Genomic DNA, 56,333 nt, shown 5'->3' with positions numbered 1-56,333 from the left:
GGCAGCGCCTGCGTGAAGCGGTGGTCGAAGCCGTTGAGGTGCAGGGCTGCGACAGCGTGCTGATCCTCCACGGCACCGACACCCTGGCTTACAGCGCCGCCGCCATGAGCTTCCAATTGCTGGGCCTGCGCGCGCCTGTGGTGTTCACCGGTTCGATGCTGCCGGCCGACGTGCCCGACAGCGACGCCTGGGAAAACCTCAGCGGCGCCCTGTTGGCCCTGGGCCAGGGCCTGGCGCCGGGGGTGCACCTGCACTTCCACGGCGAACTGCTGGCACCGACCCGCTGCGCGAAAATCCGCAGCTTCGGCCGGCACCCGTTCGCCGCCCTGAAGCGCAATGGCGGCGGCGCCAGGGCCGAGGCGATTCCCGCCGGGCTGGATTACCGCCAAGCCAGGCAACTGGCCAAGGTCGGCGTGCTGCCGCTGTTCCCCGGCATCGGCGCCGAGCTGCTGGACGGCGTGCTCGACAGCGGCATCCAGGCCCTGGTGCTGGAATGCTTCGGCAGCGGCACCGGTCCTAGCGACAACCCGGCGTTCCTGGCCAGTCTCAAGCGCGCACAGGAGCAAGGCATCGTGGTGGTGGCGGTGACCCAGTGCCATGAAGGCGGTGTGGAGCTGGACATCTACGAAGCCGGCAGCCGCCTGCGCGGCGTGGGCGTGCTGTCCGGTGGCGGCATGACCCGCGAAGCGGCGTTCGGCAAGCTCAATGCGCTGCTCGGTGCCGGGCTGGAAACCGCCGAAGTGCGGCGCCTGGTGGAACTCGACCTGTGTGGCGAGTTGGGCTGAAGCTCGGGAGCCGGTAGCTATGCAGTAGCCGCCGGCTCGACGACAAACAGCGGGGGCTGTCAGGTTACTTTTTGACCGAGTAATCCTGGCCCCAGACCCGCACCGAACTCGAGCTCTCGATCGGCCCTTCAAACACGAACTTCTGCCGCACTGCCGCCTTGGCCGGGATGGTGACTTCGTCCGGGTTGTCGAGGCTGACAGTCAGGTTGTTGGCGTAACCGTCCTGGTCGATCGCCAGCAGGGCGCCGGTCTGCTTGAGGTTGATCAGCCGCAACTGGCTGTCGCTGCTGTTCTTGAAACCCAGGGTGACGTTGAAGCTGTCGCCGACGGCTTCGGTCTTCAATACCTGGACCTCGACGCGGCCTTTCATTTGCTCACGGGAGGAAATGATCGACGCACCGTCGACGCCTTGCGCCGATTGGCGACCATCGAGCACACCTTCGCTGACGCCGCCCAAGAGGTTCTTGCCTGCCGAGATGGCTGACGAGACGGCTGACTTGGCAGAGTCCTTGATGGTGCTTTCGCTGCCTGGCTCAGCCTCGGCCAGGCACAGCGAACTCAGGAGCAAGCCGGACACCAGAAGCAGGGAACGCGCAGGGATGAGGGTCATACATAGTCCTTTATCGGGGTTGCTGCACCGCCACCTCAGGCGGTGAATGGCAGGCAGGTTGCACCAATCAATGCGCCAAGTCACTAGCCACACAACGCCGGGAATGCCGCATGTCGCTGGCCGGCAAACCGCAGGCCTGATCGCGGGCGGCATGCAACTTGCTCCGGTTAAGGGTCTTTCCCAGGCTGGAATCTGCGCATGCTGCACTCGCACCTCACCACCCTCAATGCGGTTTCCCTGATCCTCAACACCTTCAAGGACCAGGGCCAGGCCGGCGGCGCGCTGTTGGCCGGCAGCGGTATAAACCCCGCCGACCTGAGCCGCGCCGACACTCGCATCACCACCAACCAGGAAATGCTGGTGTGCGCCAACGCCGTGGCCTTGCAACGGGACATCGGCCTGGAACTGGGCCGGCGCATGCACGTTTCCTCCTACGGCATGCTCGGCTATGCCCTGCTCACCAGTGCCACCTTAGGTGACGCTTTGCGCCTGGCGCTGCGCTATCCGGCGCTGATGGGAACACTTTTCGAACTGAGCCTGGAAACCGACGGTTCGCGCATCTGGCTGACCGCCGCCGACTACCGCGAAAGCCCGGCCCTGGCCGCGTTCAATACCGAGTTCTGCCTGGTGTCGCTGAAGGTCATCTGCGACGACCTGCTGGGCCACGCCCTGCCGCTACTGGGCGCGCGCTTCGACTACCCGGCCCCGGACTATCAGCAACGCTACCGCGAACCTTTCGACTGCCCGCTGCAATTCAACGCCAGCAGCAACGCCTTCGCCTTCGACCAGCGCTGGCTGGACCAGCCCCTGCCCCTGGCGGACGTGATCACCCACCAGGCCATGGCCGAACGCTGCCGCAAGCAGAACACCGAGTTCACCGGGCGCCAGGCCTGGCTGGGGCGCATCCGCCAGTTGCTGGCGGCGCAGCTGGACGCCGCACCGGGCCTGGAAGGGCTGGCGGAACAGATGAACTGCTCGGCCCGGACCCTGCGCCGCCACCTGCGGGACCTGGGGTGCAGCTATCAGGAACTGCTGGACGAGCTGCGCTTCGAGCGCGCCAAGCAGATGCTCTGCGAAGACCAGATGCCCATCTACCGCATCGCCGAGGCCCTGGGCTTCAGCGAAACCGCGAGCTTTCGCCATGCTTTCATCCGCTGGAGCGGCGTGGCGCCGAGCCAGTTCCGGCCCTGACAAAAACCCCGGCACAACGCTGGCGATTGCATTACATTGCCGACCTTTCTACCGGCTAGGGACTGCACGCTTGAACCTATTCACAGACGCCATCGGCATTCGCAGGCTTTGCCTGGCACTGGTGCTGCTGGCTGGCGTCCCCGTCGCCCAGGCGTTCGACCTGTCCAAGATCAAATGGTGGGAGATGTCCCGCAGCTTTGTCCTGGATGAGCCGGAAACCGCCATCCTGCAGATCAAGCCGTTCCCCCTGCCCGGCCTTGCGCAAGTGCCGGCGCGGATCGTCCTCAGCCAGTACCGTGGGCTGTTCTATCTCAATGCCTACCAGGACCTGGATTACCAGCAGCGGATCTACAAGTCCGCGCCCCTGCCGCTGCTCAGCCCCGAGGACCTGCGCAACTGCGTGTCGCCGGACAACCCGATCCAGGTCTCGGACAACTGGCCACCGAGCAACACCCTGGACACCGGCATCACCCTGACGCCGCTGGGTTTCGACTGTTCGGTGCCCCCGCAGTGGCAACTCAGCCTGCGCTACCTGCTGATCGACCAGCGCGATCCCCAACACCCGCTGCTGGCCATCAGTCACCGCCAGGACATGACCCAGATGGACTTCACCCCGTTGCAACCCATCAGCGTCGAGACCGGGCAACAATGGTTGCAGGCCTTGCAGAAGTTTCCGCCGTGGTTCCGCGCCTTCGACAGCGGTAGCGGGCCGATCACCCTCAATGCCTACACGCCACCGGCCACGGCGGACAGCGTGTGGAAGCAGTTTCGTGCACTGCATGAACAACTGCGCACAGCCAAGGACAAGGGGCCGGGCATCCGCCAGGTGGAAGACTTCTTCGCCCTCCATGACTATCGCAGCATCGCCATCGACCACAGCGAATACCCGGGCCTGCTCAATGACATCGCCTACTGGACCAGCGAGGCCGGTCAGTTGAACACCGCCCGGAACTGGCTGTTGGAAGTGCTGCGCCGGGATCTGGGCCGCATGCCGACCTACCTCAACCTGGCCGACCTGGACTGGGCCCTGTTCGAGCAACGGCCGTTGGACAACATCCACCAGGGCCGGGCCATCGAGGGTTATCGGCTGTACTGCGGCATGCGCCTGCAACGCCAGATGAGCGTGCCGCCGCGGGTGCTCAAGCGCCTGGGCCTGGAGTCCGCCAACCCGCAGGCGTGCCAGGGCTTCTGGCCGCTGGTGGCCGCCGCGGATGCCGGCGACGAGGCAGAGGTAAGGCGTTTGCTGGCCAGTGGCGTCAGCGGCGAGGTCATGGCCGAGGACGGCCGCAGTGCCCTGCTGCACGCTCTGGATGCGCCGCACCTGGAGATCGCCCGACTGCTGCTGGCCCATGGCGCCCACACCAGCGGCCAGTACCAGTGGAGCACCCTGGCCATGCTGGCCATGCAACGTGACCTCAAGGACAGCCCCGACCTGAACCAGGGCGGGCGCCTGAAATTTCTCCTGCAAGCCGGCGTCGCCATCGACGAGCCGAACAGTCGCGGGCAGACACCGCTGATGAAGCTGGCCGAGCAGGAACGCAACCTCCAGGGCTTCACCTGGTTGCTGCAGCACCCGCAGAACCTCGACCTGCGTACCGTCGACGACGGTGAAACCGCGCTGTACCGCGCCTTCTGGGGCAACAACTACCCGGCCATGAAACTCCTGATAGAGGCCGGCGCCGATCTGAACCTGAGCTATGGCCGCGGCACCTGCGGCAACGAGCCCATGGGCCAGAGCCTGCTGATGCTCGTTGCCGACAAGATTTCCCCGGACCAGCACTCCCCCATCGTGAGCATGCAGGACACCCTGGACATGTTCACCCTACTGCTGGAAAAGGGCGCCGACCCCAACGTCGGCCAGCGCTGCGAGAAAAAGGGCCGGACCCTGCTACTGGAGATCATCGCCCGGAAAAAACGCGACGACATGCTCAAGGTGCTGCAAGGCTTTGCGCCGCCAGCGCCGGCGACGGCGCTTCGTCCTTGAGGCGTGGCGCCGAACCCGCTGCGCCCCTGAAACAAAGCCCGGCACAACAGCGCCGATTGCATTACATTGCCGGGCTTTCTATCGGCAAGGGACTGCAACGTTGAAGCTATTCTCAGGCGCCATCGCCCGGCGCATCGGCATTCGCGGGCTTGGCCTGGCGCTGACACTGCTGGCTGCCACTCCCGTGGCCCAGGCCTTCGACCTGGACCTGGCCTGGTTCAAATGGTCGGGAATGCGCCGCAACTTCGTCCTCGACTACCCGGAAACCGCCACCCTGGAGCTCAAGCCGTTCCCCCTGCCGGGCCTGGCGCGGATGCCGCTGCGGATTGTCCTGAGCCAGTACCGCGGGCTGTTCTACTTCAATGCCTATCAGGACCTGCAGTACCGGCAGCGGGTCTACAAGTCGCCGCCGATGGCTCTGTTCAGCCCTGAAGAGCTGCGGGCCTGTGTGTCCCCGGGCGATGACATCCAGGTCAACGACATCTGGCCCACGAGCAACAGCCTGGTCCCCGGCGTCACCCTGACGCCCCTGAGCTTCCAGTGCAAGGAGCCATCCGAGTGGCAACTTAGCGGGCGCTACCTGCTGATCGACCAGCGCGATCCGCAACACCCGCTGCTGGCCATCAGTCACCGCCAGGACCTTGGCCAGATGGAATTCACCCCGTTGCAACCCATCAGCGAGGAAACCGGGCGGCAGTGGTTGCAGGCCCTGGAGACCTTCCCGCCGTGGTTCCGCCCCTTCACCCAAGGCAGCGGGCCGATCACCGTCAACGCCTTTGTGCCAGCGCCAGCCTCGACCCCGGACAGCCTGTGGAAAGAGTTCCGCGCGCTGCACGAACAACTGCGCACGGCCAAGGACAAACTGCCGGGCATCCGCGAAGTGGAAGACTTCTTCGTTACCCATGACTTTCGCAGCATCGCCACCGAGCGCCGTGAATACGCCGGCCTGCTCAACGACATCGCCTACTGGACCAGCGAAGCCGGGCAGCTGCAAACCGCCCGCCCCTGGCTCAAGGAAGTGCTGCGCCGCGACCCGGGGCGCATGCCGACCTACCTCAACCTGGCGGACCTGGACTGGGCGATCTACCAACAACGCACGCAGGACAACATCCACCAGGGCCGGGCCATCGAGGGTTACCGGGTGTATTGCGGCCTGCGCCTGAAGCGCCAGATGAGCATCCCGCCCCGGGTGCTGCAGCGCTTGGGCCTGAACGCCGCCAACCCCCGGGACTGCCAGGCCTTCTGGCCGCTGGTGGACGCGGTGGATGCCGGCGACCTGAGCGAAGTGCAGCGCCTGCTGGCCAGTGGCATCAGCGGCGAGGTCATGGCCGACGATGGCCGCAGCGCCTTGTTGCACGCCCTGGACGCACCGCACCTGGACATCGCCCGGCTGCTGCTGGAGCACGGCGCCCACACCAGCGGCCTGTACAACTGGACCACCCTGGCGACCCTGGCCATGCGCCGCGACCTGGGCGACAGCCCCGACCTGAGCCAGGGCGGGCGCCTGAAGTTCCTCATCGAGGCTGGCGTGGCCATCGACGAACCCGACAGCCAGGGCGTGACGCCACTGATGCAGATGGCCGAGAACAAGCGCAGCCTGCAAGGCTTCAGCTGGCTGCTGCAGTACCCGCAGAACCTCGACCTGCGCAACAAGAATGACGGCGAAACCGCGCTGTACCGGGCCTTCTCGGGCAACAACTACGTGGCCATGAAGCAGTTGATAGCGGCCGGTGCCAACCTCAACCTGAGCTACGGCCGTGCCGTCTGCAACAACCAGCCCGTCGGCGAAAGCCTGCTGACCCTGGTCGCCGACAAGACCTCCGCCGACGCCCAGTCGCCCTCCGTCAGCCAGCGGGACACCCTGGAGATGTTCACTCTGCTGCTGGAGAAAGGCGCCGACCCGAATGTCGGCCAGCACTGCGAGAAAAAGGGCTACGCAATATTGCTGGAAGCCATTGCCCGGAAAAAACGCGAGGACATGCTCAAGGTCCTGCAGCGCTACGCCCCTACCCCGCCTGCCAGCTGAAACCGGATGGCGCCCCGCAACGGGGCGCCATGCCTCTTTAAGGGGCGAATTTCGGTCAAACACTTTGGCCACATCATTCCCCTTTTGGCCGCTCCTGCCGTTCTCCCAAACCCCGCGCCCCGCAAGACTGTGCTCCACCGAATCAGCCTGCGGAGAACAAGAAAATGCTGACGATCTACTCGGACGATCACCACCTGCACCACGGCCGTTGCGAACTCATCGACGGGCAACTGATGCCCTGCTTCGAAATGCCTTCCCGGGCCGACCACGTGCTGGATCGAGTGAAACATCAAAACCTGGGGCCGGTAGAGGCACCCAAGGACTTCGGCCTGGAGCCCATCGAGCGCATCCACAGCCGGGCCTACCTGGACTTCTTCAAGGGCGCCTGGGCGCGCTGGGCGGCACAGGGCATCGACGGCGACCTGCTGCCCTACACCTGGCCGGCGCGTACCTTGCGCAGCGTGATTCCCACCAGCCTCCACGGCCAGCTCGGCTACTACAGCTTCGACGGCGGCGCGCCGATCACCGCCGGCACCTGGCAGGCGGCCTATAGCGCGGCGCAGGTGGCGCTGACCGCCCAGGCCCATATCCAGAATGGCGCCCACAGTGCCTTCGCCCTGTGCCGGCCACCGGGACACCACGCCGCCGGCGACCTGATGGGCGGCTACTGCTACCTGAACAACGCCGCCATTGCTGCCCAGGCGTTCCTCGATCAGGGCCACAGGAAGGTCGCGATCCTCGACGTCGACTACCACCACGGCAACGGCACCCAGTCGATCTTCTATGAGCGCAGCGACGTGCTCTTCACCTCGATCCACGGCCACCCGGAAGCCGAGTTCCCGTTCTTCCTGGGCTATGCCGACGAATGCGGCGAAGGCGCCGGGGAAGGCTTCAACTTCAACTACCCACTGGCCGCCGGTAGCGGCTGGGATGCGTGGAGCGCGGCCCTGGAACAGGCCTGCAACGAAATCCAGCGCTATGACGCCGACATCATCGTGGTGTCCCTGGGCGTGGACACCTTCAAGGACGATCCGATCTCGCAATTCAAACTCGACAGCCCGGACTACCTGGCCATGGGCAAGCGCATCGCCGCCCTCGGCAAGCCGACGCTGTTCGTCATGGAAGGCGGTTATGCGGTTGAGGAAATCGGCATCAACGCCGTCAACGTTCTCGAAGGCTTCCAAAGCGCCCAGTGAGGGATTCGCATCATGCAAAGACTCAAATGCTTAATGATCCCCGCCTTGTGCGCCAGCCTGCTGGGGACCGCCGCCCACGCCGAAGAACGCACCCTGCGGGTGTACAACTGGTTCGACTACATCACCCCCAAGGCCCTGGAAGACTTCAAGGCGCAGAACAGCCAGGTGAAGCTGGTCTACGACATCTTCGACACCAACGAAGCCCTGGAGGCCAAGCTGCTCACCGGCAACTCCGGGTATGACGTGGTGGTGCCGTCCAACGTGTTCCTGGCCAAGCAGATCGAGGCCGGGGTGTTCCAGCCCCTGGACCGCAGCAAGCTGCCCAACTGGAACCACCTGGACCCCAAGCTGATGAAGCTGATCGAGGCCAACGACCCGGGCAACAAGTTCGCCGTGCCCTACATGTACGGCACCATCCTGATCGGCTTCAACCCGGACAAGATCAAGGCCGCCTTGGGGGACAAGGCGCCGGTGGACAGCTGGGACCTGATCTTCAAGGAAGAGAACATCAGCAAGCTCAAGCAGTGCGGCGTGGCCCTGCTGGATTCGCCGTCGGAAATCCTGCCCCTGGCCCTGCAGCACCTGGGCCTGGACCCCAACAGCAAGAAACCGGCGGACTATGAGAAGGCTGAAGCGCTGCTGATGAAGATCCGGCCGTACATCACCTACTTCCACTCGTCCAAGTACATGGCCGACATCGCCAATGGCGATATCTGCGTGGCGGTGGGCTACTCGGGGAGCTTCTCCCAGGCTGCCAACCGGGCCAAGGAAGCCAAGAACGGCGTGACCGTGGACATGCGCCTGCCCAAGGAAGGCGCGCCGATCTGGTTCGACATGCTGGCGATCCCCAAGGGCGCGAAGAACCCGGAAGATGCCTACACCTTCATCAACTACCTGCTGCAGCCCCAGGTGATTGCCCCGGTCAGCGACTTTGTCGGTTACCCGAACCCGAACAAGGATGCCACCGAGCGGGTGGACCCTTCGATCCGCAATAACCCCAACCTGTATCCGACAGAAGCGGCCATGAGCACCCTGTACACGCTGCAGCCGTTGCCCCGTGATGCAGAGCGGGCGCGGACCCGGGCCTGGACCAAGATCAAGTCCGGAACCTGATCCGGCGCAAGCACACGGGCGGTGTTCTGGTGGGCGGCGAACGACGAGGACGCGGCGGGTGATAGACCGCGTCGCCGCTGTTCGCCGGCAAGCCGGCTCCTACACAGTGGCGTTTAGCAGCCGGTGAGGCCTTGGGGGCTGCGCTCTTCGGCGAAGAACCAGGGCCGCAGGCGCACGCCCACGCCGTTGCCGATGAAGGCCGCCACCAGCCACAGCCAGCCATGCAGGCTGCCGGAGGCGATGCCGCTGAAGTAGGCGCCGATGTTGCAGCCATAGGCCAGGCGCGAACCGTAGCCCAGCAGCAGGCCGCCGATTACCGCCGCCACCAGGGAACGGGTGGGGATTCTCAGGTTGGGGGCAAAACGCCCCGCCAGCCCTGCCGCCAGCAAGGCACCCAGGACGATGCCGATGTCCATGACGCTGGTGATGTCCTGCCACACCGGTGCCGCCAGCGCCTTGGCATTCGCCGCGCCCTGCCAGAACACCCAACTGCCTACGTCTACCCCCAGCCCGCTGGCAACCTTGGCGCCCCAAAGGGCGAACGCCGAGGTAATGCCCCATGGGCGCCCCGCCAGGGCCAGGGTGGCGAAGTTCAGCAGAGCCAGGGCTACCGCGCCCCAGACCAGCGGCCAAGGGCCGCGCAGCAGCCGGCGCCAGCCCTGGTGCTCGCTGGTGACCGGAGCTTCAAGGCTGCCATGACGACGCTTTTCCAGGGTCAGGGTGAGCACCGCGATCAGCGCGAACAGGCACAGGCTCAGGCCCAGCGCCGGGCCTACACCAAAACTCTGGACGATAGAGATGGGCGGCAGCGACGGCAGCGCAAACCACCAGTCGACGTGATGGGTGGCGATCAGCGAACCGCAAATGAAGAACGCCAGGGTCACCAGCATCCGCGCATTGCCGCCGCCAACGGTGAACAGGGTGCCCGAGGCGCAACCGCCGCCCAGCTGCATGCCGATGCCGAAGATGAAGGCACCGAAGATCACCGAGACACCGGCCGGCGCCACCAGCCCCACCACCGGCTGGCCGAACAGGCTGCCCACTCCCAGCGCGGGGAAGAACAGCAGCACCGCCAGGGCCAGCATGACCATCTGCGCTCGCAGGCCGGCGCCACGCCGGTCGCGGATGAACACCCGCCAGGCCGAGGTGAAGCCGAAGGCCGCGTGGTACAGGGTCAGCCCCAGGGCAGCGCCCAGCAGCAACAGCAGCACCTGGCGGGCACCCACCTGGGCTTGCAGGAACAGAGCACCGGCCACCAGCATCAGCAAGGCGAACAGCGGGGCGCCGAACTTGCGTTCAGGCGCCAGGGAGAGGGTCTGGCTCATGGGGGTTCTCGCGCGGGAAATGCTCGCGAGTATACCGCGTCAGGCCCGCCAGGCCTGGCGCAAACGGCTTACCGCAGCCTGTATATCGGCTTCCGGCACAGCCGCGAAGCCCAGCACCAGCCCGGCCCGCTGGTCCTCGGGCAAGGTGGTTTGCGGCAGCCAGTAGCTGCTCAGGCCGGCGACCTCGACCTCCACACTGGCGGCCTGGGCCAGCAGTTCCTGTTCCCGCGCCAGGCTGTCGACCCGCACCGTCAGGTGCAGCCCCGCCGCCACGCCGGGCAGCGGCCCGACGCCGCCGATCGCCTGTGGCCAGGCCGCCAGCAAGGTGTTGCGCCGGCTCAGGGCCGCCCGGCGCATGCGCCGGATATGCCGCTGGAAGTGCCCGGCGGCCATGAACTCGGCCATCACCGCCTGGGTACTGACCTCGGAATGGCGCACGTCCACCGCCCGGCGCTGGGCGAAGGCCTGGACCAGGGTCGGCGGCAGCACCAGGTAGCCCAGGCGCAGGGCCGGAAAGGCGACCTTGCCGAAGGTACCGACGTAGATCACCCGGCCCTGGCGGTCCAACGCCGCCAGGGGGGCCAGGGGCGCACCGCTGTAGCGGTACTCGCCGTCGTAGTCGTCCTCGATGATCCAGCCCTGGCTGCGTTCGGCCCAGGCCAGCAGCTCCAGGCGCCGGGCCAGGCTCATGATCACCCCGGTGGGGTACTGGTGGGACGGCGTGACATAGGCCAGGCGGCAGCTGTCCAGCTGCTCCAGCTGGCGGCAGTCGATGCCCTCCTGGTCCACCGCCACGCCCTGCAACTGCGCACCCGCCAGGGCGAAGGCATGCCCCGCGGCGCGGTAGCCGGGGTTTTCCACAGCCACCTTGTCGCCTGGCTCCACCAGCAGCTGTGCACAAAGGCTGATGCCCTGCTGCGCGCCACTGGTGATCACAATTTGTTCAGCCGTGCAGTTCAGGCCCCGAGCGCTGCGCAGGTAGGCGGCGATCAGGCTGCGCAGCCGCGGATCGCCCGCCGAGTCGCCGTAGCACAATTGCCCGAGGTCGGGCCTGCGCCAGAAAGCCGCATTCAGCTTGGCCCAGACCTCGAACGGGAACAGATCGAAGGCTGGCACGCCAACCCGAAAAGCCCGTGACGGCCCCTTGGGCGGGGTACTCAAATGATGGGTTTGCAGGCGCTGCCAGCCGCTGCTGTGGATAACTTTACTGGATAAATCACCAGCCATTTCTGCCTGCTTTGTGGATAAACCTGTGGGTAAGCCTGTTGAAAACCCTGTGGATACTTTTGTGGATAGTTTTTTGATCGGCAATCGGGTTTCCGGCAATTGCGCCACATAGGTGCCGTCACCGACCCGCCCTTCGATAAAACCCTCGGCGTACAGCTGGTCATAGGCCCGCACCACGCTGTTGCGGGAAATCCCCAGGGCGGCGGCCAGGTCGCGGCTGGCAGGCAGGCGCGTACCACTGGCCAGGCGCCCGTCCAGCACCCGCTGTCGCAAGGCCTGGTACAGCTGGCGACTGAGGCCCTGGCGGCGGTCCAGCTCGATGCCGGCCGGATTGAAGGACAACGGGGGTACGGCACTGTTCATCGAGGTTCACCCGGGCAATTGGACCTAAAAAATAGACCAGAGATGGCTCTTACAACGAACCATTAGCCTGCCTAGGATGCAGCCACTCGCCAAGGATTTTTTCTATGTACCTACCTCGCGCTTTCGTCGATGAAGACCTCACCCGCCTGCACGGGGTGATGCAGCACAGCCGTCTGGCGACCCTGGTGACCTGGGGTGCCCTGGGCCTGCAGGCCAGTCATCTGCCACTGTTGCTGAGCCCCGAACAGGGCGCCAATGGCACCCTCTACGGGCACTTGGCCAAGGCCAATCCGCAGTGCGCCGAGCTGGCCAGTGGTGCCGAAGCTCTGGTGATTTTCACCGGCGAAGACGCCTACGTCAGCCCGTCGTTCTATCCGAGCAAGGCCGAACACGGCAAAGTGGTGCCGACCTGGAACTACGTGGCGGTGCACGCCTACGGCCAACCCGAGGTATTCACCGACCCGCAGCGGCTGCTGAAGGTGGTGGAGGGCCTGACCGAGCGTCACGAAGCCGGTCGCCCACAACCGTGGAAGGTGGCCGATGCCCCGGCCGACTACCTCGACAGCATGCTGCGGGCGATTGTCGGTTTTGCCCTGCCGATCCAGCGCCTGGAAGGCAAGCGCAAGCTCAGCCAGAACCGCAATGTCGAAGATATTGCCGGGGTACGCGAAGGGCTGGCGGCCAGCGCCGACCTGGGCGACCAACAACTGTCCCGGCTGATGGGTTAGGCGTACAGAACATTTTTCGTACAGAACAACAAAGGAGCCTTCATGAGCCAGATCCAGATCCGCCCCGTCACCGCTGCCGACCATGCCGCCTGGCTGCCGTTATGGCAGGCCTACCTGAGCTTCTACGAAACCGAACTGCCGGACGCCGTGACCCAAAGCACCTGGCAGCGTTTTCTCGATGCCGGCGAGCCGACCCACGCGGCCCTGGCCTGGGACGGCGAGCGCGCCGTGGGCCTGGTGCATTTCATCTACCACCGCTCCAACTGGAGCATCGAGAATTCCTGCTACCTGCAGGACCTGCTGGTGACCCCGGACCAGCGCGGCACCGGCGTCGGCCGCCAGCTGATCGAGTTCGTCTACACCCAGGCGAAACAGGACGGCTGCGCCAAGGTGCACTGGCTGACCCACGAAACCAATGCCACGGCCATCCAGCTGTATGAGCGTATTGCCGAGCGCCCGGGTTTCATCCAGTTCCGCAAACCCCTCTGAGTTGCCAAGGAGCCACTGCATGTCGATTTCACTCGCCGATTGGAAAGGCGTTCCCGCCCCTTCGGCCACCCTGCTTGAAGGGCGCTTCATCCGTTTGGAAAGGCTCGACCCGGCGCGCCATGGCGACGATCTGTTCCAGGTGCTGCAAGGCCCTGGCGCCGACCCCGTGCTGTGGAACTACCTGCCTTATGGCCCCTTCCCCGAGCGTGCGGCGTTCGATGCCTGGCTCGCTAACCACGCCGTCGCCAGCGACCCGTACTTCTTTACCGTGATCGACCGCGCCAGCGGCCAGGCCCAGGGCCTCATCAGCCTGATGTCCATCGTCCCGGCCCAGGGGCGTATCGAGATCGGCCATGTAACCTTCGGTGCACCGATGCAACGTTCGCCAAAGAGCACTGAAGCGGTGTACCTGCTGGCCAAGGAAGCCTTCGCCCTGGGTTACCGGCGCCTGGAATGGAAGTGCAACAACGCCAATGCCCGCTCGCGCTACGCCGCGGAACGTTTGGGTTTCAGCTTCGAGGGTGTGTTTCGCCAGCACATGGTGGCCAAGGGGCAGAACCGCGATACCGCGTGGTTCTCGATCCTGGATGGGGAATGGCCGGTGATTGCCAAGGGTTTCGAGCAATGGCTCAGCGATGAGAACCAGAGCGGCTCGGGGCAGCTCAAGTCGCTGGCGGAGTGTCGCGGGTAAGCGGGATTTTCGCCGGCAAGCCGGCTCCTACAGGCCTGTGTAGGAGCCGGCTTGCCGGCGAAGGACTCAACCGAGCTTCTGCGCCAACACCGCAATATGCTCCGGCCCAATGCCGCAGCAACCGCCCACATGGCTGGCACCGCGCTGGTGCCAGTCCGCCACCCAGTGCAGATAACCCGGCGGGTCCAGGTCTTCACGCAGCGGGCACAGGCCATCGTTGGCGGTGGCATCCTCGGGCTGCGGCGGGAAGGCATTGGCGTACACGCCGATATGGATCTGCACCCCCAAGCGCTCGAAGGTTTCACGAGCCGCATCCACTGCCGCACCAATCACTTCCGGCTGGCTGCAGTTGAACAGCAGGGTCTGCACGCCCAACTGCGCCGCCGCTGCCGCCGCTTCTGCCACCGGTTCGCCGGAACGCAGGCGCGGCACTTCGTCGACCTCTTCGTCCTTCAGGGTGAAGGACAGCCAGAACGGCTTGCCGTCCTTGGGCAGGCCGGCGTGGATAGCCCGCGCCTCGGCGATGGAGCTTTGGGTTTCTGCGAGCCACAGGTCCACGAAAGGCGACAGGCCCTTGACCAGCGGGCTCAGCACTTCCTCGACCCGGGACGCATCGAACAGGTCCGGGCGATAGGAACCGAACAGCGGCGGCAACGAACCCGCGACCCGCACCGGCTTGCCGGAGGCCTCTACCGCGCGGCGCGCCAGCTCACCGGCCAGAGCCGCCAGGGCTTGGCCTTCAGCGGCAAAACGTTCCTCGCCGATATGAAACGGCACCACCGCGTAGCTGTTGCTGGTGATCACGTTGGCACCGCTGTCGATATAGGCCGCGTGCACCGCCTCAACCGCCTGGGGCGCCTCGCTCAGCGCCAGGGCCGACCATTCAGGCTGCCGGAACGGCGCCCCGCGACGCTGCAGTTCACGCCCCATACCGCCATCGAGAATTACCGTATTGCCTGCGCCCATATGCTTTTTACTCATATGCTTATGAAAATAACTCACTACCGGAGTCGTTCTTATAACTATTAAATACGCACCATTCGGTTAATAACAACTCTTTTTCAGTCAGGATTCCGATGAATTTCAAACCGCTGCTGGCCCTCGGCCTGACCCTTCTCGCCGCCTCTTCCCAAGCCTTCGCCGGCGCCACCCTGGAACGTATCGAGCAGAAAAAGGAGCTGGTCGGAGTGCTGATGGAAAGCTATCCGCCCTTCTCGTTCCTCAATGACCAGAACCAGCTGGACGGCTTCGACGTCGACGTGGCCAAGGCCGTGGCCGACAAGCTCGGCGTCAAGCTGCGCCTGGAAACCCCGTCCTGGGATGTGATCGCCGCCGGACGCTGGAGCGGGCGCTACGACATCTGCATCTGCTCCATGACCCCGAGCAAGGCCCGCGCCGAGGTCTTCGACTTCCCGGTGCAGTACTACGCCTCGCCGGCGGTGATCGTGGTCAACGCCAAGGATGAACGGATCCACGGCGCCCAGGACCTGAGCGACAAGAAGGTCGGCCTCACCGCCGCCTCCAGCTACGAGGGCTACCTGAACAAGAACCTGGTGATCGAAGGCGCCGAGGACACCCACCTGCAATACCCCTTCGAGAATGTGCAGATCGCTCCCTACGACACCGACAACGTGGCCTTCCAGGACCTCGGCCTGGGCCCGGGTGTACGCCTGGATGCGATCCTCACCAACCTGGTCACCGCCCAGCCGCGCCTGACCCAGGACTCGCGCTTCAAGCTGGCCGGCGAGCCGCTGTACGCCGAGCCCAACTCGGTGGCCATCGAGAAAGGCGATGCCCAGTGGAATGCCAAGGTGCGTGAAGTCTTCGCCCAGCTGAAGCAGGACGGCACCCTGAGCAAGCTGTCGCAGAAATGGATCGGCGCCGACATCAGCCAATGACCGCCTACACGCCACCGCCGCAGCCACCACAATCGGTGGCTGCACCGCTGCTCAAGCGCCTGCTGGGCTTTCGCACCCGCCTGTACCTGACCTGGGCCGCGTTGCTGGTGCTGTTCGCCAGCTTCTTCCTGAGCTTCGAGCTGAAGTTCTCGATCATCCTCGACAAGCTGCCGAACCTGCTGGGCCTGCACCTGTCCCCCAGTGGTTTCCTCCAGGGCGCGGCGCTGACCCTGTTCCTTTGCGCCTGCGCCATCGTCGCCTCGTCGCTGCTGGGCTTTGTCACCGCCCTGGCGCGGCTGTCCTCGAGCGCCGTGGCGTTCGGCATCGCCAGCTTCTACGCCTCGTTCTTTCGCGGCACACCGCTGCTGATCCAGATCCTGCTGATCTACCTCGGCCTGCCGCAACTGGGGGTGGTGCCGGGCGCCATTACCGCCGGGATCATCGCCCTGTCGCTGAACTACGGCGCCTACCTCAGCGAGATTTTCCGTGCCGGCATCCTGGGCGTCCCCCACGGCCAGCGCCAGGCGGCCTTGGCCCTGGGCATGAGCGACAGCGTGATCTTCTGGCAGGTGACTCTGCCCCAGGCCATGCGCACCATCATTCCGCCGGCCACCAACCAGTTCATCTCGATGCTCAAGGACTCGTCGCTGATCTCGGTGATGGGGGTCTGGGAAGTGATGTTCCTGGCCCAGTCCTACGGCCGTTCCAGCTACCGCTATATCGAAATGCTCAGCACCGCGGCGCTGATCTACTGGCTGCTGTCCATCGGCCTGGAACTGATCCAGGCGCGGATGGAAAGGCATTACGGCAAGGGTTACGTTCAGCGCGGGTGAAGCTCAAGGGCGCAGGGAAACCACGCCCATCTGCAGGCCGAAAGGCTTGAACACCGCGTTGAGCGACTTGAGGGTCGGGTTGCCGTCGCCGTGTTCGATATGGATCAGGGTACGCAGGGAAATCCGGCACATCCTGGCGAACTGGCTCTGATGCAACCCGGTGACTTCAGTGCGCAGGCGCTTGACCGCATCACCAACCGACAAACGCCCAGCGGCCAGTTCCTGGCGGATGTTATCGATCAGCAGGCCGCGCTGTTCCAGGGTCGTAGTCATCGCAAACCCCACTCCTGCAGGCGTCGATCCAGGTCACGCAGGTAAATGCGCGGGTGATTCAGGGTGGCCTCGGGCAAGCCCCCGGCACTCAGCAGGTCCGGCAGGGCCCGTAGCCGTTCGGCATCTTCGCGCAGGCGCGTCAGCGCAGCATCGGGATCGATCAGCGGCTTGAGGCTGGCACACACCTGGCGCCAGTCGATATCACCCGCCACTTCCATCCGGCCGGGCCATTTGGTGCTGCGGGTAATGCCCTTGTCATCCATCACTCGCGGCGCCAGATCGTGGATCGGCGCCAACTGCACCTGGCCCTCGTGACGGATGATCCAGGTATTGCGCCCATGGTTGGCCGAGTTGCCAAGGATCTTGTTGAGCAGGTCCCGACGCAGGTAGTCGGCCACCAGCTCCGGGATCGCCGAGGCCTGCCCGGCGGTTCGCCAGAGTTCGGCCAGCAGCCCCAGGACCTTGGTGTGCCGCATGCCCAGGCTCTGGCCGGGCAACCCCGCCAGGGAATAGATGGACTCCAGCGCCAGCCGTTCCACACCCTGCCCGTGCAGGCGACGATCAAAGCGTCGCATCCACAGGCTCGGCTGCCGCTCCTCTTCCAGGGCCAGGCCTTGGGCGGGAACCGTATCGATGCCCAGCTGCTGCAGCGCCCGGTAGTAGTGGAACTCGCTTCTGAGCATGTCGCAGTCATTTGGCGTCGCCTGCTCTGGCGGGCATTTCACCAGCCAGTGGCACGCCGCCAACCTGTCTTCCAACAGCGCATCGGGGTACAGCAACCCGTCTCGCCCCTGGGTCAGCAGCAGCTTCGTCGCCTCGCCAACGGCACCGGTGGCACCGCTCATTGCCGCTCCCTGTTCATGGGCGTATTCAAGAAAGCGGTTGTCGCGGGCGCTGACCTCGGCCCGGGAGAACCCCAGCAGCGGCCATTCATTCATGGCGGCAAGGGACTCCTTGATCCGCAGATTGCCCATGGGGGCCGCGCTGGATCGGGCCAGCAGGAACAAGTCGGGGGCAATGCCGGCGGGGCGCGCGTCCACCGAGCGCTCGGCCAAAAAACGCTGCATGGTGAGCGTCGGCGCAATGTCATACAGGAACGCCGGGGCGCCCGGACTGCGCAGCAGTTCCCAGGTCAGCGGCAGACGCACACTCACCGATCCCGCCAGCGGCGTGGCAAAGGCTTCCAGATTGCCTGCCAGGTACGACTGCTCATAACCCAGACGGCAAGGGCTGGTGAAGCCCTGCTCGGGATGCTCGAAAATCAGGGTCATCGCATCGCTCCACGTCCCGGCGCGATGGACCTGTAAAGTCAGCTGTAGCATTCATTACCTGCAATTTAATGCACTTTTTGTGCGTCATTACCTCTGCGAAACGCATTGTAATGCAGATACAGCCGATTTTTGCAGACAATAAGTGCACTAAAATGCACTCAGGCAAATCGTGGACAAAAAAAGGGAGGCCGTAGCCTCCCCGAGGTAAAGCGTTGCAGATGAAGGCCTGAACTCAGCCTTCGATCTCGATCAGGATCTCGCCCGGGTTGACCCGGTCGCCCTTGGCCACGTGGATCGCCACGACCTTGCCGGCGATGGCTGCCTGGACTTCGGTCTCCATCTTCATGGCTTCGGTGATCAATACCGCCTGGCCGGCCTTGACCGTGTCGCCTTCCTTGACCAGCACATCGACGATGTTGCCCGGCATGGTGGTGCTGACATGGCCCGGGGCGCTCGCCTGCTTGCGCTTGCTGCCACCACCGCCGACGAATTCGTTGAGAGGTTCGAACACCACCTCTTCCGGCATGCCGTCGATGGACAGGTAGAAGTGGCGCTTGCCTTCGGCCTTGACCCCGACGCCGGTGATGTCGACGCGGTAGGTCTCGCCGTGGACGTCGATGACGAACTCGGTGGGCACGCCTTCACCGCCCGGCTTGCTCACGCCGCCCGCTTCAGGAATCGGCAGCAGCACTTCCGGAACCAGGGTGCCGGCCTCACGCTCTTCGAGGAACTTGCGCCCGATGTCCGGGAACATGGCGTAGGTCAGCACGTCTTCTTCGGAATGCGCCAGGGCGCCGATTTCGCCACGCAGCTTGGTCATTTCCGGCTTCAGCAGGTCGGCGGGACGTACATCGATCACCTCCTCGCTGCCGATGGCCTGGCGCCGCAGTTTCTCGTCGACTTCCCCCGGAGCCTTGCCGTAGCCGCCTTGCAGGTAGAGCTTCACTTCGTTGGTGATGGTCTTGTAGCGCTCGCCAGCCAGGACGTTGAAGAACGCCTGGGTACCGACGATCTGCGAAGTCGGGGTCACCAGCGGCGGGTAGCCCAGGTCGTGACGGACCCGTGGAATCTCGGCCAGCACTTCGTTCATGCGGTTCAGGGCGCCCTGCTCTTTGAGCTGGTTGGCCAGGTTGGAAATCATCCCGCCCGGCACCTGGTTGACCTGCACCCGGGTATCGACCGCAGTGAATTCGCTTTCGAACTGGTGGTACTTCTTGCGCACGGCGTAGAAGTACAGGCCGATTTCCTGCAGCAGCTCCAGGTCCAGGCCGGTGTCGAACTCGCTGCCTTTGAGGGCTGCGACCATGGACTCGGTACCCGGGTGACTGGTGCCCCAGGCGAAGCTGGAGATGGCGGTGTCGATATGATCAGCGCCGTTCTCGATGGCCTTGAGTTGGCACATCGCGGCCAGGCCGGCGGTGTCATGGGAGTGGATGAACACCGGCAGCGACAGCTCGGCCTTCAGCGCCTTGACCAGCTCGCCGGTGGCGTAAGGGGTCAACAGGCCGGCCATGTCCTTGATCGCGATGGAGTCGCAGCCCATGGCTTCCATCTGCTTGCCCTGGGCCACGAAGGCCTCGATGGTGTGCACCGGGCTGGTGGTGTAGGCGATGGTGCCCTGGGCGTGCTTGCCGGCGGCTTTCACCGCTTCGATGGCGACCCGCAGGTTACGCACGTCGTTCATGGCGTCGAAGATGCGGAACACGTCGATGCCATTGACCGCCGCCTTGGCCACGAAGGCCTTGACCACGTCATCGCTGTAATGGCGGTAGCCCAGCAGGTTCTGGCCGCGCAGGAGCATCTGCAGGCGGGTGTTGGGCAGCGCGGCGCGCAGTTTGCGCAGGCGCTCCCAGGGGTCTTCCTTGAGAAAGCGCACGCAGGCATCGAAGGTGGCGCCGCCCCAGACTTCCAGGGACCAGTAGCCGACTTTGTCGAGCTTGTCGCAGATCGGCAGCATGTCGTCGGTGCGCATGCGGGTCGCCAGCAGCGATTGGTGGGCGTCGCGCAGGATGGTGTCGGTTACATGAATCTTCTTGGACATTGTTTTATTCCTCACAGGCCTGCGTGGGCGGCAATGGCGGCGGCGATGGCCAGGGCCAGCTCTTCGGGTTTGCGCTTGATCGAGTAGTTGGTCAGTTCCGGGTGGCTCTCAACGAAGCTGGTGTTGAACTGACCGCTGCGGAATTCCGGGTTACGCAGGATTTCCTGGTAATAGGCGGCGGTGGTCTTGACCCCTTGCAGGCGCATGTCGTCCAAGGCGCGCAGGCCACGGTCCATCGCTTCTTCCCAGGTCAGGGCCCAGACCACGAGTTTCAGGCACATGGAGTCGTAGAACGGCGGAATGGTGTAGCCGGTGTAGATCGCCGTGTCGGTGCGCACGCCCGGGCCGCCGGGGGCGTAGTAGCGGGTGATCTTGCCGAAGCTGGGCAGGAAGTTGTTCTTCGGGTCCTCGGCATTGATCCGGAACTGCAGGGCAAAGCCGCGGTGCTGGATGTCTTCCTGTTTCACCGAGAGCGGCAGGCCGGAAGCAATGCGGATCTGCTCGCGGACGATATCGATGCCGGTGATTTCTTCGGTGATGGTGTGTTCCACCTGCACCCGGGTGTTCATCTCCATGAAGTACACCTCGCCCTCGGCGAGCAGGAACTCCACGGTGCCGGCGTTCTCGTAGCCCACAGCCTTGGCCGCGCGCACCGACAGGTCGCCGATGTAGGCGCGCTGTTCCGGGGTCAGCTGCGGGCTCGGGGCGATCTCGATGAGCTTCTGGTTGCGGCGCTGGATCGAGCAGTCGCGCTCGAACAGGTGCACCACGTTGCCAAAGCTGTCACCGAGGATCTGCGCTTCGATGTGCTTGGGATTGACGATGCACTTTTCCAGGAACACTTCCGCCGAACCGAAGGCCTTGGTGGCTTCGGAAATGACCCGGGGGAAAGCCTGCTCCAGCTCTTCACGGCTGTTGCAACGACGGATGCCGCGCCCGCCACCACCGGAGGTGGCCTTGAGCATCACCGGGTAGCCGATGCGGTCGCCTTCGGACAGGGCTTCGTGGATATCGGCCACGTTGCCTTCGGTGCCCGGAGTCACTGGCACGCCCGCCTTGATCATGCTGCGGCGGGCTTCGGTCTTGTCGCCCATGCGGCGGATCACTTCCGCCGACGGGCCAATGAACTTGATTCCACGTTCGGCGCAGATGTCCGCCAGTTCGGCGTTTTCCGAGAGAAACCCATAGCCGGGATGCAGCGCATCACAGCCGGTTTCCACCGCCAGGTTCACCAGTTTGCGTGGGTTCAGGTAGCCGGCCAGCGGCTCGGCGCCAATGCTGTGGGCCTCATCCGCGCGCTTTACATGCAAGGCATGGCGATCGGCGTCGGAGAAGATCGCTACCGAACGGATGCCCATTTCCGCGCAGGCACGCACGATTCGTACGGCAATCTCACCACGGTTGGCGATCAGGATCTTTTTTATCACTTGGAGGTTCCCTTGAGCCGTTGAAACAGACGACCCGCTAGACCGAGTCGGCGCGTGACCAAATGTTTCAAGTCAGTCGCAGCGACACACTAGCTCTGCAGAGGGATTAACAAAAATCAATAATTATTGGGTTGGCCATAAGTAAAGACTTATAGTCATGCCACCAGCCCTTGGCGCGAGCCCTCAAGAAATGCGCAAGTCCTTGATGAGACTGACATTGCGTCAGTTGCAGATTTTCAATGAAGTCTGCGATCTACGCTCCTACAGCCGCGCCGCCGATGAAATGTCCCTCACCCAGCCCGCGGTCAGCCTGCAGATTCGCCAGTTGGAGGAGCTGATCGGCCAGCCTCTGTTCGACTATGTGGGCAAGAAGCTCTACATGACCGAAGCCGCCGAAGCGCTGCAACGGGCCAGCCGGGACATCTTCGGGCGCCTGGAGAACCTCGACATGCAGCTCTCCGACATGCAGGGCTCGCTGCAGGGCCAGCTCAAGCTGGCCATCGAATCCAGCGCCAAGTACTTCGTGCCGCACCTGTTCGCCGCCTTCAAGCGCCAGCACCCGGAAGTGCACCTGCAACTGACGGTGGTCAACCGCTCCCAGGTGATCCGCCGGCTCTCGGACAATCGCGACGACCTGGTGATCATGTCCATGGTGCCCCAGGACATGGAGCTGGAGTTCCTGCCCTTCCTCAACAACCCGATCGTCGCGGTGGCCCCGCCGGAGCACCCTCTGAGCCACATGGGCCCGCTGCGCCTGCAGGACCTGGAGCCCTACACGCTGGTACTGCGCGAACAGGGCTCCGGCACCCGCCTGGCGTGCGAGGAGTATTTCAAGGAGAAGCGCGTGCACTTCACCCAGATCCTCGAAGTGTCGTCGGCCGAGGCTCAGCGCGAGTGCGTGCGGGCAGGTCTGGGCGTGGCCTTGTTGACGCGCCACGCCCTGAACCTTGAGTTGGCGACCGGCGGGTTGGTCGAGTTGCCGGTCGAAGAGCTGCCATTGCTGCGCAGCTGGTGCCTGGTGCAGGCCAAAGCCAAGCGCCTGTCACCGGTAGCGCATGCGTTCCTGGGATTCATCCGCAGCGAACGGGTGCAGATCAGCGGCTTGGTTGAACGCTTCGACGGGAAGCTGCGGGCGCCGCCTGCCAGTAATTGACGGCGTCCAGCTCGGGGTAATCGTTGATTTGCTGCTGTAACTGACGCAGCTCGAAGCGGTGTTCGATCGCACGACGAAATTCCATGCGGCGCTGGTCTTCCTGCTGACGACGGGTCTTGACTGCGCTGTTGCTCTCTTCGTAAGGCCGGGCCATTTCGAGTCTCCCAATGCGAGTACGGAAGCTTCACGATGGACGTCGGCGGTTACGGTTTGGCGGCGGGTCGGTTACAGGACGATGAACATTCACAGCGCCTACCTATCTGTAGGAGCCAGCTTGCCAGCGAAGGCATCCGTCAGCGCGATGCACCACCCCGAGGCCTCATCACCGGCCAGAGAGACTCAGTCGTCCAGGGCTTTGACCGACTTGGGCGACAGGCGCAGGCTGCGAAGGCTGCGCTTGACGCTCTTGAGGTGGTTCACCAGGCTCGGCCCGCGAGCCATGGCCACGCCCATCGCCAGCACGTCGATCACCACCAGGTGGGCGATACGCGAGGTCAGCGGGGTGTAGATCTCGGTGTCTTCGTGCACGTCGATCGCCAGGTTGACCGTGGACAGCTCGGCCAACGGCGTCTGGCTCGGGCACAGGGTGATCAGCGAGGCGCCGCTTTCACGTACCAGGTTGGCGGTGATCAGCAGGTCCTTGGAACGACCGGACTGGGAAATGCAGATGGCGACATCGGTCGGCTTCAAGGTCACCGCCGACATCGCCTGCATGTGCGGGTCGGAATAGGCCGCTGCGGTCAGCAGCAAACGGAAGAACTTGTGCTGGGCATCCGCCGCTACCGCACCCGAGGCACCAAAGCCGTAGAACTCCACGCGCTGGGCCTGGGACATGGCGGTCACCGCCTGCTGCAGGGCCACCGGGTCGAGCTTCTCGCGGACCTCCATCAGCGTATGCAGGGTGGTGTCGAAGATCTTCAGGCTGTAGTCGGCGACCGAATCGTCTTCATGGATCGCGAACTGGCCGAAGCTGGCCCCGGCGGCAAGGCTCTGTGCCAGCTTGAGCTTGAGGTCCTGGAAGCCGGAGCAGCCGATGGCCCGGCAGAAGCGCACGATGGTCGGTTCACTGATGCCCACGCTGTGGGCCAGGTCCGCCATGGAACTGTGCATCACGGCCGCAGGATCAAGGAGCACGTGATCGGCGACCTTGAGTTCCGATTTGCGTAACAAATGACGTGACTGGGCGATGTGCTGCAACAGGTTCAAAGGGCTGGACTCATTGTTATTGGCTGACGCCGGGGATGTAGCAAGCTTGTAGTTATACTACAGGAATCGGCTTTTTGCCCGCCCAATGCATCACGAAGTTGCCTGCCTGCCCCCCATTTTCAGCCGGGTACGACTTATGTAGCCGTTGTGGCAGGCAGCCCTGGCGGCTACCGGCTCTGGGCCTGCAACAGCAGCGCGAGGCCTTCGGCGGCCACCGGGCGGCTGATCAGGTAGCCCTGCACCTCGTCGCAGTGTTCCGCCTTGAGGAAGGCCAGTTGCGCGGGGTCTTCCACCCCTTCGGCCACCACTTTCAACGACAGCCCATGAGCCATGGCGATGATCGCCCGGGTGATCGCCGCATCCTCACCGCCCTCGGCCAGGCCGCGAATGAAGGCCTGGTCGATCTTCACGTAATCCACCGGGATCCGTTTCAGGTAACTCAGGGACGAATAGCCAGTGCCGAAGTCGTCGATGGCCAGCTTGACCCCCAGGCCCCGCAGTTGCTGGAAGGTCGCGATGATGTGCTCAACGCTGTCCAGCAGTTGGCTTTCGGTCAGTTCCAGTTCGAGAAAATGCGGCTCCAGGCCGGTTTCTTCCAGCACCTGGCGCACCAGGCTCACCAGCTTGCCCTGGCGCAACTGATACACCGACAGGTTGACCGACACGCGAATCGGCTCCAGGCCCTGGCGTTGCCATTCGCAGGCTTGGCGGCACGCCTGGCGCAACACGAACTCGCCAATGGGGCCGATCAATCCGGTCTCTTCCGCCAGGCCGATGAAATCTCCCGGGGGCACCCGGCCCATGACGGGGTGATCCCAGCGCACCAGGGCCTCGGCGGCATTCAGACGGCCGCTGGCCAGGCACAGCTTGGGTTGGTAGAAGACCGTCAACTGGCCCTCCTCAATGGCCTTGCGCAGCTGGTTTTCCAGCTGCAGGCGCTCCAGGGTGCTGGCTTGCAGGCTCTCGGTATAGAACTGGAAATTGTTGCCGCCCAGGTGCTTGGCATGGGCCATGGCCATGTTCGCCTGGCTGATCAGGGCTGCGATCTCCCGGGCGCTGTCGGGCAGCATACTGATGCCCATGGAAGCGCTGACTACCAGTTCATGGCCCTCGACGGTGATCGGCAGGCGCAGCTTGCTCAGCAGCCGGGTAGCGACCCGGGTCAGGCTCGACAGGCTGCCGTAAGCGTCGAACAGCACGGCGAATTCGTCCCCGGAAAGCCGGGCGATGGTGTCGGCTTCCGGCAAGGCATTGACCAGCCGCCGGGCCATCTTTTGCAGCAGCTGGTCGGCCACTTCATGGCCAAGGCTGTCGTTGAGCAGCTTGAAACGGTCCAGGTTGATGTGCAGCAAGGCCAGGCTGCGGCCGCCCTGGCGCACCCGCTGATGGGCCTCGCGCAGGCGCTCGCGGAACAGCGAACGGTTGGCCAGCCCCGTGAGTTCGTCGTAATGGGTGAGGTAGCGCATGCGCTCCTCGGATTCGCGCCGTGCCGAAAGATCGGCGAAGAAGCCCACGATATGCCGGACTTTTCCTCGTTTATCACGCACTACATTCAATTGCAGCCATTGTGGGTAGAGCTCGCCGTTCTTGCGTGTCTCCACCAACTCGCCCTGCCAGCTGCCGTACTGTTCCAGGGCCTGGTGGATCAACGGGTAGTGCCGGCGCGCATCGCGGCTGCACGACAGCTCCACTACATTGCGCCCGAGCATGTCTTCGATCTGGTAGCCGGTGACCTGGCTGAAGGCCTGATTGGCGGCGATCAAGGCGTAATCGGGGTCGAGGATGACGATGCCTTCGCTGGCCGCCTCGAACACCGTGGCCGCCAGGTTGCGCTGGACCTCCAGCTCCTTGTCGGCACTGATGTCGCGACGGGTGCCGGCCATGCGCAGCACCCGGCCACTGGGGCTGCGCTCCACGGCCCGGCCACGGTCCTCGATCCACACCCAGTGGCCGGCGCCGTGGCGTACCCGGTACTCCACCTGGTAATCGTCGCTGCGGCCCTTGAGGTGCTCCACCAGGGCGCGCTTGAGCAAGGGCAGGTCTTCCGGATGCAGGCGTGGCTTGAGATGGCTGAGCATGGCCGTGACATCTTCCGGCTCCAGGCCGAACAGCTCCTTGATCTGGGTGTGATGTACCTCGTCGGTCTGCAAGTTCCAGTCCCACAGCCCCAGCTCGCTGGCGTTCAGGGCCAGGGCCAGGCGCGCCTCGCTCTTGCTCAGGGCCTGGTTGGCGGCGTCCAGCTCCAGGCTGCGCTGGGCCACTCGCTGTTCCAGCCCGGTCTGGGCTTCGCGCAGTTGCTCCTCGGCACGGCGGCGCTGCTCCACTTCCCGGGCCAGCTCGCGGTTGAGCTGATCGCTGCGGCCCTGGGCATTCTGCAGGTGCTCGATCAGGGCCTGGTTCTGAAAGCGCCGCAGCAGGCCGCGCTGCATCAGGCGGTTGACCTGCCAGGCCACCACACTCAGCGACACCAGCAGGATCAGCCCGAGCCAGCCCCAGCCACGCTGCTGGTCGTCGCCGCCCCAGAACAGGTAGGCGATGGCCGGCAACAGACATGGCAAGGTGAATGAAAGGAAGGCCTGCAGGCTCACCGCGTAGGCTACGCTGGCGGAGAGGATGGCCGCACCGATGAGGCCGAAGACCCAGGCCTGCTGCAGGAAATTGTCGGTGGGCACCAGGGCGATGCCGGCGCAGGCCAGGGTCAGGCCACTGACCGCCGAGCCCAGGAGAAACATGCGTTGCCACACCGGCTGTGCCTGGCGGCTGGGAATCGCCGAATCGAAGGCCGCCACCTGGATCACCCGCAAGGCCACCAGGGCCAGCAGCCAGACCATCCACACACTGAGCAACAGATAGCGCGCCGGGCTCCATAGCAGCCAGGTGCACACCAGGCCGTTGAGCAACATGAACAAGGTCGGCAGCAACGAGCCCTGGTACAGCAGGCGCGTACGCTCCACTGCCATCTCCACGGCGTAGTGCTGGCGGATGACCCGGGGCTCCACAAAGGGCCCGGACAGGTCGGGGTTAAGTGTCATAGGCAGTGTTCTTATAATGGTTGAGCCCGAAACGTCGCCGGAGCATACACAAGCAAAGCCCCGAGCCAAACTGCTCCAGGTCATAAAATCGATAAAACCGGATGGCCCGGCTTGCACCCTGAAAGCGTCCGGGCGAGAAGCGCCAATGGCTGGGGCCTGTGACCAACCGGTCGTCATCGGCGGCTGTTTTATCGGCTAATGCAAAGCCGGGTTTGCCCGGGGTGGCGCCGCCCCCTAGAATGCCCCGATGCGCGATGATCTCTCCCTCCTGTTGAACTCCCTCAACGACGCCCAACGCCAGGCCGTAGCTGCCTCCGTGGGTCGTCAGTTGGTCCTGGCCGGTGCTGGCTCCGGCAAAACCCGTGTGCTGGTGCACCGTATCGCCTGGTTGATCCAGGTCGAGAACGCCTCACCCCACTCGATCCTGTCGGTGACCTTCACCAACAAGGCCGCAGCCGAGATGCGCCATCGCATCGAACAACTGCTGGGCATCAACCCGGCAGGCATGTGGGTCGGCACCTTCCACGGCCTGGCCCACCGCCTGCTGCGGGCCCACTGGCAGGAAGCGGGGCTGAGCCAGACCTTCCAGATCCTCGACAGCGACGACCAGCAACGCCTGGTCAAGCGGGTAATCCGCGAGCTGGGCCTGGACGAACAGCGCTGGCCGGCCCGCCAGGCCCAGTGGTTCATCAACGGGCAGAAGGACGAAGGCCTGCGCCCGCAACATATCCAGGCCAGCGGCGACATGTTCCTGGCCACCATGCGCGGCATCTATGAGGCCTACGAGGCCGCCTGCCAGCGCGCCGGGGTCATCGACTTCTCCGAACTGCTGCTGCGCGCCCTGGACCTGTGGCGCGACCACCCGGGTTTGCTGGCGCACTACCAGAAGCGTTTCCGCCACGTGCTGGTGGACGAATTCCAGGACACCAACGCCGTGCAATACGCCTGGCTGCGGTTGCTGGCCCAGGGTGGCGACAGCCTGATGGTGGTGGGCGACGACGACCAGTCGATCTACGGCTGGCGCGGGGCGAAAATCGAGAACATCCACCAGTACTCCGCCGACTTCCCGGACACCGAAGTGATCCGCCTGGAGCAGAACTACCGCTCTACTGCCGGCATCCTCAAGGCTGCCAACGCCCTGATCGCCAACAACACCGGGCGCCTGGGCAAGGAGCTGTGGACCGACGGCGGCGACGGTGAAGCCATCAACCTGTATGCCGCCTTCAACGAGCACGATGAAGCCCGCTATGTAGTGGAAACCATCGAGAGCGCGCTGAAGACCGGCCTGGCCCGCAGCGACATCGCCATTCTCTACCGCTCCAACGCCCAGTCCCGGGTGCTGGAAGAAGCCTTGCTGCGCGAACGCATTCCGTACCGCATCTATGGCGGCCAGCGCTTCTTCGAGCGGGCGGAAATCAAGAACGCCATGGCTTACCTGCGCCTCCTGGAAGGCCGTGGCAACGACGCAGCCCTGGAGCGGGTGATCAACGTGCCAGCCCGGGGCATCGGCGAGAAGACCGTCGAAGCCATCCGCGAGCATGCGCGCCACAGCGATGTATCGATGTGGGAAGCCATGCGCCAGCTGGTGGCCAATAAAGGCCTGACCGGGCGCGCTGCAGGTGCGCTAGGGGCCTTTATCGAACTGATCGAAAACCTCGCCGCCAAGACCCTGGAAATGCCCCTGCACCTGATGACCCAGACCGTCATCGAGCAGTCGGGGCTGATTGCCTACCACGAAGCGGAAAAAGGCGAAAAAGGCCAGGCCCGGGTGGAAAACCTCGAGGAACTGGTGAGCGCCGCGCGCAACTTCGAGAACACCGAAGAGGACGAAGACCTGACGCCCCTGGCGGCATTCCTCGGCCACGCTTCCCTGGAAGCCGGCGATACCCAGGCCGACGAGCATGAAGACAGCGTGCAACTGATGACCCTGCACAGCGCCAAGGGTCTGGAGTTCCCCTACGTGTTCCTGGTGGGCATGGAAGAAGGCCTGTTCCCCCACAAGATGAGCCTGGAAGAACCCGGCCGCCTTGAGGAAGAACGCCGGCTGGCGTATGTGGGCATCACCCGGGCAATGCAGAACCTGGTGATGACCTACGCGGAAACCCGACGCCTGTACGGCAGCGAAACCTACAACAAGGTGTCGCGTTTCGTGCGCGAGGTGCCCAAGGGGCTGATTCAGGAAGTGCGGCTGTCCAACAGCGTCAGCCGGCCTTTCGGCGGCGGCCAGTCACAAAGTACCAGCAGCCTGTTCGGCGGCAGCGAAATCCCGGACACCGGCCTGAGCCTCGGCCAGGCGGTACGGCACTCGGTGTTCGGCGATGGGGTGATCCTCAATTTCGAGGGCGCCGGCGCCCAGGCCCGGGTCCAGGTCAACTTCAGCGAAGGCAGCAAGTGGCTGATGCTCGGCTATGCCAAGCTGGAAGCCATCTAACCCCACCCGCTTGGCTTGTGTAGGAGCTGGCTTGCCAGCGAATCTCACTGGCGAAGACCGGCTCAAGGGCCTCTTCGCCGGCAAGCCGGCTCCTACAGGTCGGTGCAGAAAGGGAAGCGCGAACATGGGCACAGGCTTTTTTTCCTCGTGGACATTCTGGGCCCTGTTGTCGGCAATTTTCGCCGCGTTGACGGCGATCTTCGCCAAAGTCGGGATAGAAAACGTCAATTCAGACTTCGCCACCCTGCTGCGTACCGTGGTGGTTCTTGTCAGCCTGGCCTTGATTTTGTACGCAACGGGCCAATATCAGTCCCTGGGATCAATTTCCCCCAAGAGCTACCTGTTCCTGCTGCTGTCCGGGCTGGCCACCGGGGCTTCCTGGTTGTGCTATTTCCGCGCCTTGAAACTCGGCCCCGCTTCATTGGTGGCACCGGTGGACAAGCTCAGCGTGGTGTTCGTCGCGATCATCGGCGTGTGCCTGCTGGGAGAGAAGCTCGACCTGCGGCAGTGGAGCGGAATCGGCTTGATCACCGCAGGTGTGGTGCTACTGGCACTGCGCCGCTAACGGCTTTCGGGTTGAACCAGAGCCAGGTCTGCGGGGACCAAAAACCTATCGGCGAGCATGACGCCTGGCGAAGCTGAACCGAGGCTGTCAGGCAAAAGCCCGAAACATTATGCCGCTCGCCACTGACACTTCACCTGTGCAATATGGCGCGCGTGCCATCCACAAATGGGAACCCCCTTTATGAAACGTTTTCTTAGCATCGCCATGGCGCTGTGCATCGGCCTGACGATGAGCCTCGACGCCAACGCCAAGCGCTTTGGTGGCGGCAAAAGCGTCGGCGCTGCCCCGACCCACCAAACCCGCCAGGCGGCGCCAACCGCTCCGGGCGCTCCCGCCGCTGCAGCCACCGCGGGCGCAGCCGGTGCCGCGGGCGCTGCTGCCAAGGCCGGCGGTGCTTCGCGCTGGCTCGGCCCTCTGGCCGGCATCGCTGCCGGTGGCCTGCTGGCCTCCATGTTCATGGGCGGCGGCTTCCAGGGCATGCAGATCTTCGACATCCTGATCATGGCGGTCATCGCCTTCGTGATCTTCCGCTTCATCGCCGCTCGTCGCCGCAAGCAGCAGGAGCAATACGCTCCAGCCGGCCACGCGCCGATGCAGCGCGAAGCCTTCGAGCCCCAGCAGCCTGCCGGCGGTTCGATCTTCGGTGGTTCGCCAGCGCCTGCCGCGCGTCCGGTAATCAACGCACCGGCCTGGTTCAATGAAGAGCGCTTCATTGAAGCGGCGCGCAGCCACTTCCAGTCCCTGCAGCAACACTGGGACGCCAACGAAATGGACAAGATCGCCGAGTTCGTGACCCCACAGATGCTGCAGTTCCTGAAACAGGAACGTGCCGATCTGGGCGACGGCTTCCAGTCGACCTACATCGACAACCTGCAAGTGCAGCTCGAAGGTGTGGATGACCGTGCCGACAAGACCATCGCCACCCTGACCTTCAGCGGTGTGTCGAAGACCTCGCGCTTCGACCAGGGCGAAGTGTTCAGCGAAAGCTGGAACATGGAACGCGCCCAGGGCGACAACCAGCCATGGCTGGTAGCAGGTATCCGCCAGAACGGCTGATTCATTCTGCTGTCACAGCTGTAAGGCAAAACCCCGACTCAGGTCGGGGTTTTGCATTTCACGATTGCACTTATAGCGAGCTACTGTATAAACCGCCGTCAAACAACCGCGCCATAGAGCTAAGAGGACCCAGGCCGTGGAAGAAGTCATCGAACAACTCCGGGAAGCCAACGAACCGGTACCCGTCCCCCTGGAACTGCCGGACGAAGACCAACTGGTGGAAATTGAAGAACAGCTGTTCATCAATATCCCGTTCGTCTTCAAGGAGTTCCTGTTGACGGTCAGCGACGTGGTTTACGGCAGCCTGGAACCTGTGACCGTCACCGATCCGCAATCCCACACCTACCTGCCGGAAGTGGCTGCGACCGCCTGGGACATGGGCGTGCCGCGTGAGCTGATCCCGATCTGCCAGGACGGCGACGATTACTACTGCGTCGAGGAAGACGGCACCGTGGTGCTGTGGTCCGGCGAGGAAGAGCTGATCACCGAAGAATCCTGGGAATCGGTGTGGCACTGGGCGCGGGACGTCTGGCTGGAAAGCTGAGACGCCGCCGCGGCTGCGTACACCGCGGCGACTGAAACAGCTCGCCGGCACCCTGCCGGCGAGCGGCAAGGTCAATGCCCACTGTTGTCCTTGCTGTGGTCGAAGGTTTCGATCAGCGCCACCTGCATCCGCGTATGCACACGGATGAACCAGCGCCACAGGACCGCGGCCACCGCCGCCGCCACTACGGCGATCAACACCAGCAGTTCCAGGGTCGGCAGGATGCTCGACGAGAGCGCCGCCAGCAGCAGGAAAATCACCAGCAGCGACAGGATCGGGATCACCTCGGCGATCACCCGACGCACTCGCTGGGTATGGCGCCCGGCCATTTCCGGCTTGACCCCCATCTCCGCCAGCAACATCGACAGTGCCTTGAGCTTGCGATAGGCAGCAATCAGGAACGGCAGCGAAAGCAGCAGCGCCCCGCCCCAGATCAAGGCTTTCTGCCAGCTCGGCTCACTGACCCAATCTTCCAGGTAGGTGCCAATGCGCTTGGCGAAATAGCCACCGGAAAAGAAGATCGCCACCACCAGCGCCAGGTTCACCCCCACTTGCAGCAGGATCTTGCGGATCATCGTCGCCAGCAGCGCACCCTCGCCCTGGGGCTGGATGCTGCGCAACCACTCGCCATACATGCCCAGTACCCGGCTCAGGCGCTTGGGCAGGACCCCTGCCAGCTTCAGCGATAGCGGGTCCGCGGCACGGATCAGGTAGGGCGTGAGCAAGGTGGTGATGGCGGACACCGCCACCGCTACCGGGTAGAGGAAGTCGCTGGTGACCTGCAGGGTCATGCCCAGTGCGGCGATGATGAAGGAAAATTCGCCAATCTGTGACAGGCCCATGCCTACCCGCAGTGAGGTGCGTCCATCATTGCCGGCGATAAAGGCCCCCATGCCGCAGGACAGCATCTTGCCCAGCACCACCGCCACCGTGATCACGGCAATCGGCCAGGCGTATTGCAGGAGGATCTGCGGGTCGATCATCAGGCCGATGGCGACGAAGAAGATTGCGCTGAACAGGTCGCGAACCGGTTCGATCAGCCGCTCGATCTTCAGCAGCTGGCGAGACTCGGCCATGATCGCACCGATCAGGAAGGCCCCCAGGACCATGCTGTACTCCAGTTTGACCACCAGCAGGCAGAAGCCGAAACACAGCCCCAGCACGGTGATCAGCAGCATCTCGTTGCTGTCGAACCTGGCCACGTAGGCCAGCAGGCGCGGCACCAGCAGGATGCCGATCACCAGCGCCACGATCATGAACAGCGAAAGCTTGCCGACGGTGGAGAACACCTCGCCGGAACTCACCGTACCGCTGACCGCGATGCTCGACAGCAAGGCGATGATGCCGATGCCGAGGATGTCCTCGACGATCAGTACGCCGAAGATCAGCTGGGCGAAGCGCTCGTTCTTCATCTTCAGGTCATTGAGCGCCTTGACGATGATGGTGGTGGAGGAAATGGCCAGGATCGCCCCGAGGAACAGCGAATCCATGGTGCTCCAGCCGAACCAGCGGCCGATCTCGTAGCCGATCCAGATCATCAGGACGATTTCCAGGAACGCCGCGATAAAGGCCGTGGCCCCGACCTTGAACAGCTTGCGCAGGCTGAATTCCAGCCCCAGGCAGAACATCAGGAAAATCACCCCCAGCTCGGCCAGGGTCTTGATGGTCTGTTCGTCGTGGATCAGCCCGAAAGGCGGAGTGTGAGGGCCGATGATGAAGCCGGCGACTATGTAGCCCAGCACGACAGGCTGCTTGAGGCGATGGAAGAGGATGGTCACCACGCCTGCGACCAGCATGATCACGGCCAGGTCCTGAATGAAGCTGATGGCATGCATGGCCGGGGCTCTCCTTGGAATGCTGGGCGGGGGTGATCGCCTAAAAAGAATGTTCTGATCAGTAGAAGGAAATATCCAAAATAGAAGCGGAAAATGCCCTGGAACGGGTGTTTTGCAGGTTAACACCGCGACTTCCGGCAGGAAGGCGGTGCAATATTAGGAAACAGATCCACCAGGGCGTGACGACGTGGCCCGGCCCGGCGTCCCGTTATCGATGGTTTGAAAACCCTTTGGAGCCAGCACCCGCAGAGGTGCTCCAGCAACCCCTGCCCAGAACCGTGAGCGTGCTATGGAACCCGGAAACGCCCAACTGTCGATGACGGTATTGATGACCCCTGACATGGCCAATTTCTCTGGCAATGTCCACGGCGGCACCTTGCTCAAGTACCTCGATGAAGTCGCCTATGCCTGCGCCAGCCGTTACGCCGGCCGCTACGTGGTGACCCTGTCGGTGGACCAGGTGATCTTCCGCGAGCCGATCCATGTCGGCGAGCTGGTGACCTTCCTGGCCTCGGTCAACTACACCGGCAACACCTCCATGGAGGTGGGCATCAAGGTGGTCACCGAGAATATCCGCGAGCGTTCGGTGCGCCACACCAACAGCTGCTTCTTCACCATGGTGGCGGTGGACGACCAGCGCAAGCCGGCCCAGGTGCCGCCGCTGCAGCCGGAAACCGCCGACGGCAAGCGACGCTTTATCCAGGCCCGGCAGCGCCGGCAGATCCGCCAGGAACTGGAACAGCGCTACCGGGAAATCAAGGCCGACGGCCCTTGATGCTCAAGCTGCACCGCTGATTCAGCAGGGCCACGGACGGTCCTCCCCCCTCCAGAGCTTCCAGCGCTCCGCCGCCACACTCCAACACCCGCCAGCAGGCTTCTGCGGTCATCCTGAATGGCCAGATCCATCCCTTTTTGACCACATCGAGAGTTATGCCCCCAGGGCACCGCTGCCAGAATCGAAGGGCAAGGCACAAACGCACTCCCCGCCCGGGGAGCCTTCGAGCCAACGAACGCGTGAGAACAATAAAAATGCCCAGCGCCAATGCTCTTTCCAGCAGCCCCCCTGCGTCCGCCCATAACGCCAGCCTCGATGGCGGCTTCACCCACAGTGCCCAGGGCACCTCGCTGCGGCGCATCCTCGGCCTGCCGGCCCTGGTGTTCTTCGGCCTGGTGTACATGGTCCCGCTGACCGTCTTCACCACCTACGGCGTGGTCACCCAACTCACCGGCGGGCGCACCGCCGCAGCCTATGTGATCACCCTGCTGGCGATGATCTTCACCGCCCTTTCCTACAGCGTAATGGTCAAGAAATACCCCATTGCCGGCTCAGCCTATTCCTACGCCAGCCTCAGTTTCGGCCCGGGCATCGGCTTCCTTGCCGGCTGGTCGCTGCTGCTGGATTACCTGTTCCTGCCGATGATCAATTACCTGGTGATCGGCCTGTTCCTCAACCTGGCCTTCCCCGCCGTGCCCGCCTGGGTCTTCGTGGTGGCGACCATCAGCCTGGTGACGCTGCTGAACATCCGCGGCATCGGCTCGGTATCGAGCATGAGCAACCTGATCGTCTGCGCGCAGATGGTCTTCGTGGTGGTGTTCGTGGCCCTGGTGGTCCGCCAGTTGGCAGGGGCCGAGAGCCTGGACCTGAGCGCACCCTGGGTCGGCGATGGCAGCCAGGATGGGCTGTTGCCGCTGATGGCGGGGGCCGCGGTGCTGTGCCTGTCGTTCCTGGGCTTTGACGCGGTGTCGACCCTGGCCGAGGAAACCCGCGACCCGCGCCGGGACATCCCCCGGGCAATCGTCATCACCACCCTGGGCGCCGGCCTGCTGTTCATCCTGCTGGCCATGACCAGCCAGCTGGCGTTCCCCGGCAGCAGTTTCAAGGACGCCGACTCGGCGGCCAGCGAGGTCATGCTGCACGCCGGCGGACGCTTCCTGGAGATGTTCTTCACCGCCACCTATGTCGCCGGCGCCGCCGGTTCGGCCCTGGCATCCCAGGCCTCGGTATCGCGCATTCTGTTCAGCATGGGCCGTGACGGCATCCTGCCACGTCGGGTGTTCGGTACCCTGTCCGAGCGCTACAAGACCCCGGTGGTGGCCATTGTCCTGGTGTCGCTGGTGTCATTGCTGGCGGTGGTCATCGACCTCACCACCCTGGCGTCGATGATCAGCTTCGGTGCACTGGTGGCGTTCTCGGTGGTCAACCTGGCGGTGATCAAGAGTCACCTGGGCCAGAGCCAGCCGCGCAGCACCGCACGGCTGTTGCAGTACGGCCTGCTGCCGTTGATCGGCTTTGCCCTGATCGCCTGGCTGTGGACCAGCCTTTCGGCCCTGACCCTGGGCATCGGCCTGGCCTGGTTCGCCCTGGGCCTGCTGTACCTGGGCATACACACCCGGGGCTTTCGCCAGCCCGCGCCGACCGTGCAGTTTTCCGAGCAGGCCTGAGCCCGCCTCAGAAGCCGATCGGCGTGGCCTCGAAGCGCACCCGTGGGTGGGCGATGCGGTCCTGGGCGCGCACCAGCTCCAGCTCGTAACTGGCGCAGGCCTGGGTTTCCAGCAGTACTTCATGCACCGCCGCGGCGGTGAATTCGAAGGCCGCCACCAGGCTGTCCCCCAACAATACCCGGGCCAGGAACAGGCCTGAGGTCAGGTCGCCCACCCCCACCGGCTGGCGCGGGAACGCCAGTAATGGACGGCGCAGGTGCCAGCTGCCGTCAGCGGTCACCAGCAGCATCTCGAAACCGTCCGCCAGCTTGCCCGGGTAGTCCAGGTGCTTGACCAGCACCGCCCTGGGGCCCTTGTCCAGCAGCGACCGGGCCATGCCCAGGCAGTCGAACAGCGATTGCGGCTTGCGCCCGCAGAAGCTGTCCAGCTCCAGCTGGTTGGGGCAGAGAAAATCCGCCATGGCCACGGCCTCGTCCAGCAGGAAGTCGCTGACTTCAGCCGGCACGCTGCAGCCCTTCTCCGGATGGCCCATCACCGGGTCACACAAGTACAGGGCCTTGGGATTGACTGCCTTGATCCGCGCCACACCGCTGAGGATCGCCCGGCCCTGGGCCGCGCTGCCCAGGTAGCCGGACAGCACCGCGTCGCAGTTGCCCAGCTCGCCGATGGCGGCAATGCCTTCCACCAGCTCGGGAATCTGCTGTGGCGCCAGCACTTCCCCGGCCCACTGACCATACTGAGTGTGGTTGGAGAACTGCACCGTATTCAGCGGCCAGACATTCACCCCAACCCGCTGCATGGGGAATACCGCGGCACTGTTGCCGGCGTGGCCGAAAACCACATGGGACTGGATCGCAAGCAGGTGGGGCGTACGTTTCATGCAGGATTTTCCATAAAACCGGTGGAATTCAAGCCGCGCAGTATGCGACTAAACGCAGCCTGTACGACAGACCGGAGTCGCAGTTAAGCTGACGCCACCTCGTTGGAGCAAACCTTCATGCTGACCCTTGGAAACATCTTTGTGCTGATGCTACTGGCAACCGCTGCTGCCTGGCTGTGGCACAACCACGGCCTGCGCGAACGGGCCCTGGAGCGGGTCAAGCAGCACTGCGCGCGGCTCGACATCGAGTTGCTGGACGGTAATGTGGCGCTCAAGCGCATCGGTTTCGTCAAGGATGGCAATGGCCGGCGGCGCCTGGCGCGGGTCTACAACTTCGAGTTCACCGTGACCGGGGAAACCCGTCATGCCGGGACCATCACCCAGTTCGGCGCCCACAGCGCCCATATCGAGCTGGCGCCCTACCCGTTCGAAGCCAAGGAGCCCCTGCCCAGTGCCGAGGTGATCGAGCTGAGCCAGTGGCGCGAGGAACATCGCAAGTTCAAGCCGTAAGAGTGGCGTGCACGCCGTTTCCTACAGGCGACAGGCATCGAGACTGGCCTGCAGAACGGCAATGTCCTGAGGGCTACTGAAGATCAGTTCCAGGCGCGAATCCCGGCGCCATTCGCTGGGCAGCCAGTTCAGCGGTGAATTATCCAGCCCGTTGCCCGACCGCCAGCCTTGATCACTGTGGAGCACCAGCTTGGCCCGGCGCCAGTCGAGGTTCTGCAGCCAGTGCTCGACCCGGACCAGATCGAACTGTTGGCTGGGGTGCCAGCGCCAGCCGATGCTCCAGCCATCCTCCTGGGACTGGCTGAGGCAGATCGGCAGCGCCGGATCGCTCCACACGGCCGGCAACTGGGCCAGGCCCTGGGGAATGTCCGACTGCTCCAGGGCCGCTTCGGCGCTGGCTCCCAGGCCCGGCAGCTCGGCCAGGGGCAAGGCGGCATGGCGGGTCCAGAACAAGGGAAGGTCCGGCAATTGCTCCAGCACCCGCAACCTGTCGCTGTCGCTGAGCAGTTCGTCCTTGTTCAGTACCAGCAGGCCGGCGCTGGACAGCGCATCCTGCTGTGCCCGGGGCAACGGCTTGCCAGCGGCCAGCGCCTGGGCATCCAGGACCAGCACGCAGGGTTGTACCGCCAGCACGCCCTTCCAGGGCGCTTCATTCAACTGCTTGAGCAATTGCGCCGGGTGGCCGAGGCCCGAGGGCTCGATAAGCAGGCGGTCCGGCCGGGCCTTGCGCAACAGGCGGCCCAGGCCCACCTGGAACGGTGCACCGTTGACGCAGCACAGGCAGCCGCCGGCCACTTCGCCCAGGGCGATGCCATCTTCGTCGCGGGTCAGCAAGGCCGCGTCCAGGCCGATCTGGCCAAACTCGTTGATCAGCACTGCCCAGCGCTCAGCGGCCGGGCGCTGGCTCAGCAGATGGCGAATCAGGCTGGTCTTGCCGGCGCCCAGGGGGCCGGCGATCACGTGGGTGGGGATGTTCTGCAGCATGGGAAGGGGTCCGGGAAACCTGTGAGGTGATGCTACGCCCTTCCCGCCCTGGGCGAAAATCCGCTCGATTCGACGCCGCTCTTGGGAGCGCTGAAGGTCCTGCGGAGCTTCGCCCAGGCTCGGCAAGCGGCTGCACGGGCCTAGGTCAGCCCAGCCAATCGAGGGTGAGGAGCAGCCGGCGTGCCCCTGGCGCTGGCTGCGGCGAGCGGTGGATCAGGCCAAAGCCTTCGTTGCCGTGCCATTTCTCGCCCTTGAACAGCGCCACGTCGCCGCTGGCGATCTGCTGGATCTGTGCCGGGTCCCGTGGTTCGCCCTCGGCCTGCCCCAGTTTCCTGCGGTCCATGGCGCCTTCGCGCAGCCATTGGCTGCCGACTCCGGCGTAGGTGGTAATCAGCCGCACCGGTACATGGTCCACGTGAAACCGCGGGCACATGGCCTTGTCCAGGACCCGCAGGCGCAGCCCGACGCGCCTGGCCCCGAGCAGGCAGGCAAAAGCGCTGACCAGCCAGGCAACATCGGCGATAAAGCCTTCATAACCCTGCAGATCACTGAACCCCGAAGCCAGGCCGCGCAGATTGGGTTGCGCGTCTTCGTCGGGCAGTTCCAGGGACAGGGATTCGGCCAGCGGCTGGTCCAGGGACAGCAGCAACTCGGCGAAGTCGGCGATGTGGGCCGGCAACTGGCGCTGCCACAGGCCGAGATTGACCTCATCCTCCAGCACCTGGGCGAGCACCGCCGGGGTGCTGCCGATGGCCTGGCGGCGAGAGACCGGCGCGGTCACGCTCGGCAGCAGCAGCCATCTGGGCGGATTGGCCAGTGGAGTCACCGGCAAGTTCAGGGTCAGCATCAGGCCGCTTCCTCATCATGCCAGGGGCCAAAGGGATCGTTCAGCAGGCTCCAGCCCTCGACGCCGAGGGCCATTTCATCGTCATCCAGCAGGCACAGGTCGAGCTCCGCGCAAAGCCGGGTGAAGTCGATGTTCTGGCCGATGAACACCAGTTCCTGGCGGCAATCGCCGGTGGCCGCGGTCCAGTTGTGCATGATCGCCGCGGTGCCTTCTTCGTCCTGGGGCCAGTGCTGCTTAGGCACGAAGCGCCACCAGCGCCCGGCAAAGCCATGGCGCATCAGGCCACCGGCCTGGGACCAGCTGCCGGCTTCCTGGTACTTGCTGGCCAGCCAGAAGAAGCCCTTGGAGCGCAGCAGCTTGCCGTTGACCCAGGGCCGGTTGATGAAGTCGAAGAAGCGCTGGGGATGGAACGGCCGCCGCGCCCGGTAGGCGGTGGAAGCGATACCGTACTCCTCGGTTTCCGGCACATGCTCGCCGCGCAACTCCCGCAGCCAGCCCGGTGCCTGGGCCGCGCGCTCGAAATCGAAGCGCCCGGTATTGAGGATCTTCGCCAGCGGCACCTGGCCCATGACCATGGGCACGATCTCGGCCTGGGCATTGAGGCTCTTGAGGATGGCCAGCAGTTCCTGGCGCTGGTCGCTGCTGATCAGGTCGATCTTGCTGACCAGGATCACGTCGGCGAACTCCACCTGTTCGATCAGCAGGTCGCTGATGGAACGTTCATCGTCTTCGCCCAGGGTTTCGCCCCGGGAAGCCAGGCTTTGCGCGGCCTGGTAGTCGAGCAGGAAATTCATGCCGTCGACCACCGTGACCATGGTGTCGAGCCGGGCGATATCCGCCAGGCTCTGGCCGGATTCATCGCGAAAGGTGAAGGTTTCCGCCACCGGCAGCGGCTCGGAAATCCCGGTGGATTCGATCAGCAGGTAGTCGAAGCGCCCGTCGCGGGCCAGCTTGCCCACTTCCTCCAGCAGGTCTTCGCGCAGGGTGCAGCAGATGCAGCCGTTGCTCATTTCCACCAGTTTTTCTTCGGCGCGGTTTAGGCTGACATCGCGCTGCACTTCGCTGCCATCGATGTTGATTTCGCTCATGTCGTTGACGATCACCGCCACCCGCAGGTGGTCGCGGTTGCGCAGGATGTGATTGAGCAAGGTGCTTTTGCCGGCGCCGAGAAAGCCGGACAGCACGGTAACGGGGAGACGGTCGGTCATGGGTTGTTCCTCATCAGGATCGCGGCTGGGTCAAAGCGCCCGTTGATGGCGTTCGCGCAGCTCTTGGCGTTCTTTGGCTTCGATACACAGGGTGGCGGTGGGCCGCAGCAGCAGGCGCTTGAGGCCGATGGGCTCGCCGGTGTCGCGGCACCAGCCGTATTCGCCACGGGCCAGGCGCTCCAGGGCTTCGTCGATCTTGTCCAGGAGCTTCTTTTCCCGCTCCAGCAGGCGCAGTTGCCACTGGCGCTGCTCTTCGGCACTGCCGATGTCGGCGGGGTCGCTGTGGGGTTCCTGCTCGCGCAGCTGGTCGAACTCGCCGGCAATGCGCTCCTGCAGATCACTGCGCTGGGCCAGCAGCAGCTGGCGAAAGAAGCCCTGCTGGGCTTCGTTCATGTAGTGCGTCTCGGGTTGGGCGAGAAGGTCTTGTTCAGTCATGGCGAGTCACGGGTCAGGCTGTGTTTTTATGTTATATTATAACAACACAAATTAGCCAACCTTCCCTTGCCGCCCACGACGAAGGGCGCGATGCTGCGCCCCTGTCGTCACGAGAATCGCCATGCGCCCTGTCCTGCCCACCCTGCTTTCAGGCCTGTTGCTGCTGGCTGGTCACGCCAGCGCGGCGGTGCCCAGTACCCTGGCCACCTGCACCCGCAGCGCCACTCTGCTGGCCTGCGTCGACCCGCTGGGCAACGCCTACAGCGTCGCCACGGCCGGCAGCACCACCTACCTGCGCGGCTTCGAGGTGATCGGCAAGCGCTATTGGGCGCAGACCAACAGCCGCTACGGGCAGCTGACGTTCTTCACCGGCCTGGCCTCCGACGGCGAGGCCTGGGTGGGCTACAGCCAGCGCGTGGGCTGGACCACGCGCAACCGCTTTTCCAGCTCCGGCGGCAGCCGCGGGCAGTTCACCTGCAGCCGCATCAGCGGCTGCTAGCTCCCTTTCCCGTACCGCCTGCGTAGGAGCCGGCTTGCCAGCGAAGACATCCTCAGCCACAACACCCACCGGCCTCTTCGCCGGCAAGCCGGCTCCTGCAGGTCGGCGTTCAGGCGGGGCGGTTGTTCTTGGTTTCCTGGAGCCAGGCCATGTAGCTGTTAACCGGTGGGTTTTTCTCGAAGTAGCGCTGCAGGCCGTTGAACAGGCCATCGGCAATCGCCTGCTGGTGGCGCGCGGTGACCAGGCGCTGGCTGTCGCGGCTGTTGGAGATGAAGCCGGTTTCCACCAGGATCGACGGCACGTCCGGTGACTTGAGCACCGCAAAACCGGCCTGTTCCACACGCTTCTGATGCAGGGTGGTAATGCCCGACAGGCTCTGCAGCACAGTCCCGCCCAATTGCAGGCTGGCGGCGATGGTGGCGTTCATCGACATGTCGACAATCACCCCCGCCAGCATCGGATCCTTGTCCTTGAGGTTGAGCAGCGTCGTCGCCCCCAGCAGGTCGGCGCCGTTTTCCCGCTGGGCCATCAAGCGCGCGGTGGCCGAGGTGGCGCCACCTTCGGACAGGGCGTACACCGATGCGCCGGATGCGGTAAGCCGCGGCGCGGCATCGGCATGCACCGAGATGAACATGTCGGCCTGGTGCTTGCGGGCAATCTCCACGCGTTTGCGCAGCGGCACGAAAAAATCATCGTTGCGCACCAGCTTCACGTCGAAACCCTTCTCGCGCTTGAGCCGCTTGGCCAGCAGGCGGGCGATGGCCAGCACCACATCCTTCTCCCGTTCGCCCTTGGCCCCCACGGCGCCCGGGTCCTTGCCGCCATGGCCGGGGTCTACTACCACGATGATGTCGCGCTTGGGATGGGGCTTGCCTGTCGTGGCCTCGGGCTTGGCCAGCGGCGCGGCGGCCGCAGCGATCGGCAGGGGCTGCCTGGTGGCCTTGGACAGATCCAGCACCAGCCGATGGCCCTGGCCATCCTGGGGCGGCAGGAGAAAACTGTGGAGCTGCACCGGCTCGCGCAGGTCGAGGACGATCCGCGTATCGCCCTGGCCGAAGTGCCCGGAACGAATGGCGCGGATCACCGTGTTGGCCAGGGCCAGCTGGCTGAAATCACCGCTCAGGCGCGCGCCGTTCAAGTCGATGATCAAGCGCTCCGGGGCACTCAAGCTGAAGGTCTTGTATTGCACCGGGCCGCTCAGATCGAGCACCAGCCGCAACTTTTCTGCGTCCTTCCACAATCGTGCGTTGCGGATCTGCGCGGCGCGGACACTCCAGGGAAACATCAGGGCCGTACCGGCCAACAGCAGGTTGAGCAATTGACGTCTGTGCATGGCAAATACCGCGAAAAAAGGAGCATCCCTACTCACAAGACAAGATGAACAACCGTCGAGGAAAAATTTCCCATCGAACGTATTGTTATAATATAACATGTGAAATCACTTCCCACGACGGACCTGTTCATGAACGCGCTGACTCTGCCGGATATCGCCGCGCAGGCCTCACGCCAAGCCTTGCCCCTGGAATGGGTGGGCATGTGCGGCATTGCCTTACCTGTAGTGATCAACAACCAGCCAAGCGCAGCCAAGGCCGATGCCGGTGTCAGCCTCGACGATGGCGAGGCCCGGGGCATTCACATGTCACGCCTGTATCTGGCCCTGGAAATGCTGGAACAGGAGAACCTCACCCCCGCTCTGCTCCGGCGGATCTTGCAGCGTTTTCTCGATAGCCATGAAGGCCTGGCCCACAGCGCCTACCTGCGCATTCAGTTGGATCTGCTGTTGAAACGCCCGGCCTTGGTCAGCCCGTTGGCCGGCTGGAAAAGCTACCCGCTGAGTATCGAAGCGCGGCTGAAAAACGCGATGTTCCACGTGGAACTAAAAATCGACGTGCCTTATTCCTCCACTTGCCCCTGTTCGGCGGCGCTGGCGCGGCAGTTGATCCAGCAGCAGTTCATCGAAGATTTTGCCAACCGGCCATTGCAACACGCCGACGTCCTGGCCTGGCTGGGCTCGCCCCAGGGCATCGTCGCGACGCCCCATAGCCAGCGCAGCAACGCGGCATTGCATCTGCGCCTGGATGACTTCATCGACGAACTGCCGTTGATTGCCCTGATCAACGATGCGGAAAACGCCCTGGGCACCGCCGTGCAAACCGCGGTCAAGCGTGCCGACGAGCAGGCCTTCGCCCTGGCCAACGGGCAGAACCTGATGTTCTGCGAAGACGCCGCCCGCCGCCTGAACCTAGCCCTGCGCCGTTCCCCCGGAATCAACGCCTTTCAATTGCGGGTCGTGCACGCCGAAAGCCTGCATGCCCATGACGCCGTGGCCGAAAGCCGCTGGAACTGGGAGGCCTGATGATCCGCTGCGAACACCTGCGTTGGGGCGCTCCGGGGCAACCCCTGACTCCAGCCCTGGATCTGCACCTGCCCAGGGCCAGCCTGAGCGCGATCATTGGCGCCAACGGATCGGGCAAGAGCAGCTTGTTGAAAGTCATCGCCGGGCTGCAGAAACCACTCGCGGGCAAGATCCACCTCGGCACTGCCCGAGGCGGCTTGTCCTTCTTGCCGCAGCAGCAACACCTGGATCGACAGTTCCCCATCAGCCTGGAAGAACTGGTGGCCGGCGGCTTCTGGGGCAAGCGTGAACCGGCCAGAGTCAGGGCAGAAAAGCTGCGCACGGTCCTCGAAGACTGGTGCCTGAGCGGCCTGGAAAAGCGCCCGTTGATGGCCCTTTCCGGTGGTGAATTACAACGTGCCCTGCTCGCCCGATTGAGCCTGACCGAAGCCCCCTTGCTGCTGTTGGACGAGCCCCACGCCGCCCTCGACGAAACCGGCCAGGCCCTGCTCTGGCGTCACTTGTACAACTGGCACGCTCAGGGCCGGACCCTGGTGGTGGTCTGCCATGACCTGGCCGCCGTGCGCCAGCACATCCCCCAGACCCTGCTGGTAAAAAGCAGTGGCTGCGTATTCGGCCCCAGCCTGGAGCTGATCGCCCCACAATCCTGCGCGCAGGTGGCTTGATGCACTTCGCCGCACATTTCTGGCAGCCGTTCAGCGAATTCCTGTTCATGCGTCGGGCCCTGCTCGGCGGCCTGCTGCTGGCCTGCAGCACCGCGCCCCTGGGGGTGTTCCTGATCTTGCGGCGCATGAGCCTGATCGGTGACGCCGTGGCCCACGGCATTCTCCCGGGCGCCGCCCTGGGCTTCTGGTTCGCCGGTCTCAGCCTGCCGGCGCTGACCCTGGGCGGCCTCGGTGCCGGGTTGGGCATGGCCGGGCTGGCCGCCTGGATCACCCGGCGCACCGGCCTGCGGGAAGACGCCAGCATCGCCGCCATCTACCCCATTTCCCTGGCCAGCGGCGTGCTGATCCTCGGGCTGGCGGGCAAGCGCCTGGACCTCTTGCACCTGCTGTTCGGCTCGGCCCTGGCGGTGGATGGCACGACCCTGAACGGCATGCTGCTGGTCTCGCTCTTCAGCCTGCTGGCCATGGCGCTGATCTACAAAGCCCTGCTGCTGGACACCCTAGACCCGCTGTTCCTGCACAGCGTCAGCCGCCTCGGCCCCCTGGCCCACGGCCTGTTCCTGACCCTGGTGGTGCTCAACCTGGTGATAGGTTTCCAGGCCATCGGCGCGCTGATGGTGGTGGGCCTGATGATGCTGCCGGCCGCCGCCTCGCGTTTCTGGAGCCGACGCCTGCCCGCCCTGATCGGCATCGCCGCGCTGTTTGGCTGCCTCTCGGTGTGGCTTGGCCTGCTGCTGTCGTTCCATTACTCGCTGCCCAGCGGCCCGGCCATCGTGCTGGTGGCCGGCGGCCTGTACCTGCTGTCCGTGGTGTTCGGTCCGGTGCACGGCTTGCTGCACCGCCCACCTTTGCTCACATCCCCATGAGGTGTTTCCCGATGCGCGCTCTACTCGTGCTGTTCAGCCTGCTGTTGCCTTTGTCGCTGCCTACTGCCCAGGCGGCGGACAAGCTGGCGGTGGTCACCAGCTTCAGCATCCTCGCCGACATGACCCGCCAGGTCGGCGGTGAGCATGTGCACATCAACAACCTGGTGGGTGCCGACGAGGATGCCCACACCTACGAGCCGAGCCCGGATGACGCCAAGGCCCTGCTCAAGGCCCGGCTGATCATCAAGAATGGCCTGGGTTTCGAACCCTGGCTGGACCGCCTGGTGGCCAGCACCGCCACCCAGGCCCAGGTCGTCACTGCCAGCCGCGGGGTTATTCCGCGCACCCTGGAGGAAGACGGCGAAAGCGTTCCCGACCCTCATGCCTGGCACAACCTGGCCAACAGCGAGCTCTATGTGAGCAACATCACCAAGGCGCTGATCGCTGCCGACCCGGCCCACCAGGCCGACTACCAGCGCAACAGCCAGGCCTACCTGAAACAGATCTATCGCCTGCTGGCCGAGGCCAAGGCCAAGCTCGGTTCCCTGCCCCCGGGCAACCGCAAGATCGTCACCTCCCACGACGCCTTCGGCTACCTGGGCCAGGCCTACGGTATCGACTTCATGGCGCCCCAGGGCCTGTCCACCGAGCGTGAACCTTCAGCCGCCGAAGTGGCTGCGCTGATCACCCAGATCCGCAACGCCAAGGTCAAGGCAGTGTTCATGGAGAACATCAAGGACGCCCGCCTGCTCAAGCAGATCGCCGACGAAAGCGGCGCCCATATCGGCGGCACCCTGTACTCCGATGCGCTCTCGGCCAGCGGTCCGGCCAGTACCTTCACCGGCCTGTTCGAGTACAACCTCGACACCCTGTACGAGGCCCTGAGCCGACCATGATCCGCCGCCCACCGCTGTCGCTGCTGGATCTGGAAGCCGCGCCCCAAGGCAGCCGCTGGGCCTTGACCGCAGTGCTCGACGCCCTGCCCTGGAACAGCGACGGCCTGATCGCCGCCATTGCCCAGCAGCACGACAGCGGCGAGGTGCTGATGCTGGCCTGGATGAACCGCCAGGCCCTGGGCGAAACCCTGGCCAGCGGCCAGGCCTGCTACTGGTCGCGCTCGCGTCGCTGCCTGTGGCGCAAAGGCGAAAGCTCCGGGCATCGCCAGCGCCTGATCGAAGCGCGCCTGGACTGCGACGGCGATGCCGTGCTGCTGCTAGTGGATCAGCAAGGACCGGCCTGCCACACCGGGCGCCCCAACTGTTTCTACAACGCCATTCGCGATGGCGCGGTGGAAGTCATCAGTTCCCCCTTGAAGGACTCGCGCCATGATTCGTAAAAACCCCTCCGGCGATCTGCCCGTGATCGCCGAATCCGCCTACGTCGACAAGACGGCCATCATCTGCGGCAAGGTAGTGATCGGCGACAACGTCTTCGTCGGCCCCTACGCGGTGATCCGCGCCGACGAAGTGGACGCCAGCGGCCAGATGCAAGCCATCACCATCGGCGCCAACTCGAACATCCAGGATGGCGTGGTGATCCACTCCAAATCCGGCGCGGCGGTGACCATCGGCCAGCACACTTCCATCGCCCACCGCTCCATCGTCCATGGCCCCTGCGTGGTCGGCGACCGAGTGTTCATCGGTTTCAACAGCGTGCTGTTCAACTGCGAAGTGGGCGACGGCAGCGTAGTTCGACACAACTCCGTGGTGGATGGCCGCGACCTGCCGCCGGGTTTCTACGTGCCCTCCACCACCCGCATCGGGCCCAAGACCGACCTGGCGCAGTTCCCTCCCGTGAGTGTCAGCGCCTCGGAGTTTTCCGAAGACGTGGCGCGCACCAACGTCGACCTGGTGCGTGGCTACAAGGCCCTGCAGAACGAGTTTTGAGCATGAGCCGAATTCTCATCCGCAACGCCCGCCTGGTGAACGAAGGGCGCGAATTCGACGCCGACGTGCTGGTGGCGCACGGACGCATCGACACCATCGGCAGCCTGGACCACCTCAGCGCCGAGATCGAAATCGACGCCCGCGGCCAGTGGCTGCTGCCGGGCATGATCGACGACCAGGTGCACTTTCGCGACCCCGGCGCGCCGGACAAGGGCAGCCTGTACAGCGAGTCGCGGGCGGCGGTGGCCGGTGGCATCACCAGCTTCATGGACATGCCCAACACCTCGCCGGCGACCCTGGATCTTGCCGCCCTGAACGACAAGAAGCGCCGCGCAGCGAGCGTTTCGGTGGCCAACTATGGCTTTCACTTCGGGGTCAGCAACGACAACCTCGACCTCGTCGCCGCCCTGGACCCCACGGAGGTGGCCGGGGTCAAGGTGTTCATGGGGGCCTCCACCGGCAACATGCTGGTGGACGATCCCGAGGTGCTGGACCGGCTGTTCCGCCAGGTGCCGACCCTGCTCCTGGCCCACTGCGAATACACCCCCAGCATCCAGGCCCGGCAACAGCGCTGGCTGCAACTCTATGGCGAGCAGATTCCCGCCGCCGCCCACCCGCACATCCGCGATGCCGAGGCCTGCTTTCGCTCCTCATCCCTGGCGGTGGAACTGGCGAAGAAACACGGCACCCGCCTGCACGTGCTGCACCTGACCAGCGCCCGGGAACTGGCGCTGTTCGAGGACCGGCCCCTGGCGCAAAAGCGCATCACCGCCGAGGTCTGCGTACATCACCTGCTGTTCGATGACCGCGACTACCCGCGCCTCGGCCACCTGATCAAATGCAACCCGGCGATCAAGACCCAGGCCGATCGCGATGCCCTGCGCCAGGCCCTGAACAGCCAGCGCCTGGATGTCATCGGCACCGACCACGCGCCCCATACCTGGGAGCAGAAACAGCTGCCTTACAGCCGCGCGCCCTCCGGCCTGCCGCTGGTGCAGCATGCATTGCCAGCGCTGCTGGAACTGGTGGCCGACCGGGTGCTGCCCCTGACCACCCTGGTGGAAAAAACCAGCCACCGAGTCGCCGACCTGTTCGCCATTCCCGATCGCGGCTACCTGCGCGAAGGCTACTGGGCCGACCTGGTGCTGGTCCGCGCCGAGCCCACAGGCCTGGCCGTGGACAGCCAGCCAATCCTCGCCCACTGCGGCTGGACGCCCTTTGCCGGCCAGCGCTTTCGCCACAGCGTCAGCAGCACCCTGGTGTCGGGCCAGCTCGCCTGGCACCAGGGCCGCCTGTACGACGACTGTCAGGGCCTGCCCCTGCGCTTCACCCGTTAATAGCCCGACCCCAAGGACCGCCGAAGATGATCCGCATCACCCTGCCTGATGGCGCGTGCCGTGAGTACGACCAGCCGTTGTCCGTTTTCGAGGTGGCCGCCAGCATCGGCAGCGGCCTGGCCAAGGCCGCCGTGGCCGGGCGAGTGAACGGCCAACTGGTGGACTGTGACTACCTGTTGCACAGCGACGCCCGCTTGAGCATCGTCACTGCCCGCGACCCCGAGGGCCTGGAAGTACTGCGCCACTCCTGCGCGCACCTGCTGGCGATGGCGGTGAAACAGCTGTTCCCCTCGGCGCAGGTGGCCATCGGCCCGGTGATCGAGGATGGCTTCTTCTACGACTTCGCCTACGAGCGCCCCTTCACCCCAGAGGACCTGGAACTGATCGAGGCGCGCATGCATAGCCTGGCCGCCACCAATCATTCGGTGCGCCGCCGGGAATTGTCCCGGGAGCAGGCCCTGCAGCATTTCGCCGACCTGGGCGAGCACTACAAGGTCGAGCTGATCCGCGACTTGCCGCCAGATGCTGTGCTGTCGCTGTACCGTCAAGGGGATTTCGAAGATTTGTGCCGTGGGCCACACCTGCGTTCCACTGGCCAACTGCGCGCCTTCAAGCTGACCAAGGTGGCCGGAGCCTACTGGCGCGGCGACGCCCGCAACGCACCGCTGCAGCGGATCTACGGCACCTGCTGGGGCACCCGCCCGGAACTTGAGGCCTACCTGTTGCGCCTGGAACAGGCGCAACAGCGCGACCACCGTAAGCTCGGCCAGCAGCTGGATCTGTTCCATTTCGACGACTGCGCGCCGGGCTCGGTGTTCTGGCACGCCAAGGGCTGGACCCTGTTCCAGGAACTGATCGGCTACATGCGCAGGCGCCAGGAACAGGCCGGCTACCAGGAAGTGAACACCCCCGACGTGATGGACCGCGGCCTCTGGGAAACCTCCGGGCACTGGCAGAACTACCGCGACCACATGTTCACCACCACCACGCAAGACCAGCGCACCTTCGCCCTCAAGCCGATGAACTGCCCCGGCGCGGTGGCGATCTTCGGGCATGGCCGCAAGAGTTACCGCGACCTGCCACTGCGCATCGCCGAGTTCGGCAAAGTCCACCGCTACGAACCTTCAGGGGCCCTGCACGGCCTGTTGCGAGTGCGCCATTTCACCCAGGACGACGCCCACATCTTCTGCACCCCGCAACAGATGCAAAGCGAATGCGCCGCCACCATTGCCCTGGTATTCGACATCTACAAGGAGTTCGGTTTCGACCAGGTGGCGGTGAAGCTTTCGACCCGCCCCGACCACCGCATCGGCAGCGATGAGGTCTGGGACCAACTGGAAAAGGCCCTGGTCGGTGCCTTGCAGAGCATGCACATCGACTACCGGATCAACCCCGGGGAAGGCGCCTTCTACGGCCCCAAGCTGGAGTTCGTGCTGCGCGACGCCATCGGTCGCGACTGGCAGTGCGGCACTCTGCAGGTGGACCTCAACCTGCCCGAGCGCTTCGCCATCAGCTACATCGACGAGCGCGGCGAACGCTGCCAGCCGGTGATGCTGCACCGGGCGTTGTTTGGTTCCCTGGAACGCTTCATCGGCATTCTCCTGGAACACCATGGCGGCGCCCTGCCCCTGTGGCTGGCACCGCAACAAGCGGTGGTGCTGAACATCAGCGAAGCCCAGGCCGACTACGCCCGGGCAATCAGCGACAGCTTGCGCCGTCACGGGCTGCGGGCCAGCGCCGACCTGCGCAACGAAAAGATCGGCTACAAGATTCGCGAACACAGCCTGCAGAAAGTGCCTTACCTGCTGGTGGTCGGGGAAAAGGAAAAGGACGGAGGCTACGTCAGCCTGCGCAGCCGAAATGGCGAAGACCTGGGCCGCCTGAGCCTGGAGCAGGCCCTGGCCCGGATGCGCTAGACGCTGCCCGGGGCACGAGCAGCGCCAGCGTCAGCCAAAAGTCAGGAGGCGCGGGGTTTGACCGTGCCGCAGTCCTGGCCCAGCCACACGGCACGGGTGTCCATGCTGCCCTTCTGCTGCAGGCCGGTGGCGTTGAAGGTGCCGGCCACGTTGGTGGTGAACTCACGATCGCTGATGAACGTGGCCACTCCATTGCCCTGGGCCTTGGGGCAACTGAAGCGGAACTTCCATTGATTGCCACTGCGTTCGGTCACCTGCTGCTGGCAACCCGACTGCGGGTCCTGCAGCGGGATGGTGTCCGACTGCACCTGGGCCGGTGTCAGGCACACGCGAATCCCCTTGCCGCCCATGGTCACACCCTGTTTCTCCAGCATCGCCCGCTGTTGCGGGGTCATCTGCTGCTGCAACTGGCCGAGGATCAGCGACAGGTCCGGCATGTTCTGGTCGTCGATCTTCATATTGCTGCTGGTCAGCTCCCACAACCCCGGCTGCAGCATCTGCGCCTGCGCCACCACCGGAAGCGCCAACCCCGCCGCCAAGGCCCAACCCAGTAAACGAAGTTTCATCGAATGACTCCTAGACAATAGTGGCCGTTAGACTTCAGCCGGGGCACGGTGTTGCATGCAGAATAAAATAGCGACATTCACCGTGGAACATGGTCTGTTAGGCATTGAATCTTCAGGAGCAAGGCTGCCCCATGGATTATTTTGGCCCGCACATCTTCGGCTATCTCATCGCACTGCTGCATTTTCTCGGGTTGATCGCCGCGATCCACGCGGTACTCACCGTCAGGACCGCCCAGGGCGCCATCGCCTGGGCCCTGTCGCTGCTGTTCATGCCCTACCTGACCCTGATTCCCTACCTGGTGTTTGGTCGCAGTACCTTCGACGCCTACATCCAGGCCCGGCGTCAGGCCAATGTGGAAATGCACAAAGCCATCAATGAGCTGAACTGGCGCCCCTGGGTGGAAGAAGCCCTAACCGCCCGCGCCTCCAAGGCCTACGCCTCGCTGCGGGCCATGCCCAAGCTGGGGCGCATGCCGTGCCTGGCCAACAATCAGGTGCGCCTGCTGGTCAACGGCGACGCCACCTTCGAAGCGATCTTCAATGCCATCCGCCGCTCCCACAAGGCGGTGCTGATCCAGTTCTTCATCATCCACGACGATGAACTGGGCCGGCGCCTGCAACGCCTGCTGCTGGAAAAGGCCGCCGAGGGCGTGTCGATCCACCTGCTCTACGACCGCATCGGCAGCCACTCCCTGCCCGCCAGCTACGTACAGACCCTGCGCGACGCCGGGGTCCAGGTGCACGCCTTCGCCACCCGCAGTGGCTGGCTCAACCGCTTCCAGGTGAACTTCCGCAATCACCGCAAGATCGTGGTGGTGGACGGCATGCTGGGGTTCGTCGGCGGGCATAACGTCGGTGACGAATACCTGGGCAAGAAGCCGCCCCTGGCGCCCTGGCGTGATACCCACGTGCAGGTCAGCGGACCGGTGGTGGCCTGCCTGCAGGAGTCCTTTGCCGAAGACTGGTTCTGGGCCGCCCGGGAACTGCCGCCGCTGATCCTCCCGGACACCTACCCGGACGACGGCGTGCTCTGCCAACTGCTGGCCAGCGGCCCGGCCGATGCCTACGAAACCTGCTCGCTGTTCTTTGTCGAGGCCATCCACGCGGCCACCGAGCGGGTGTGGATCACCAGCCCGTACTTCATTCCCGATGAGGCGGTGTTCGCTGCCCTGCGCCTGGCGGTGCTGCGGGGCGTGGATGTGCGCATCCTGCTGCCCGCCCGCCCGGACCACCGCATCGTCTATGCCGCCTCCAGCCTGTACGCCTTTGAAGCGGTGCGCGCCGGGGTGCGGGTATTCCGCTATCAGCCGGGATTCCTGCACCAGAAGGTGGTGCTGATCGACAACGAAATCAGCGCCATTGGCAGCGCCAACCTGGACAACCGTTCGTTCCGCCTGAATTTCGAAGTGATGCTGCTGACGGTGGACGACGACTTCGCCACCGAAGTGGAACACATGCTGGAAGCCGACTTCGCCAAGGCCCGGGAAATCGCCAAGGAAGAAAGCCGCCAGACCCACCGCCTGCAACAACTGGGCATGCGGGTCGCGCGGCTGATTTCTCCGATCCTTTAAGGGCCAAACTTATGGATGGTAGAGGTCATCCCGGGTCCAGGGCAGTTCATGGCTGCCATCGGCATGGGGCTTGACCGCAAGGATCTGGTGCAGGTTGATCCAGCCCTTGGCAAAGGCATAGGCGCAGCCCGCCAGGTACAGCCGCCAGATCCGTAGCGCCTGCTCCGGAACCTGCCTGGCGGCGGCTTCCAGATTGTCTTCCAGGCGTTCGCTCCAGTGATCCAGTGTCCGCGCGTAATGCATGCGCAGGCTCTCGACATCGACAATTTCCAGCCCCGCCTCGCTGATGAACGCCGAGATCATTGCCAGGTGCGGCAGCTCGCCATTGGGAAACACATAGCGCTCGATGAAGTCCCCGGCCCCGCGGCCCACCGGGCGGCCGTCGGTGTGCTTGGCGGTGATGCCGTGGTTCATCACCAACCCGCCCTCGCGCACGGCCCTGAACAGGGTCTGGCAGTACCCCGGCAAGTTGGCGTGGCCGACGTGCTCGAACATGCCGACACTGACCACCTTGTCGAAGCGGCCATCCTGGGGCAGGTCGCGGTAATCCAGCAGTTGCAGGTCCACCAGGTCGTCCAGGCCTTCGGCGGTCACTCGCTCGCGGGCCAGGGCCAACTGTTCCTTGCTCAAGGTGATGCCGAACACCTTGGCGCCGAACTCACGGGCGGCGTAGCGGGCCAGCCCGCCCCAGCCGCACCCGACATCCAGCAGGTAGTCCCCCGGTTGCAGGCGCAGCTTGCGGCACAGATGGCGGAATTTGGCTTGCTGGGCCTGTTCCAGAGACTCGCTTCCGGTCTCGAAATAGGCGCAGGAATAGGCCATGTCGCTGTCGAGCCACAGTTGGTAGAAGGCGTTGGAAAGGTCGTAGTGATAGGAAATCGCGGCTGCGTCGGTCGCCTTGTCGTGCAGCGAGCGCACCGGCTGGTTGCCGTCGTCATCGTCGAGCAAGGCCTGGCTCAGTTCGTCGCAGACCCGGATGACTTCGCTGATGGAACCTTCCAGTTCCAGTTTGCCCTCGACAAAGGCGCCCCCCAAGGCGTCCAGGCTAGGGTGAGTCAGCTGCGCCACCAATTGCGGGTCCTTGACCACGATCGTGACGTTGGGCTCCGGCCCCAGATTGAATTCATGGCCGTCCCAGAGCCGCAGGCGTAAAGGCAAATGCAGATTCTGTAAGGCCGGTGGAAGTTGCGCGAGCATGGAAAATCCCCCTTGTTTCAGACGTCTGAAATGAGGGTAGACCATCCTAGAAAATAGCAGGCTATCGATTTGATAGTGGTTTTCTATGATTCGCTGCGCATCACCAGGCCATCTTCGACCCACTGTTTCAACCAGGTAACCGCCTGCAGCGGGGCCCCCTCGGCATAAGTGACGGCCAGCCCGGCGCAGAGTTCCGCAAAATTCCACCGTTGCTCGATCATGCCCCGCAGCGCTGTGGCCTCTTCGGCTGGCAGGCTGCGATAACGGCAGACCCGGTCCGCTCGCCAGACCAGGCACAGCTGCTGCTGATCGAGTAAAGCACTGCGGGGGAAATCCGCCTGCTCCTTGACCGCGCGCCATTGGGCCACGCTGTTGTAGCGGCAGTCGAGCCATTGCACACAGGGCGCCAGGCGCAGTTGCAGCTGCGGCCATTGCTCGACATCCAGCCCGGCCATGGCCGCCACCGTCAGCACCTGGGCTTCGGCTGCGTCGAAGGCCAGGGTGAAGGCCCACTCCAGACGCGCCAGTTCCGCCAGGGGTGCGCCCTGCTCCGGCACCAGATGGCCCTGGATGAATTTGGCAAAGCCCTGCCCCAGCCAGCGCAGGCTGAAATGCCGGGACGGGCACTGGCGAATATAGGCCTGCGTCAGGGCCTGGAATTCTGCATCCCCCAACCAGTGCCGGATGGCCGGGAAGTCGCTGCCCATGACCTCCTGCAACCGGGCCATGTAGGCGTTGTGATAGATCGCCAGGCCGGTCTCGACATCCAGGGTCGGGCCACCGATCAGGCTGTCTTGCAGGACGGCGCGGGCCTGGGCCTGTTCACCCAACAGATAGGCTTCAAAAGCCAGTTGCCAGTCGTTCAGGCGCATTGCTGCCTCCCGGCCAGGATCTGTTGCCCGAGATCTCGGGCCTTGTGCAGTTCGCTGAGCAGCTCTTCCAGGGGTGGAAAATGATCGTCGCGCTCCAGCAGGGTGGCCACCGGCCCCAGGTGTTCAAGGGTGCGTTGATACAGCGCCCAGACGGGATCGCAGACCGGGTGGTCGTGGGTGTCGATCACGTAGTCGCCATAATCCTGGTGCCCGGCCAGATGCAGTTGCCGCACGCGCTGCGCCGGCAGCGCCTGGATGAAGTGCCAGGGATCGAAACCATGGTTGCGCGAACTGACGTAGACGTTGTTCACATCCAGCAGCAGTTCGCAGCCGCTGAGCTGGCTCAAGGCGGCGAGAAATTCCCACTCGCTGAACTCGTCGGCCGCCGCCCGCACATAACTGGAGACGTTCTCCAGCACCAGGGGGCGCTCCAGAATGTCCTGCACCTGACGCACTCGCCCTGCCACGTAGTGCAGGCTCTCCTCGGTGTAGGGCAGCGGCAGCAGGTCGTGCAGTTGATGGGCGTTGCCCCGGCTCCAGCACAGGTGATCGGAGATCCACGCCGGGTTTGCCCGGCTGGCCAGTTGCCTGAGCCGCAGCAGGTAATCCCGGTCCAGGGCATGGGGGCCGCCGATGGACAGCGACACCCCGTGCATCACGATGGGGTAGCGCTCGGCAATCGCATCCAGGTAATACAGCGCCTTGCCGCCCTGCACCATGAAGTTCTCGGACACCACTTCAAACCAGTCGACGTTGGGCGCCTCGTCGAGAATCTGCTGGTAGTAGGCACTGCGCAAACCCAGGCCATAGCCCAGGCTGGAAGAAAATTCAGACATCGCCAACTCCTTGCCAAGTGGCCGCAGTGGTTGCCAACCCCACTGCGGCAGCACTCGAACGCCGCTTACTCGCCGACTTTGCCGCCTGCTTTGTCACACGCGGCCTGGGTCATGGCCTTGAAGCCCTGGCCTTTGCAGGCGCCCATGCCCTTGCAGGCGTGGTCCTTGGTCTTGCAGTCGTTCTGCCCTTTGCAGGCGTTGACGCCGTAGCAGTGCACCTGGGCATCGGCAGCAGACGCTTGAGTCACGACACCGGCAAACAGAGTGGCGGCAGCAAAAGCCAGGGCAGCGCCGGCGGCGGTTTTCTTCATGTTCATTTTTGTTTCCTCAATAGTCGCAGGGGATCGGCGGGTGCTTGTGCAATCCCGTCATAGCACTAGAGAGAGGAAGCATCCCGGCGTTACAGCCGGGATGAAAAAAACTGCGCGGCGGCGTCTACAGCTTCAACAGCGGCTCCTGGAAACGCAGCAGGCGACCGGCATTGCCCAGCACCAGCAAGGTGCTCAGGTTGTGCAGCACCGCAGCGATCATCGCCCCCGCCGCCCCCAGCCAGCCGAACGCGGCAAAGGCGACGATGGCCAGGGTCCAGCCCAGGCCGATGATCACGTTGACCTGCAAGGTCCGCCGGCATTCACGGCTCAGGCGCACGCAGGTGCCCAGGCGTCGCAGGTCGCTGCCGATCAGCACCACATCCGCCGAAGCCAGGGCGATGTCCGCACCACCGGCGCCCATGGCCACCCCCACCACCCCGGCCTTGAGAGCCAGGGAGTCGTTGATGCCGTCGCCGACCACCATCGGCCGGAAGCCCTTGTCGATCTCCTCCAGTACCCGCTCAAGCTTGTCTTGCGGCAGGGCCTGGGCCTCGACGTCGGCGATTCCCACTTCCAGCGCCAGGCTGTCGGCCACACTCTGGCGGTCGCCGGTGAGCAGCAACTGCCGGCCCAACCCCAGTTCGCGCAACTCGCCCAGGGCATGCCGGGCCTCGGGTTTGACGCTGTCGGCCAGCAACAGCCAACCGAGAAATTCGCCATCAAGCGCCAGGCCGGCAATCGGCCCGTCGTGCCCCGGCACCGGGCTGGTGTCGATACCCAACTGGCGGAACAGCTCCGGGCGGCCAAGGGCCGCTTCGCCCTCCTCGGTACGGGCCACCACCCCCAGGCCCTGGCG

Annotated in this window: 53 protein-coding genes (2 of these 53 only partly in view); 29 read left to right on the top strand and 24 right to left on the bottom strand. The window is 64.4% G+C overall.

The genetic code is table 11. The annotated features are described in order from the left end of the window. Positions 1-785 carry the 3' portion of an asparaginase gene (locus A9971_RS17550; RefSeq protein ID WP_183001256.1) on the top strand. The gene continues 220 nt to the left of window position 1, outside the view, so the window shows 785 of its 1,005 coding nt (coding positions 221-1,005); its start codon lies off the left edge, out of view; the stop codon is at positions 783-785. A gap of 64 nt (positions 786-849) precedes the next feature. Here the strand turns inward: A9971_RS17550 and A9971_RS17545 are convergent, their stop codons facing one another. After that, positions 850-1,395 carry a hypothetical protein gene (locus tag A9971_RS17545; protein ID WP_026020147.1) on the bottom strand — a complete coding sequence of 182 codons (546 nt, stop codon included), beginning with the start codon at positions 1,393-1,395 and terminating at the stop codon, positions 850-852. A 198-nt stretch (positions 1,396-1,593) separates the two neighbouring features. Here A9971_RS17545 and A9971_RS17540 point away from each other — a divergent pair, with 198 nt between their 5' ends. The 5 genes from A9971_RS17540 (at position 1,594) to A9971_RS17520 (ending at position 8,905) form a co-directional block, all read left to right on the top strand. Next, positions 1,594-2,586: an AraC family transcriptional regulator gene (locus A9971_RS17540; protein ID WP_015637519.1), complete on the top strand. Its 993-nt coding sequence runs from the start codon at positions 1,594-1,596 to the stop codon at positions 2,584-2,586. Positions 2,587-2,656: 70 nt separating this feature from the next. Further along, on the top strand, positions 2,657-4,570 hold the full coding sequence (locus A9971_RS17535; protein WP_103291493.1) for an ankyrin repeat domain-containing protein: 1,914 nt from the start codon (positions 2,657-2,659) through the stop codon (positions 4,568-4,570). 100 nt (positions 4,571-4,670) lie between these two features. Beyond that, on the top strand, positions 4,671-6,596 hold the full coding sequence (locus tag A9971_RS17530) for an ankyrin repeat domain-containing protein (RefSeq protein WP_259652352.1): 1,926 nt from the start codon (positions 4,671-4,673) through the stop codon (positions 6,594-6,596). Between the two features lie 164 nt (positions 6,597-6,760). After that, positions 6,761-7,792: a histone deacetylase family protein gene (locus A9971_RS17525; RefSeq protein ID WP_011064310.1), complete on the top strand. Its 1,032-nt coding sequence runs from the start codon at positions 6,761-6,763 to the stop codon at positions 7,790-7,792. 12 nt (positions 7,793-7,804) lie between these two features. Next, on the top strand, positions 7,805-8,905 hold the full coding sequence (locus A9971_RS17520) for a polyamine ABC transporter substrate-binding protein (RefSeq protein WP_183001258.1): 1,101 nt from the start codon (positions 7,805-7,807) through the stop codon (positions 8,903-8,905). 113 nt (positions 8,906-9,018) lie between these two features. Here the strand turns inward: A9971_RS17520 and A9971_RS17515 are convergent, their stop codons facing one another. Together A9971_RS17515 and A9971_RS17510 are read right to left on the bottom strand one after the other, a co-directional pair. Then, positions 9,019-10,230: a YeeE/YedE family protein gene (locus tag A9971_RS17515; protein WP_041120461.1), complete on the bottom strand. Its 1,212-nt coding sequence runs from the start codon at positions 10,228-10,230 to the stop codon at positions 9,019-9,021. Between the two features lie 39 nt (positions 10,231-10,269). Next, complete coding sequence (locus A9971_RS17510; RefSeq protein ID WP_183001977.1) at positions 10,270-11,820, bottom strand: PLP-dependent aminotransferase family protein; 1,551 nt, start codon at positions 11,818-11,820, stop codon at positions 10,270-10,272. A gap of 104 nt (positions 11,821-11,924) precedes the next feature. Here A9971_RS17510 and A9971_RS17505 point away from each other — a divergent pair, with 104 nt between their 5' ends. Genes A9971_RS17505 through A9971_RS17495 form a run of 3 tightly spaced genes read left to right on the top strand, consistent with a single transcriptional unit; the run spans position 11,925 to position 13,728 of the window. Then, positions 11,925-12,548 (top strand): FMN-binding negative transcriptional regulator, encoded by a 624-nt coding sequence (locus A9971_RS17505; RefSeq protein WP_053154662.1) that lies wholly within the window; start codon positions 11,925-11,927, stop codon positions 12,546-12,548. Positions 12,549-12,590: 42 nt separating this feature from the next. After that, on the top strand, positions 12,591-13,037 hold the full coding sequence (locus tag A9971_RS17500; protein ID WP_053160496.1) for a GNAT family N-acetyltransferase: 447 nt from the start codon (positions 12,591-12,593) through the stop codon (positions 13,035-13,037). A 19-nt stretch (positions 13,038-13,056) separates the two neighbouring features. Continuing rightward, entirely contained in the window at positions 13,057-13,728 is a 672-nt protein-coding gene (locus tag A9971_RS17495; protein WP_053160498.1) for a GNAT family N-acetyltransferase, read from the top strand. 66 nt (positions 13,729-13,794) lie between these two features. Here A9971_RS17495 and A9971_RS17490 read toward each other — a convergent pair whose 3' ends face one another. Further along, a complete protein-coding gene (locus tag A9971_RS17490; protein WP_183001259.1) occupies positions 13,795-14,694 on the bottom strand; it encodes a homocysteine S-methyltransferase family protein in 900 nt (299 codons plus the stop codon). 110 nt (positions 14,695-14,804) lie between these two features. On the opposite strand from A9971_RS17490, the gene A9971_RS17485 reads away from it, so the two are divergent. Then, positions 14,805-15,626, top strand: a complete 822-nt coding sequence (locus A9971_RS17485) for an ABC transporter substrate-binding protein (protein WP_015637530.1) — start codon at positions 14,805-14,807, stop codon at positions 15,624-15,626. Further along, the gene (locus A9971_RS17480; protein WP_065365000.1) at positions 15,623-16,459 is read left to right on the top strand and encodes an amino acid ABC transporter permease; all 837 of its coding nucleotides are present in this window, start codon (positions 15,623-15,625) and stop codon (positions 16,457-16,459) included. Before A9971_RS17485 ends, A9971_RS17480 begins: the two co-directional genes overlap by 4 nt. A 3-nt stretch (positions 16,460-16,462) precedes the next feature. Here the strand turns inward: A9971_RS17480 and A9971_RS17475 are convergent, their stop codons facing one another. The 4 genes from A9971_RS17475 to A9971_RS17460 form a co-directional block, all read right to left on the bottom strand. Beyond that, positions 16,463-16,732 (bottom strand): helix-turn-helix domain-containing protein, encoded by a 270-nt coding sequence (locus A9971_RS17475; RefSeq protein WP_011064320.1) that lies wholly within the window; start codon positions 16,730-16,732, stop codon positions 16,463-16,465. Then, complete coding sequence (locus A9971_RS17470; RefSeq protein WP_041752701.1) at positions 16,729-18,003, bottom strand: type II toxin-antitoxin system HipA family toxin; 1,275 nt, start codon at positions 18,001-18,003, stop codon at positions 16,729-16,731. Before A9971_RS17470 ends, A9971_RS17475 begins: the two co-directional genes overlap by 4 nt. Before the next feature lie 232 nt (positions 18,004-18,235). Further along, entirely contained in the window at positions 18,236-20,044 is a 1,809-nt protein-coding gene (oadA, locus tag A9971_RS17465) for a sodium-extruding oxaloacetate decarboxylase subunit alpha (protein ID WP_123472593.1), read from the bottom strand. Between the two features lie 11 nt (positions 20,045-20,055). Continuing rightward, a complete protein-coding gene (locus A9971_RS17460) occupies positions 20,056-21,471 on the bottom strand; it encodes an acetyl-CoA carboxylase biotin carboxylase subunit (protein ID WP_015637534.1) in 1,416 nt (471 codons plus the stop codon). A 190-nt stretch (positions 21,472-21,661) separates the two neighbouring features. On the opposite strand from A9971_RS17460, the gene A9971_RS17455 reads away from it, so the two are divergent. Next, positions 21,662-22,624 (top strand): LysR family transcriptional regulator, encoded by a 963-nt coding sequence (locus A9971_RS17455; protein WP_015637535.1) that lies wholly within the window; start codon positions 21,662-21,664, stop codon positions 22,622-22,624. Here the strand turns inward: A9971_RS17455 and A9971_RS17450 are convergent. The 3 genes from A9971_RS17450 to A9971_RS17440 form a co-directional block, all read right to left on the bottom strand. Continuing rightward, on the bottom strand, positions 22,566-22,778 hold the full coding sequence (locus tag A9971_RS17450) for a PA3496 family putative envelope integrity protein (protein ID WP_072451902.1): 213 nt from the start codon (positions 22,776-22,778) through the stop codon (positions 22,566-22,568). The two genes, A9971_RS17455 and A9971_RS17450, sit on opposite strands and share 59 nt — an antisense overlap. A 185-nt stretch (positions 22,779-22,963) precedes the next feature. Then, positions 22,964-23,830: a transcriptional regulator HexR gene (gene hexR, locus A9971_RS17445; RefSeq protein WP_011064325.1), complete on the bottom strand. Its 867-nt coding sequence runs from the start codon at positions 23,828-23,830 to the stop codon at positions 22,964-22,966. A gap of 167 nt (positions 23,831-23,997) precedes the next feature. Then, complete coding sequence (locus tag A9971_RS17440; RefSeq protein WP_011064326.1) at positions 23,998-26,862, bottom strand: bifunctional diguanylate cyclase/phosphodiesterase; 2,865 nt, start codon at positions 26,860-26,862, stop codon at positions 23,998-24,000. Between the two features lie 247 nt (positions 26,863-27,109). Between A9971_RS17440 and uvrD the strand changes: the two genes are divergently transcribed. The 4 genes from uvrD (at position 27,110) to A9971_RS17420 (ending at position 31,458) form a co-directional block, all read left to right on the top strand. Then, positions 27,110-29,293, top strand: coding sequence for a DNA helicase II (uvrD, locus tag A9971_RS17435; RefSeq protein ID WP_041120472.1), 2,184 nt, complete (start codon positions 27,110-27,112; stop codon positions 29,291-29,293). Between the two features lie 124 nt (positions 29,294-29,417). After that, positions 29,418-29,858 (top strand): EamA family transporter, encoded by a 441-nt coding sequence (locus A9971_RS17430; RefSeq protein ID WP_011064328.1) that lies wholly within the window; start codon positions 29,418-29,420, stop codon positions 29,856-29,858. Between the two features lie 180 nt (positions 29,859-30,038). Next, positions 30,039-30,914: a Tim44 domain-containing protein gene (locus tag A9971_RS17425; RefSeq protein WP_011064329.1), complete on the top strand. Its 876-nt coding sequence runs from the start codon at positions 30,039-30,041 to the stop codon at positions 30,912-30,914. A 136-nt stretch (positions 30,915-31,050) separates the two neighbouring features. Beyond that, positions 31,051-31,458, top strand: coding sequence for an SMI1/KNR4 family protein (locus tag A9971_RS17420; RefSeq protein WP_011064330.1), 408 nt, complete (start codon positions 31,051-31,053; stop codon positions 31,456-31,458). A 71-nt stretch (positions 31,459-31,529) separates the two neighbouring features. Here A9971_RS17420 and A9971_RS17415 read toward each other — a convergent pair whose 3' ends face one another. Next, positions 31,530-33,293, bottom strand: coding sequence for a cation:proton antiporter (locus A9971_RS17415; RefSeq protein WP_011064331.1), 1,764 nt, complete (start codon positions 33,291-33,293; stop codon positions 31,530-31,532). A gap of 289 nt (positions 33,294-33,582) precedes the next feature. On the opposite strand from A9971_RS17415, the gene A9971_RS17410 reads away from it, so the two are divergent. Both A9971_RS17410 and A9971_RS17405 read left to right on the top strand, forming a co-directional pair. Beyond that, positions 33,583-34,068: an acyl-CoA thioesterase gene (locus A9971_RS17410; protein WP_011064332.1), complete on the top strand. Its 486-nt coding sequence runs from the start codon at positions 33,583-33,585 to the stop codon at positions 34,066-34,068. Between the two features lie 254 nt (positions 34,069-34,322). Further along, positions 34,323-35,735: an APC family permease gene (locus A9971_RS17405; protein ID WP_053160510.1), complete on the top strand. Its 1,413-nt coding sequence runs from the start codon at positions 34,323-34,325 to the stop codon at positions 35,733-35,735. Positions 35,736-35,742: 7 nt separating this feature from the next. On the opposite strand, the gene pdxY is transcribed toward A9971_RS17405, so the two are convergent. Continuing rightward, positions 35,743-36,615 (bottom strand): pyridoxal kinase PdxY, encoded by an 873-nt coding sequence (gene pdxY / locus A9971_RS17400; RefSeq protein ID WP_015637539.1) that lies wholly within the window; start codon positions 36,613-36,615, stop codon positions 35,743-35,745. A 117-nt stretch (positions 36,616-36,732) separates the two neighbouring features. Between pdxY and A9971_RS17395 the strand changes: the two genes are divergently transcribed. Next, positions 36,733-37,125, top strand: coding sequence for a DUF3301 domain-containing protein (locus A9971_RS17395; protein WP_015637540.1), 393 nt, complete (start codon positions 36,733-36,735; stop codon positions 37,123-37,125). 21 nt (positions 37,126-37,146) lie between these two features. Here the strand turns inward: A9971_RS17395 and A9971_RS17390 are convergent, their stop codons facing one another. The 4 genes from A9971_RS17390 to dksA form a co-directional block, all read right to left on the bottom strand. Next, positions 37,147-38,109 carry a GTP-binding protein gene (locus A9971_RS17390; RefSeq protein WP_015637541.1) on the bottom strand — a complete coding sequence of 321 codons (963 nt, stop codon included), beginning with the start codon at positions 38,107-38,109 and terminating at the stop codon, positions 37,147-37,149. A 145-nt stretch (positions 38,110-38,254) separates the two neighbouring features. After that, positions 38,255-38,956 (bottom strand): DUF1826 domain-containing protein, encoded by a 702-nt coding sequence (locus tag A9971_RS17385; RefSeq protein ID WP_183001260.1) that lies wholly within the window; start codon positions 38,954-38,956, stop codon positions 38,255-38,257. Next, complete coding sequence (zigA, locus tag A9971_RS17380; RefSeq protein WP_183001261.1) at positions 38,956-40,164, bottom strand: zinc metallochaperone GTPase ZigA; 1,209 nt, start codon at positions 40,162-40,164, stop codon at positions 38,956-38,958. Before zigA ends, A9971_RS17385 begins: the two co-directional genes overlap by 1 nt. A gap of 30 nt (positions 40,165-40,194) precedes the next feature. Next, the gene (gene dksA / locus A9971_RS17375; protein ID WP_011064339.1) at positions 40,195-40,599 is read right to left on the bottom strand and encodes an RNA polymerase-binding protein DksA; all 405 of its coding nucleotides are present in this window, start codon (positions 40,597-40,599) and stop codon (positions 40,195-40,197) included. A 121-nt stretch (positions 40,600-40,720) separates the two neighbouring features. Between dksA and A9971_RS17370 the strand changes: the two genes are divergently transcribed. Beyond that, positions 40,721-41,098 carry a hypothetical protein gene (locus A9971_RS17370; RefSeq protein WP_015637544.1) on the top strand — a complete coding sequence of 126 codons (378 nt, stop codon included), beginning with the start codon at positions 40,721-40,723 and terminating at the stop codon, positions 41,096-41,098. Positions 41,099-41,207: 109 nt separating this feature from the next. Here A9971_RS17370 and A9971_RS17365 read toward each other — a convergent pair whose 3' ends face one another. Then, entirely contained in the window at positions 41,208-42,431 is a 1,224-nt protein-coding gene (locus tag A9971_RS17365; protein WP_053160518.1) for an N-acetylmuramoyl-L-alanine amidase, read from the bottom strand. Positions 42,432-42,560: 129 nt separating this feature from the next. On the opposite strand from A9971_RS17365, the gene folE2 reads away from it, so the two are divergent. Genes folE2 through thrS form a run of 8 tightly spaced genes read left to right on the top strand, consistent with a single transcriptional unit; the run spans position 42,561 to position 50,124 of the window. Beyond that, a complete protein-coding gene (gene folE2, locus A9971_RS17360) occupies positions 42,561-43,454 on the top strand; it encodes a GTP cyclohydrolase FolE2 (RefSeq protein WP_015637546.1) in 894 nt (297 codons plus the stop codon). After that, positions 43,454-44,119, top strand: a complete 666-nt coding sequence (locus tag A9971_RS17355; RefSeq protein WP_015637547.1) for a metal ABC transporter ATP-binding protein — start codon at positions 43,454-43,456, stop codon at positions 44,117-44,119. Before folE2 ends, A9971_RS17355 begins: the two co-directional genes overlap by 1 nt. Then, a complete protein-coding gene (locus A9971_RS17350; protein WP_183001262.1) occupies positions 44,119-44,985 on the top strand; it encodes a metal ABC transporter permease in 867 nt (288 codons plus the stop codon). Before A9971_RS17355 ends, A9971_RS17350 begins: the two co-directional genes overlap by 1 nt. A gap of 11 nt (positions 44,986-44,996) precedes the next feature. Next, complete coding sequence (locus tag A9971_RS17345; protein ID WP_123472586.1) at positions 44,997-45,881, top strand: metal ABC transporter substrate-binding protein; 885 nt, start codon at positions 44,997-44,999, stop codon at positions 45,879-45,881. After that, a complete protein-coding gene (gene hisI / locus A9971_RS17340; protein WP_019093405.1) occupies positions 45,878-46,321 on the top strand; it encodes a phosphoribosyl-AMP cyclohydrolase in 444 nt (147 codons plus the stop codon). Before A9971_RS17345 ends, hisI begins: the two co-directional genes overlap by 4 nt. Then, on the top strand, positions 46,311-46,871 hold the full coding sequence (locus tag A9971_RS17335; RefSeq protein WP_011064347.1) for a DapH/DapD/GlmU-related protein: 561 nt from the start codon (positions 46,311-46,313) through the stop codon (positions 46,869-46,871). Before hisI ends, A9971_RS17335 begins: the two co-directional genes overlap by 11 nt. Before the next feature lie 2 nt (positions 46,872-46,873). Continuing rightward, positions 46,874-48,208 (top strand): dihydroorotase, encoded by a 1,335-nt coding sequence (locus tag A9971_RS17330; protein ID WP_183001263.1) that lies wholly within the window; start codon positions 46,874-46,876, stop codon positions 48,206-48,208. 26 nt (positions 48,209-48,234) lie between these two features. Then, positions 48,235-50,124, top strand: coding sequence for a threonine--tRNA ligase (thrS, locus tag A9971_RS17325; protein WP_053154735.1), 1,890 nt, complete (start codon positions 48,235-48,237; stop codon positions 50,122-50,124). 41 nt (positions 50,125-50,165) lie between these two features. Here the strand turns inward: thrS and A9971_RS17320 are convergent, their stop codons facing one another. Next, a complete protein-coding gene (locus tag A9971_RS17320; protein WP_011064350.1) occupies positions 50,166-50,690 on the bottom strand; it encodes a DUF3617 domain-containing protein in 525 nt (174 codons plus the stop codon). 131 nt (positions 50,691-50,821) lie between these two features. On the opposite strand from A9971_RS17320, the gene cls reads away from it, so the two are divergent. Continuing rightward, the gene (cls, locus tag A9971_RS17315) at positions 50,822-52,261 is read left to right on the top strand and encodes a cardiolipin synthase (RefSeq protein WP_015637553.1); all 1,440 of its coding nucleotides are present in this window, start codon (positions 50,822-50,824) and stop codon (positions 52,259-52,261) included. 9 nt (positions 52,262-52,270) lie between these two features. On the opposite strand, the gene cfaB is transcribed toward cls, so the two are convergent. From cfaB to A9971_RS17290, 5 genes are all read right to left on the bottom strand, one after another. Beyond that, the gene (gene cfaB, locus A9971_RS17310) at positions 52,271-53,458 is read right to left on the bottom strand and encodes a C17 cyclopropane fatty acid synthase CfaB (RefSeq protein ID WP_183001264.1); all 1,188 of its coding nucleotides are present in this window, start codon (positions 53,456-53,458) and stop codon (positions 52,271-52,273) included. An 83-nt stretch (positions 53,459-53,541) separates the two neighbouring features. Beyond that, entirely contained in the window at positions 53,542-54,330 is a 789-nt protein-coding gene (locus A9971_RS17305) for a DNA-binding domain-containing protein (protein WP_053160526.1), read from the bottom strand. Next, positions 54,321-55,166, bottom strand: a complete 846-nt coding sequence (locus tag A9971_RS17300) for a DUF692 domain-containing protein (protein ID WP_183001265.1) — start codon at positions 55,164-55,166, stop codon at positions 54,321-54,323. The genes A9971_RS17305 and A9971_RS17300 overlap by 10 nt, the downstream gene beginning before the upstream one ends. A 65-nt stretch (positions 55,167-55,231) precedes the next feature. Next, entirely contained in the window at positions 55,232-55,483 is a 252-nt protein-coding gene (locus A9971_RS17295; protein ID WP_011064355.1) for a membrane protein, read from the bottom strand. A gap of 118 nt (positions 55,484-55,601) precedes the next feature. Then, on the bottom strand, positions 55,602-56,333 hold the end of the coding sequence (locus A9971_RS17290; protein ID WP_183001266.1) for a cation-translocating P-type ATPase. The gene runs 1,173 nt beyond the window's last position; 732 of the gene's 1,905 nt are visible here — the last part of the coding sequence; the start codon falls outside the window, past its right edge; the stop codon is at positions 55,602-55,604.

It is taken from the genome of Pseudomonas sp. UME65 (genome assembly GCF_014170225.1).
Lineage (GTDB): Bacteria > Pseudomonadota > Gammaproteobacteria > Pseudomonadales > Pseudomonadaceae > Aquipseudomonas > Aquipseudomonas protegens.
This window is presented reverse-complemented; position numbering and strand designations above follow the sequence as displayed.

Excerpts from the sequence above, each read along its gene's own strand:
- A9971_RS17545 (WP_026020147.1), bottom strand. The coding sequence starts at position 1,395 with ATGACCCTCATCCCTGCGCGTTCCCTGCTTCTGGTGTCCGGCTTGCTC.
- A9971_RS17540 (WP_015637519.1), top strand. The coding sequence starts at position 1,594 with ATGCTGCACTCGCACCTCACCACCCTCAATGCGGTTTCCCTGATCCTC.
- A9971_RS17525 (WP_011064310.1), top strand. The coding sequence starts at position 6,761 with ATGCTGACGATCTACTCGGACGATCACCACCTGCACCACGGCCGTTGC.
- A9971_RS17520 (WP_183001258.1), top strand. The coding sequence starts at position 7,805 with ATGCAAAGACTCAAATGCTTAATGATCCCCGCCTTGTGCGCCAGCCTG.
- A9971_RS17515 (WP_041120461.1), bottom strand. The coding sequence starts at position 10,230 with ATGAGCCAGACCCTCTCCCTGGCGCCTGAACGCAAGTTCGGCGCCCCG.
- A9971_RS17510 (WP_183001977.1), bottom strand. The coding sequence starts at position 11,820 with ATGAACAGTGCCGTACCCCCGTTGTCCTTCAATCCGGCCGGCATCGAG.
- A9971_RS17505 (WP_053154662.1), top strand. The coding sequence starts at position 11,925 with ATGTACCTACCTCGCGCTTTCGTCGATGAAGACCTCACCCGCCTGCAC.
- A9971_RS17500 (WP_053160496.1), top strand. The coding sequence starts at position 12,591 with ATGAGCCAGATCCAGATCCGCCCCGTCACCGCTGCCGACCATGCCGCC.
- A9971_RS17495 (WP_053160498.1), top strand. The coding sequence starts at position 13,057 with ATGTCGATTTCACTCGCCGATTGGAAAGGCGTTCCCGCCCCTTCGGCC.
- A9971_RS17490 (WP_183001259.1), bottom strand. The coding sequence starts at position 14,694 with ATGGGCGCAGGCAATACGGTAATTCTCGATGGCGGTATGGGGCGTGAA.
- A9971_RS17485 (WP_015637530.1), top strand. The coding sequence starts at position 14,805 with ATGAATTTCAAACCGCTGCTGGCCCTCGGCCTGACCCTTCTCGCCGCC.
- A9971_RS17480 (WP_065365000.1), top strand. The coding sequence starts at position 15,623 with ATGACCGCCTACACGCCACCGCCGCAGCCACCACAATCGGTGGCTGCA.
- A9971_RS17475 (WP_011064320.1), bottom strand. The coding sequence starts at position 16,732 with ATGACTACGACCCTGGAACAGCGCGGCCTGCTGATCGATAACATCCGC.
- A9971_RS17470 (WP_041752701.1), bottom strand. The coding sequence starts at position 18,003 with ATGACCCTGATTTTCGAGCATCCCGAGCAGGGCTTCACCAGCCCTTGC.
- oadA (WP_123472593.1), bottom strand. The coding sequence starts at position 20,044 with ATGTCCAAGAAGATTCATGTAACCGACACCATCCTGCGCGACGCCCAC.
- A9971_RS17455 (WP_015637535.1), top strand. The coding sequence starts at position 21,662 with ATGCGCAAGTCCTTGATGAGACTGACATTGCGTCAGTTGCAGATTTTC.
- A9971_RS17450 (WP_072451902.1), bottom strand. The coding sequence starts at position 22,778 with ATGGCCCGGCCTTACGAAGAGAGCAACAGCGCAGTCAAGACCCGTCGT.
- A9971_RS17440 (WP_011064326.1), bottom strand. The coding sequence starts at position 26,862 with ATGACACTTAACCCCGACCTGTCCGGGCCCTTTGTGGAGCCCCGGGTC.
- uvrD (WP_041120472.1), top strand. The coding sequence starts at position 27,110 with ATGCGCGATGATCTCTCCCTCCTGTTGAACTCCCTCAACGACGCCCAA.
- A9971_RS17430 (WP_011064328.1), top strand. The coding sequence starts at position 29,418 with ATGGGCACAGGCTTTTTTTCCTCGTGGACATTCTGGGCCCTGTTGTCG.
- A9971_RS17425 (WP_011064329.1), top strand. The coding sequence starts at position 30,039 with ATGAAACGTTTTCTTAGCATCGCCATGGCGCTGTGCATCGGCCTGACG.
- A9971_RS17415 (WP_011064331.1), bottom strand. The coding sequence starts at position 33,293 with ATGCATGCCATCAGCTTCATTCAGGACCTGGCCGTGATCATGCTGGTC.
- A9971_RS17410 (WP_011064332.1), top strand. The coding sequence starts at position 33,583 with ATGGAACCCGGAAACGCCCAACTGTCGATGACGGTATTGATGACCCCT.
- A9971_RS17405 (WP_053160510.1), top strand. The coding sequence starts at position 34,323 with ATGCCCAGCGCCAATGCTCTTTCCAGCAGCCCCCCTGCGTCCGCCCAT.
- pdxY (WP_015637539.1), bottom strand. The coding sequence starts at position 36,615 with ATGAAACGTACGCCCCACCTGCTTGCGATCCAGTCCCATGTGGTTTTC.
- A9971_RS17395 (WP_015637540.1), top strand. The coding sequence starts at position 36,733 with ATGCTGACCCTTGGAAACATCTTTGTGCTGATGCTACTGGCAACCGCT.
- A9971_RS17390 (WP_015637541.1), bottom strand. The coding sequence starts at position 38,109 with ATGCTGCAGAACATCCCCACCCACGTGATCGCCGGCCCCCTGGGCGCC.
- A9971_RS17385 (WP_183001260.1), bottom strand. The coding sequence starts at position 38,956 with ATGCTGACCCTGAACTTGCCGGTGACTCCACTGGCCAATCCGCCCAGA.
- zigA (WP_183001261.1), bottom strand. The coding sequence starts at position 40,164 with ATGACCGACCGTCTCCCCGTTACCGTGCTGTCCGGCTTTCTCGGCGCC.
- dksA (WP_011064339.1), bottom strand. The coding sequence starts at position 40,599 with ATGACTGAACAAGACCTTCTCGCCCAACCCGAGACGCACTACATGAAC.
- A9971_RS17370 (WP_015637544.1), top strand. The coding sequence starts at position 40,721 with ATGCGCCCTGTCCTGCCCACCCTGCTTTCAGGCCTGTTGCTGCTGGCT.
- A9971_RS17365 (WP_053160518.1), bottom strand. The coding sequence starts at position 42,431 with ATGCACAGACGTCAATTGCTCAACCTGCTGTTGGCCGGTACGGCCCTG.
- folE2 (WP_015637546.1), top strand. The coding sequence starts at position 42,561 with ATGAACGCGCTGACTCTGCCGGATATCGCCGCGCAGGCCTCACGCCAA.
- A9971_RS17355 (WP_015637547.1), top strand. The coding sequence starts at position 43,454 with ATGATCCGCTGCGAACACCTGCGTTGGGGCGCTCCGGGGCAACCCCTG.
- A9971_RS17350 (WP_183001262.1), top strand. The coding sequence starts at position 44,119 with ATGCACTTCGCCGCACATTTCTGGCAGCCGTTCAGCGAATTCCTGTTC.
- A9971_RS17345 (WP_123472586.1), top strand. The coding sequence starts at position 44,997 with ATGCGCGCTCTACTCGTGCTGTTCAGCCTGCTGTTGCCTTTGTCGCTG.
- hisI (WP_019093405.1), top strand. The coding sequence starts at position 45,878 with ATGATCCGCCGCCCACCGCTGTCGCTGCTGGATCTGGAAGCCGCGCCC.
- A9971_RS17335 (WP_011064347.1), top strand. The coding sequence starts at position 46,311 with ATGATTCGTAAAAACCCCTCCGGCGATCTGCCCGTGATCGCCGAATCC.
- A9971_RS17330 (WP_183001263.1), top strand. The coding sequence starts at position 46,874 with ATGAGCCGAATTCTCATCCGCAACGCCCGCCTGGTGAACGAAGGGCGC.
- thrS (WP_053154735.1), top strand. The coding sequence starts at position 48,235 with ATGATCCGCATCACCCTGCCTGATGGCGCGTGCCGTGAGTACGACCAG.
- A9971_RS17320 (WP_011064350.1), bottom strand. The coding sequence starts at position 50,690 with ATGAAACTTCGTTTACTGGGTTGGGCCTTGGCGGCGGGGTTGGCGCTT.
- cls (WP_015637553.1), top strand. The coding sequence starts at position 50,822 with ATGGATTATTTTGGCCCGCACATCTTCGGCTATCTCATCGCACTGCTG.
- cfaB (WP_183001264.1), bottom strand. The coding sequence starts at position 53,458 with ATGCTCGCGCAACTTCCACCGGCCTTACAGAATCTGCATTTGCCTTTA.
- A9971_RS17305 (WP_053160526.1), bottom strand. The coding sequence starts at position 54,330 with ATGCGCCTGAACGACTGGCAACTGGCTTTTGAAGCCTATCTGTTGGGT.
- A9971_RS17300 (WP_183001265.1), bottom strand. The coding sequence starts at position 55,166 with ATGTCTGAATTTTCTTCCAGCCTGGGCTATGGCCTGGGTTTGCGCAGT.
- A9971_RS17295 (WP_011064355.1), bottom strand. The coding sequence starts at position 55,483 with ATGAACATGAAGAAAACCGCCGCCGGCGCTGCCCTGGCTTTTGCTGCC.